Below are 57671 nucleotides of genomic sequence, written 5' to 3'. Positions count from 1 at the left end.
CAGGGTGGCTGAGAGTCGTCAGCGCGAAGATCTCTCAGGGGAAATTGTGGTAGAAAAGGTGATGACTTGGCAAAACGCGCAAGCACTGTTGGATGGGCTTGAACTGGCACTCGTTCACGGCTAAGGCCTGCCAGTAAAGCGTTGCGTTTTTCAGTTCAGTAAAAAGGGATGCCATTTGGGCATCCCTTTCGTTTATTAACGCTTATTAACGTTTGTTACGTAGGTAACGTTTACGACGCTCTTCTTTGTTCTTTGCCTTTTCTTCCGCGCGACGTGTTGCTTCGAGTTCCACTTCCACCAATTCTTCAGTGATCATCTCTGGGCGTTCTAGGGTAATTTGTCCTAGCGTGCCGCTACGAAGTTCATGCAGCAGGATTTCACTGGCCTTGTGGAGGTCAACACGACCACCTGAACGCAATGCCCCACGGCGTTGACCAATCTCTTCCATCAACTCAACATCAGTTTCTGGCAGTTCTTCGATCTGATAGCGCTCCTTCAGCTTCTCTGGGTAGTGCTTTGCGAGGTACTCGACAGTGTAAAATGCCACTTCGTCATATTCCATCGCCGTATCTTTCACTGCGCCAGTAGCGGCTAAACGAAAACCACTATGAGGGTTTTCCACTTTTGGCCAAAGAATCCCTGGGGTATCTGATAACACAATGCCATTTTGCAGGTTGATGCGTTGTTGACGGCGAGTCACCGCTGGTTGGTTACCCGTTTGTGCAATCGCACGGCCGGCCAAAGTGTTGATGATGGTGGATTTCCCCACGTTTGGGATGCCCATGATCATGGTGCGAATGTTTTTGCCGACTTCTTCACGATGAGGAGCTAGCTTACGGCATAGCTCAAGAATTTTATGCACTTCTTGAGTCTGTGACGTGGTGATCGCCATCGCTTTTACATTCTGTTCTTTTTCAAGATGTTCAATCCAAAGTTCTGTTAGCTCAGGATCGGCTAAATCACGCTTGTTCAGTACTTTAACGACGGGTTTATCACCGCGGATTTTAGAAATAAGAGGGTTTTCGCTACTAAAAGGAATACGTGCATCTAGCACTTCAATGATGACATCTATCTGCGGAATCGCTTCTGCAATCTCTTTTTGGGCTTTATGCATGTGGCCCGGAAACCATTGAATTGAATTGTTAACCATTTGAATAAATTGCCCTTTGTGTTTCTTTGTCTGTCTGAAAACATACCGTATTTGGCTAGAAATCTGTGATACCAACTTCATCTAAGGTGTGTGCAGACGGCTTTGGCGCGATCTTATCATTTCCAATCTCCGATGGCGAAGATAAGATTCCTAATTCACTACAAGCCCATCTCTCGGTATTACGACCCAAATAAAAACGCACAACGGGCTTGTTTACCCGTCGTGCGTTTTATTGCTTATCGTCTATAGGTTGATCGCATCAAATGCGCCTGAATTGAGAAACCAGCTTACCTTGGCTATCAAGGGATTTCACCAACGCGTTACATTGGTGACACGTGTCACTAGAGAGCACGTTGGCGGCTGAACAAGCATCATTGATGGATTGAACACTAGAGCTCATGTCTTCCGTGACTCGAGCCATTTCTTCAACTGCTGTGGCAATTTGGTTATTTCGATCAGAAATGTCCGTCACTTGGTCGAGCAGTATTTGCAGCTTTTGCCCAGAGGAGTCGGCTGAAGAGACACATTGTTCAGCCAAGTGCGTCCCTTCACTCATGGATGAGACTGCTTTTTGAGTGCTGCTTTGGATCAATCCAATCACTTTCTGAATTTCTTCGGTAGATTCATGGCTTCGCTGCGCAAGCTTTCTAACTTCGTCGGCGACGACCGCAAAGCCTCGCCCTTGTTCGCCAGCCCGTGCTGCTTCGATGGCAGCATTGAGTGCCAAAAGGTTGGTTTGCTCAGCCACACCTTGAATGATGATCAGCACATCACCAATGGTTTTGCCGTGTTGCGCGAGTTGGCTCACCACGTCTGAAGTCTCATCCAATTGTCCTGCCAGCAATTTAATCGCCTTGACGGTGTCTTGCACAGTGATCATCCCTTCACTGGCTGCGTTGTGTGCTTGATCTGTTGCGTCTGAAGCACTTTGCGCGTTTTGTGCGATCTCGTTGGCGGTGGAGTGCATTTCGGTAATGGCTGCAGCCACTTGTTCTGTCTCGTGGGTTTGACCTTTGAGGTTGTGCGATGCTTTATCACTGTTTACGGAAGAACTACGAGCAGAGACGATGAGTTGTTGGTTGGAGTCCTGAATGCGTCCCACCACCGCATTGAGCTCAGACTGACGCATCTTAAGTGCCAGTTTTATCTCGGAAATATCGTCTACATTCTTGTTGTATACCAGTTCCATTAATGGGTTATCGAACACTTTACGCGCTTCTGCTGAAAGCGATTCTAATCGGCGGGTGGAGCTGTAGCTAATCGCCACAGACAGCAAGAGAAGTGACCAAATGCCTAAACCGGGAAGCGCGGTATTGAACGCCAAGCTTAAGAGAGTCGCGCCCAAAAACAGTATTGATTGTCTTTGCCATAGTCGAGTGCGAGGAAGCTTGAGTTGAATCGGTGTTTTGCCAGCACGGATTTGTGCGTATAGCCGAGTCGCATTTTCGACATTTTCTCGGCTTGGACACAACCGGACGGATTGATATTCGACAACCTTACCTGAGCTGTCTTTAATGGGTGAGGCAAACGCATCAACCCAATAATGGTCGCCATTTTTACAACGGTTTTTGACCATTCCCATCCAAGATTTACCCGCTTTCAAATGTTCCCATAAATCTTTAAACGCTTCGGGTGGCATGTCAGGGTGTCGAACCATGTTGTGTGGCTGCCCCAGCAATTCCTCTAAGGTATAACCAGCGACATCACAAAACTCTTTGCTCGCATAAGTGATATGACTGGAAGGAGAGGTAACAGAAAGAAGGTTGTAGTGAGGAGGGTAAGTCACCTCTTTCTGAGTCACGGGTTGATTGATGCGCATAAATTGCCTCTTGATTCATATCCCTGAATGAAAAAATAAGCCACGACTTTTACTTTAGCTTTAACTTAAATAACAATCATTATTATTGGTCTTTTATTAGGTTTAGTTCAGTTTGGAAAAAGTACAAACATCGATATTACCCATTGCTTTTATTGGCGCAGGTCTATACTGAAAAAACGCGTACAAAGGGTGTAAAAGCTGGTATGTCAGTGGGAAGTGACATCAAGATGCAGATGAACTTCTGAAACTTCAATAACTTACTGAAGCGGATTTAGCGCCGATTCGTAAGTTTGGTCAAATTATGGTGCTCAAATTGGATGGGTACGTTAAGCACTTTTATGATTGGCTCAGAAATACCCCTGTGTAGGGGCTGTATCTTGGTGATGAGCAAAAATTACAACGAGTTAAAAACGCTGAAGTGATAAGGCAAAAGGCATTTGCGAAAGGGCTGGAACTGATCTTTGACTTGCCGCGGGAGACTCTTCTATCTTTGGTCGGCTATCCTATGCGTTAGGAGCAAATCATCAACGGAGTCCACAACTCAAATCACCCAGAAAACCAGTGCCAGATAACGCGAGTTCGCTAAAAGGAACTCATTGAATGTGATGGGTTTTGCTGCTTATTTGAACCTTGAGCAGCCATAGAATCTGCGCGGTTTTGTGCTATGATGGCCAACAATATTCGACACTCTTCTCTCATTTGTTGGCAGTGACAATTCATGAAGTTCATCCATACCTCAGATTGGCATCTCGGACGCCAGTTTCACAATGTTTCACTCCTTGATGATCAACGCGTCGTGCTCGATCAGTTAGTTAATTATATTCGAAATCATCCCGTTGATGCCGTTGTCGTTGCTGGCGATATTTTTGATCGCTCGGTGCCGCCTACTGCCGCCATCGAACTGCTCGGCAAAACGATTGATGAAATTTGTGGTGAACTTGATACGCCGATGATCCTGATTCCAGGCAACCATGATGGTGCAGCGCGTTTGGGCTTTGGTGCTTCGCAAATGAAACCCTCAGGGCTGCACATCATTAGCCAGTTTTCACAAATGATTGAACCGGTTGTGCTTACAAGTGAGAGGGCGGGCGATGTGGCGTTTTATGGCATGCCTTACAGCGATCCTGAGCAAGTGCGCGACGCATTTGGCGTGCCGGTGAGCAATTATGATGAGGCGCATCGCGTCTTGGTCGATGAAATTCGCCAGCATTTTGATCCCAAACAGCGTCAGGTGCTACTGAGCCACTGTTTTGTCGATGGGGCGCAGAGCAGTGAGTCGGAGCGTCCACTTTCCATCGGTGGATCTGACCGCGTTAGCTATGAGCATTTTTCCATTTTTGACTACGTCGCCTTAGGGCACCTGCACCAACCACAAAAGCGAGTGGAAGAACAGATTCGTTATAGTGGTTCATTGATGAAATACAGTTTTTCTGAGCAGTTCCAGAAAAAAGGATTCACGTTAGTGCAGTTGGATGAAAACGGTTTTGTCTGCGCAGAACACATCGCGCTCGATGCCCCTCATGACATGCGGGTGATTGAGGGCGAAATGAACGATATTCTCGAACAAGGTAAGCAAGATCCCAATTATCAAGACTATTTGCTTGTTCGCTTGCATGACAAACATGCCATTTTAAACCCAATGGAAAAGTTGCGAGCGGTCTATCCCAATGTTCTTCATTTAGAAAAACCAGGGATGTTAATGAACGTAGAGCAAGGTTTATCGCAAGCTAAATTGGCTCGTAGCGAAGTTGATATGTTTCGTGATTTCTTTGCACAAGCGCAGGATAACCCACTGAGCGAAACGCAAGATGCCGCGATTTGCCAACTCATTCAACAATTGACCAAGTCTTAGGAATCGCGATGAAACCACTCAAACTTACCATGCAGGCGTTTGGTCCATTTGCTGAACGTGAAGTCATTGATTTTACTCAATTGGGTGACAACCCTCTGTTTTTAATCAATGGGCCCACAGGATCGGGAAAAACCTCTATCTTGGATGCGATCTGTTTTGCCCTTTATGGCGAAACCACAGGCAATGAGCGCCAAGGTATGCAGATGCGTTCAGATTTGGCCTCTATCCATCTAGCCACGGAAGTGACGTTAGAGTTTCTGCTACATGGAAAACGCTATAAGGTGATTCGCTTACCTGAGCAAGAGGCGGCAAAAGCACGCGGTGAAGGCACCACCACCAAAAAACACACTGCCGCGCTTTATCTTTGCCAAGATGACGAAGAACTGATCACCAGCAAAACGGCTGAAGTGAAAACGCGAGTGACGGAACTGATTGGATTGAATGAAACGCAGTTTCGCCAAGTCATGGTGTTGCCACAGGGGAAGTTCCGCGATTTGCTGCTGGCGAGTTCCAAAGATCGTGAAGAGATTTTTGGCCAACTGTTCCAAACAGAAATTTACAAACGCATTGAATGGGCGCTAAAAGATAAAGCCAATGCGATTAGTAAAGCCAAAGAAGAGTTTGATAATCAAATTCGTGGGGCGCTAGAGGTGGCGGATGTCAGTGATGAGCAGGCGCTCAAAGAGGCGCTTGTAGACAAAAAGACGCAACTGACGCAGTGGCAAGAGACGGAGAAACACGCTCTCGAGCGTTACAATTCGGCCAAGCAATCCCTATCGGTTGCCAAAGCTCTGGTCGATGATTTTAACAAACTGGCTTTGGCCAAAACGAATTTAGATGCCCATTTGGCGAAAAATGATCAGATGCATCAGTTGGCGCAAAAGCTGGAACAAGCACGTCAAGCCCAGCACCTTGACGCACCGTATCGCCAGTGGAAAAACACACTCAATGATGTTCATGTTCAGCATGGCAAAATTGAACAGCTTAACGCATCATTAAACACACTGTTGTTGCAGAGCAATGAGCTCGAGCAGCAGTGTTTTCAGGCACAGAAAAATGCCGAGCAAATTCCTCAGCTACAACAGCAAACGTATGAATTAGAGACGGTTAAAAGCAAGCTGGTGGAAAAAGCCCAGTTTGAACAAGATATCATTCGTCTTGAAGAAGACGTGCAGAAATTTGCACACCAATTAAAGCGCGTGCAAGAACATAAAGTCGTGATGCAGCAGGAGCTGACGTCCGCCATTGAAGCGTTTGAAAAGGCCAAGCAGCAAGCGGCAGAGATACCGAGACTTGAAGCGCGAGAGAGCGAGCTTAAGCGTCAGATCAGTGACTATGAGCAATACCAGAATCTGAATACAGCGCTGCAGAATTTACTCACACAAACTGAACAAAAAGAGCAGTTACACCAACAAGCCAAGCAGCATTGGCTCAATGCCCAACAGTCCGCGGATAACATTGAGTTGAGTTGGCATAATGGCCAAGCCGCTATTTTGGCGCAGCGCCTTCATCAAGGGGAAGCTTGCCCGGTTTGCGGTAGCCTTGAGCACCCGCAAAAAGCGCAGTTTATTGGTGAGCCTGTGCATAAACATCAGGTAGAGCAGGCCCGTGAGCAGGAAAAAATCGCGCTCGCCCAGCTCAATCAACATCACCAAGAGCTGGAGCTGCACCTTGCACAAGTCAAGCAACAGCAGAAAGCGATTGAGGAAAAAGCAACACAACTCGGTGAGCTGCTTAAGAGCCCGTTAGAAACTTTGCAGGCGCAAACTCTTGAAATCAGTCACACGCTCAAACAGCTGCAAGGGTTAGATCTCGCTCAGCAAGAAAGCCATGTTAAACAATTGACGGAGCGTTGTGCGAAAGGCGAGGAGATGGAAAAAGAACTCGCTCAGCAACATATTTCTAGCACTGCAACGTTGCAAGAAAAAACGCAACAGTTGGCGAAGTTCAGCCAACAAATTGCCGCGCAGTTTAGCCAGGTTGCCCAAGTTGAGCAGGAAATCGCGCAGCTCAAGCAACAAACCACGGCTTTGCAAACGGCAAAAGAGACGATCCAAAAGCGTTTTGAGGAGGTTCAACAAACGCTTGCCGCACGTAAAAGTGAAGTCAAAGCACACAGTGAGATGTTGCTGCAGACTCAGCAGCGGAGTGAGCAAAACCAAACGGCATGGTTGGAGGCGCTGTCTGTATCCTCATTTGACGATGAACCGCACTATTTGGCGCTGCGTGTCGAACCAGAACAGATCGAACAATGGAAACGCGAGATTGAGCAACATCAACAGCAGGCGACACGTTTAGAGCAGAGTTATCAAGACCTCCAAGAGCGTTTGAAAAATCAGCAATCGCCCGAGCTTGAGCAATTAGAGTTGTTGGTGACAACGGCTGAACAGCACTATCAACAGATCAAAAATGAGTTGGATGCGGCACGTTCACTGGTGGCGAAGCTTGAGACCGTACAAGCGAAGATAGCTGAACTGCACACGCATAATCATCGCCTTGAAGAAGAGTACAAGGTCTTTGGTACACTCTACGATGTGGCGAGTGGCAAAACAGGCAGTCGCATTAGTTTGCACCGTTTTGTATTAGGAGTGTTGCTGGATGATGTGCTGATTCAGGCTTCGCATCGTTTGGCGCTAATGAGTAAAGGCCGCTACCAGTTAACGCGAAAAACCGAAGGCTTTAAGGGCACGGCGGGTCGTGGGCTCGATCTGATTGTGGAAGACAGCTACACCGGAAAATCGCGTGATGTAGCCACACTCTCCGGTGGTGAATCTTTCATGGCGGCACTTTCCCTCGCTCTTGGTTTATCGGATGTTGTCCAGTCATACAGCGGTGGTATTCGTTTAGAGACTTTGTTTATTGATGAAGGCTTTGGCAGCTTGGATCCTGAATCACTTGATCTCGCCATTCAAACCTTGGTGGAGTTGCAGCAAACAGGCCGAATGATCGGTGTGATTTCCCATGTGTCAGAGTTGAAAGAGCAAATGCAACAACGGATTGACGTGATACCGTCGCGAGTGGGCTCTTCGATTCGTCTTAAGTCCGCTTTTGCCGCTAATGCCTCAACAAGTTGAGGTGGTAAGTGGGGGTAGCACTCAGATCCTAGCAGTATAAACAGACAAAATCGCCTCGTGAGTTGAGACCAACGATCGAGGCGATTTATTTTCCCCATAACTCTCTTTTATCGACTTATAAATTTAAGTCGATAATCAGTACTTCATTTTTATTGTCAGCATCAATTTTGGGTAGGCTTCTGATTTATTTACCTGCTTAATTTTTTAAGTTTGTTGTCCGGATGTAGTTTTATTTATTAAAATATTGATATTTATCGTATTTTTATTTGGTTGTTATAGAAGGGGAAAGTATAACTTTAATTTATATTATGAATCCAAATGCTAATTGGTAATTAATTGGTCTGGTTGATATGTTGCCTTTATTATTGTCAATAATAAGGCGGGATAATGTCTTTAAAAATAAAAAAAGCGAAAATAGGAATCGCTATATCAAGTTTGCTCTCCTCCATCTCACTTAATGCGACCACTCTGCCGTCTCCGGATTGGCATGAGTTCACGATGAGTGATGGATCGGTACGTGAAATGCGTCTAATGGGGAATCAAGCGTTAGCGTGGTACCAAGACCGTGAAGGCACCATTTATCTCTATCAAGGAGAGACTTGGTACTACGGTAAATACGCAGAATTTGATGGCGAGGGCAGAGTGGTCTCAACAGATGTTGTTGTTACTCAAGCTTCGCAAAGTCCAGCGGCCTCTAATTCATCACTTCACCCAGTAAAGCCAGCTCGAATTAGCTTTGATGAAGGACATTCGTCAGACATCAACACCACTGAGCACCATTCTGCTACTTTACGAATCCGTCAAGCAGATCAACCTGTTACTCAACCTTTGCTTGTGGTTCAAGTCAGCTTTAATGACGAGGTGATGGTCAATGACTTTACTAACCGAATTTTTGGTCAGAATGGGCAAAGCGTTAGAGATTACTTTCTCAAGAACAGTTACAACAAGTACGTTGTTACTCCAGCACGAGAAACGCAAGGTACAGCGAATGATGGGGTGATCAACATTTCATTAGATATGGCGCATCCTGATTGTCACTCCAAAGAGGACAATACTTGTACCACCAGACAACGTGCCGTTTTTTCGGCTGCTTACGCCGCGCTTGATCAGTATATTGATTTGTCCACTTACGACAGTAATGGTGATGGTTTTATCAAGCCTTCAGAACTCTCAGTGATGTTCGTGTTTGCGGGTTACGATGCGGCGGCTGGCGGTAATCGTCGACCTTACATTTGGCCTCATAAGTTTGCCCATAACAATGAAACCATCGATGGTGTCACCATCAATGCGTATTGCTTGTTTGCTGATTTTCAAGGCGACCACCAGTCAACAATGGGCGTTATTGCTCACGAACTCGGTCATTTGATGTTGGGTCTTCCAGATTTGTATTCTTATGAGCATGATGGTTCTATAGGTCATTGGGGTTTGATGGGCGGTGGTTCATGGGGCCGCAAACCTGGCGACCTTTATTCTGGCGACACGCCTGTCAATATGACGGCATGGAGCAAAGAAGCATCAGGCTTTTTGGAACCAGATGTTTTAAACAGTAACCAAAGCTATACCGTCAACACCTCTCAAGGTGAAAGCGTCATCTATCTTGATCCGTACTTACAGAAAATGGGGCCAAGGCTCTACTTGCAAAACCGCCGAAAAGTCGACTACGACAGAGCATTGCAAGGAGAAGGCCTGTTGGCGACCTCTGTGGTGATTGACAACAAGTTCAACAGTACTGGCCCAATGCAGGTGCAAATATTCCAAGCGGACGGGCTAGATGAACTAAACGCAGGAGGGTGGAGTGACAATGGCGATGTTTTCCCGGGCAGCAGCAATGTTACCTTACTTTCTGATGACTCAACGCCTTCATTAAGGTTGAACACAGCTGGGCGCAATACCGGCATCACTATCAGTGATATTGTCAGTACTAATCAGCATTCAACGTTGACACTGCAATTGCCAGATCAGCGTGGCAAACATGCGTGGATGACCTCATTTGTACGTCAATATACGCAATATGATCGCCGAATTAATGCACTCGGTTTTGCGGTGGATGTGCATTTTGAAAACACCTCATTAGATGGCATTCATTTTTATGCGCAGAAAAGTGATCAGACACAGCCTATGGAATATAAGGTGACCAAATATCCTTATCAAACCAACTGGCGTGGCGAAGTGACTTTTAAGGCGGAAGATGGCGTTGAAATTGCTCGTGGGCAACTGAATTCCGATGGTGGACGGGCGATGTTCCCACAACCATTCGCATTGACACAAGAGCGTCACCTCATTGTGGTTGAGCTAACCAATGCAATACCCGAGTTTTCAACTTCTTATTACGATGCTTATCTCAGCGATGGCATTCGCAAAGAGCAGTTCTACGCTGACAATACCACGTTACAAGGTGGCCGAATGAACAGCGCGCGAGGTCGAAACTTCCCGTTTGCAGCACTACTACAAACCCAAGTTAACCCGCTTCCTCTCGCACTGGACGATCAATTCCAAGTTACTCAGGGCCAGAGTGTGCAGCTCAACCTAATGAACAATGATACCAACTTAATACCTGGTCACAGTTTTCAGGTTGAGCTCATGACCCAGCCAAGCAAAGGAACTGTGAATGGAAAAGAGTATCAAGCTGATTTGGGGGCTGAAGGCGTTGATGAGTTCCAATATCGTTTGCGCGACAGTGAAGGAAACGTGAGTAACACGGCAAAAGTGTCTGTTACTGTGCTGGCGATTAACAAACCCCCGGTCATTTCGGCCAAAGTGGTTAATGACGTCGTGTACGTTGGAGGACTCGTTGAGCTGAGCGTTAACAAAGTGGAGGATGAAGATTCCAAAGCGTTTAGTTACCAATGGCAGCAGATTTCCGGTCCAAAAGTGACGCTACGCAATGGCCAGCAGAAAACCAGCAGTTTTGTGGTTCCTGAAGGTGTGGCAGCGAGTGATGTCATGCACTTCAAGGTCACTGTGACTGATGATGCCCAAAACGAAGTCAGCCAAAACGTGGAAGTGAAGGTGAATAACCATCAGCCTGAAGCGCAAAATGATCACGGCCAAATAAAAGCTGGGGAAGTGAAACGCTTTAGAGTGTTGGACAACGATATTGAGAAAGATGGCGAGACGCTCACTTTAACTCGTATCGTCTCTCAGCAAGGGCTGGGTAAAGCGAGCCTTTCAGGAAATGAAATTGAATTTAGTGCACCAGCGACTTTCGGTAGTGAAACGAGCACAACGGTGACGTATGAGATCAAAGACCCTCAAGGACTGATGTCTCAAGCAACATTGATCATTCAGTTTGTTAAACCGAAGGCTTTAGTGATCGATAACATCACCCTTGAAGGACGTGAAGATGAAAGTGTCATCCTCAACTTGCAGCAATTAGCAGGCAAAGGAGGAGAGGTTAAGATTGTGGAACTGCCGAGAAATGGGCTGATTCACAATGGTCAATATGTACCCCAAGCGAACTTTGCTGGCAAAGACAGTTTCACGTTCCAAGTGACGAATGTCGAGGGGACGACCTCAAATATTGCCACGGTTTCGATCAACATTCTGCCAGTCAACGACTTACATACTTTTCGTGTTAACGCCTCTAAGTTGCAAGTCAGTGCGGACGAGCGTATTGAACTGTCGGTTGTGCAATTAAAAGACATTGATTCCAACAACCACCAGTTCAATTGGAAACAAGTCTCTGGGCGTAAAGCGACAATACTTAATGCGGATAAGTCGGTTGCAATCGTCGTGATTCCTTCTCAATCCGTTGGCAATGAAAAGCTTGTGTTCAGTGCAACGGTTCGTGACGAACAAGGAGAGGCGGTTACTCATAGTTTGACATTAACGGTGCATGCCACGACGCCTAGTGTGAAGCAGGGCAAACTTAAGCTCAAGTTTGGTAGCTCACTGAATGTGAAGCCTCTTGAATCTGAATACAAAGGGAAGTTCCAACTGCGTATTACGCGCCCAGCAGAACATGGTGAAGTGCAAATTGTGAATCAGGAATTGATTTATCAAGCCCCGTCTCAAACAGCATTAACCATGATCGACAGATTCAACTATGAAGTTCTTTTTGATAACGGAGAGAGCAAGCAGGGATGGTTTGAAATAGAGTTGTCGCCAACCAGCACGATTTCTGGCCAAAATGATGATTCAGACAACCCACCAACAGCTGATTCTGGTGGTGAAGATGCGGGTTCTCTAGGCTTTGGATCGGCATGGCTAATGGCATTCGTTTTACTGTGGCGTAGAAGAAAGAGCTAGGAAACCAGACATTCGGCAGTTTCCATTACCAGCAAAAGAAGAGGTGTTTCACCTCTTCTTTATTGTTTGTTCGAAATGAAATCAACTGTAAACTTCGGCGATAATGCATTGAAATCCTTATTGTTTGCCGCGAAATATCTTGAATATCCCATTCATGAGAAAAATTCCGCTGTCAAGTTTATTTAAGGTATGACGTGCCAACTATCAGGATGAAGTTTCGTATGTGACCGTTGTCACATATTCGTCAGTCAGTTTACATAAAGATTAATTCACAGTTCGAATAAATGCCTCATGATGATAATACTGCTCTGCCTATATGGGTTCTGGCTTGAGGAGAATTTTATTTACAATTTTATTACAAAGGAAAATACATCATATAAGCTGTGTTTATAGTTGCATAAACAATAGTTTTTTGTAACTCGCGTAGCGTATTGATATTTTTGTCTTGATTTTAAAAATCAGAAATACCAAGTACACAAAAAAACTATAAAACTGGGTAACATCAAGGTAGATAGCTGTCATGAAAACCGTTCATAGAATGATCGACGTAAAATATCTTCGGACATTTTCACAGGTTGCAAAACACAAAAGCTTTACAGCTGCAGCCGAGTCACTATTTATGACTCAGCCCGCTGTGTCGCAGCATATCAAAAAGATCGAAAATACAATTGGGGCTAGTATTTTTGTTAGAAAAGAGGGATTTGGGCTTACGAAACACGGTAAGGTGTTATTAGAATATGCGGATCAAACAATGTCCATGTATGAAAAGCTATTCAAAGATTTAGAAAAAGTGGATACGAGAGAGCAATATAACATTGCGATTGCAGATTCGTTCTGTCCTATTCTCGTAGAAAAAGTCGTGAGCGAATTTCGTGCACTGAATAATACAGACTTAGCGATCACCAGTTTTAGTACAACGTCTACGATCGATATCGCTAACTTCGATGTAATATTCAGTCTCAATCGATTGAGCTCTGAAAATGGTAATTCTTATCAGTTAAGATCATCAAGTTATGTAATTAGTCACACAGCATGTATAGACTTATATGAGTGCTATCCGTTCCGAGTGGTTTATTGCAACTCCTTGTCGAAAACCTTGGTTCAAGAATTACTGAAAGAGAACAAAATCGATACGCGGTTTGTCTCAAGTTGGGTAAGCACGAGTTCTGCAAGACTGATGAACAAAGAGTTGGAAAACCATGGCACCATCATGGTTTGTCCTGATTGGTCAGTTAGAGAGCCTAACTACAAGAAGATTCCCACTAGCCAACAGGTCAATATGAATGTTTGGTTTAGTGAAGGGATGTCTGATGAGTTAGACAAAATTGGCTTAAAGGCGAAACTCAACGATCTTTTTGAACAGCATCATTAGCAGCTATCTGAGGACCAACAAGCTTAATAGCATAAACAAACAGCATGATGCAGAAATAGGTATTCCGTAAGGGATGCCTATTTTTTTTATCTCCTTCTTGGCAATCAAACAATACACATAAACACCTATTACGGTGATTCCACCAAATAAGCCGATATAGCAAATGGCTTCAATAGCATAGTCGGGTTTTACGCCCACCATCATGACTGGAAAGTATTTTGCGTCACCACCGCCCCAGAATCCAAACAACCACAATATAAAACTTAATGCAAAGCATAATGTTGCAATTAAAAAGGAGTGTAATAAATAACCATTTAGAAAAGCAAAAATAAAGCAACAAAGAAAAGCAAAAACAACGGTGTGGTTCGATATGACGCGAGATTTGGCATCAGTAAATGATGCGTAGAGTGCTGTAAAAATATTAATGTTATGGCGAGTGGCATAAATGTTTCCAAAAATAAAGCCTATTTTACATTAATTTTTACTCCGTTAATAACTATTATATTTATAGTGCTATAACGTTTTTTTATCATAATTTTGCATTATGTATATATAAATCTTATTCATTGGCGTTTGTTATTCCATTAGTTTAATTTGTCTTCACCCCATAACGACACATTTTAAAGTTAATAAGAGGATAATATGTTTAACAAAGTTATGACAAAAGCGATTGAGTGGAAGTTAAACCTTAATCAAGGTCTTCGATCTCTAAATGAAGATAAACGCGGTGTAACGGCGGTAGAATACGCGATTATCGCAGTGGCAATGTCTGCAATTATTTTGTTTGTTTTCAAGGATGGTACTCTAAAGCAAACTCTTAATAATGCGATGAGTGCTATTTCATCAAAAATGACAGAAGCTGGAACCGTTAGTGGCACAGGTGGCACAGGTGGTGCTGCAGGTGGTGGTGCAACAGGCGGTTAATTACTTCCCAATATAGAATGGAGGGAAACCTCCATTTTTCTCTTAATAAAAAAGACAAAACAATGAATAGAGCCATTATCATTCTCTTCCTTTCCCTTGCAATATTCAGCACGCTGTTTTTTCTTATGGGTGATATGTTTGAGACTGAAGAAGTTGTCGCAGCAGAACCTGTAGTTGAACCCACTGTAGTCTTGCTTGAATTGGTTCAAGATGTTGAAAAATCTGGGATTGTATCTAAGTCTGTGTACAAGGAAGTTGAAGTTAAGCTATCTGAAGCGCACAGCAATCGACACACACTAAAGAATGAACTGAATATCCAACCGGGCGCGCTTTTTAACCGACCCTTACTCAAAGGAAGCATATTGTCAAACGATATGATCAGTAATCCTGGTGATCGTGATTATATGTTTCTGTCTCTAAAAAAAGATGAAGTGCCTTATTATTATGAACCATCAAGTTCTAATATTATCGAAAATATTACTTTGCAACCGGGTGACAGCGTCAGTTTTGTTTCCACTACATCATCAAGATCTAATCTATTAGAAAATGGCTACAAAGATATTGGACATCTCGTTAGTAAAATCATTATTAGCGATGCAAAGGTCATACAAGTCATTAAGTCAGATAGAAATGTAAATTCTACAAAAACTTCTGAGTCGCAAAACAGTTTGGTAATTGCGTTGAAAGTACCTCAGGTATTGAAGCTAGAAATGGCACAAAAGATTGGTGATATCAGTATTGTTCCTTCCAGCGTAGCCAAACGTTACTTGTCAATTCGCAGTAGCGACATTCTGGAAGATCAATTTGGCGTTAGAGAATTACGTGGTAAGGAATAAAAATGAAAAAAACATTAATGTGTTTACTAATCACCACGATTGGCTTTGTCTCTTCATCGGTTAATTCTAATGAACTAATGAATTTAAATCAGGGATCAGCAAAAACCATTTCGTTGAAACGTCAAATTTCAACCGTATTTGTAGGTGATCCAGAAATTGCCGACTATAAAATCATCGATGAAACCAAAGTAGTGGTTTACGGTGTTGGCCTTGGTGCGACGTCGGTGATTGTCTATGACCGCTCTGGAAATGAACTTTACAACGCGGAAGTGGTGGTTAACAAAAGTCTGCGATTGGTGAAACAGACCTTGATTGCCCGTTTTCCAGATGAGTCTGTCAACATTACCAATGTAGGCGAGCAAGTTATTCTCGACGGGGTGGTAAGTAGTGAGGAAATAAAAGCTCAGATTTATCGTACGGTCGGCGAAATGCTTAAGAAAAGCGTCACTCGTAATACGCTTACTCTACAAGATACGAGCGGTGGACAAGTTGATTCTTTGGATTACACCGCCACTTATATTTACGACAACATTATCAATAATCTCAAGGTGCTGACTACCGAGCAGATCAACGTCAAACTGACTGTCGCCGAAGTCTCGAGCTCGTTTCTATCTGAGCTAGGTGTCTCTTATTCAGACAGTGGTCAGGCGGGACGTTTTGTGAACAAACTGCTTGATTTCACCGCTCAGGACATCGTTGCAGTAATTACCGCAAGTGGTGACGACCAAATTGGTCGTGTACTTGCCGAACCCAATCTTTCGGTGATCTCTGGTGAAACCGCAAGCTTTCTTGTCGGTGGTGAGTTGCCAATCGCCATCCGTGATGAGAGCGGAATTAGCGTGTCTTATAAAGAATATGGTGTGAAGTTGTCTATGGTCGCCAAGGTGACGGATTCGGAAAACATTCGTTTATCACTTTTGCCAGAAGTCAGCTCTATCGACGAAGAAAATAAGACCGCGAATGGTTTGATCAATGTGCCAGCGCTACGTACACGTAAAGCTCAAACAACCGTTCAACTAAAGGATGGCCAGAGTTTTGTGTTGGCAGGTTTGTTAACGTCAGAAGAGCGCGAGTCATTAAGCAAAATCCCTGTATTGGGTGACATTCCTATTCTTGGCGCTTTGTTCAGCCATACAAAATCCAATCAAACCAAGACTGAATTAATCATTGTCGCCACGGTGAACTTGGTTGACCCAGTAAAAGCGGAAGACATCAAACTACCAAGTTTCCGTCGCACCAGTGATATCGAGCGTCTACTGAGAATCGACCTCTCATCAATGAATGAACCTGAGTTGGAAGATACGTTGAACAAAGGGGGATTCAATTAATGAAAAAATGGTTATTGATTTTATTTGTTTTGCTTTTGAACGCTTGTTCAAACGTTAATATTTCAAACACCAGTGTGATGGAACAGCTTCAAGAGAGCTATGAGTTTGATGCAACAGGCAAAGAGTATTCGGTATCTCGCGCCATGTCATTTATTAATGAAGTCAATGAGCGTGAACCAAAAGCAAAATTCAAGATTTACTATCAGCCAAGTGCGAGCGAATTTATCGATAAGCTATTGGTGCAGCTAAAAAGTTCAAAAATTAGCAAGATCCGCTATGAAGTTGAAATTGCACCGAATGAACAGAAAAAAGCCATTCTGATTCAAGCTCAGTATGTTCATATCCGCAGTCAGAACTGTGGAAGCCTCGCTTTTTCAAGCAAAGATGAATACCGATTCGGTTGTGCGTTAGAACACAACCGAAACATTAGTCTGGTCAACCCATTGAAGAGTACTTACTGATGATGGATCTCGATACATTATTTAAAAGTTCATCCTCAAAAAGAAAAGGTGGCAACACCAACCAAGATTTGATCGTTTCTGACGATGCGGGATTTCTTGCTGCCGTTGATGAACTGTACGCAATCGAGGGGTTTGAAAAGCCCCTCAAAGTAACCGATTTGGATGAAGAGACAACGTGGAATCGCAGTGACGTCACCTTAAATCACGTCATTTTGGATATGCGTAATAACCAAAACATGGTGGATGAGGTTTCTGATATTGCGACCCGTCTTGATGTCAGCATCAAGCTATTGGTTATTAGTAATTTTGACTCGATCAAGCTACGAGACCGTGTTCAGTCATGCGGTGCCAGTTACATTCTTTGGGATGAAGAGCTCGATGGATTATTAGCGAGCTTAAAGCGTGACATTGCAGAAGCATCAAAAAGCGGTAAGACGCGAATTGCGAAAAGGATCCTTATCCTGGGCACAAAAGGTGGTATCGGGGTTTCTTGTATTAGTAGCGTGTTGGCCAATGCATTGGTTAAAAATGCCAACCTAAAAACCCTAGTGGTTGATCACGATTCTGGTGCGATGAATGGCGATATTTTTCTCGGTGTTAAGGGGTACAAAATCAAGGAAAACAGTATCGATTTGAATCAGTCAGAGATCGATTCTGCCATTGCCACCACGTATCTGTGTAAAGTGACCGAAAAGCTGGACTATTTGGCTCTGGAAAAAACCACCGCGTGTCTGAGCGATCATGCCTCGACTCTATTTAGCCTCTCTTCGGAACTGGTTGATAAATATAACTTTATTATTGATTCTGTGCCGATGAGCTCCTTTGAAGAGGTTCACGACCAAGATTTGGCGGACAAATATCACCGGATTTATTTAGTTTGTGAACCGTCGGTCTCTTCATTACGCGCTTACAACCGATTCAAAAAGAAAATCGGTAAGGCGGAGCATCAAGTGATTTTCAGCCAGACACGTCCTCACAAAGATTATTTGGTGACCCTAAAAAATGCCAAAGAGCGAATCAAATGCCATTCGTCTGTCGACTTTGCCTATGAACCGGGTTTGGAGCAAAAGCTGATTCAAATGGGAACCAGTGGCTTGATGAAGAGCAAATACGCGACGTCTATCGCTGAAATGGTTTCGTCTCTTACCGGAAAGCAAATCCAGACTAAAAACGCTAAGAAATTCACGTTGTTTAAAAAATGAATCAACTAAAGCAGATCTATCTCGACTTACGAGATGAAATTTTTGACGCGATTGATGCTTCAACCTTAAGTGAAATCAGTAATGAAGAGCTGGCGGAGCAGTTGTCGGAGTCGGTCAATATCTTGATCGACAAAAAGCAGCTTCAGGTAAGTTCGCTAAAGCGCGCCGAGCTTGTTAAAGCGCTTTACGACGAGCTTAAAGGATTGGGACCGCTGCAAAAATTGGTCGAAAATGATGATATCTCGGACATCATGATCAATGGCCCATACGACGTCTTTATTGAAATTGGCGGTAAGGTAGAAAAGTCACCGATCCAATTTGTCAATGAAAAGCAGTTGAACACCATCGCTAAGCGCATCGCGTCGAATGTTGGTCGCCGCATCGATGAGTCTTCTCCTTTGTGTGATGCGCGATTAAAAGACGGTAGCCGTGTCAATATCGTTATTCCTCCATTGGCGATTGATGGCACCTCCATCTCTATTCGTAAATTCAAAGAGCAAAAGATCAAACTAGAAAACTTGGTTGAATTTGGCGCCATGTCGATAGAAATGGCCAAGTTGTTGTCCATCGCCAGTCACTGTAAGTGCAACATTTTGATCTCTGGTGGTACCGGCTCGGGCAAAACAACCTTGCTTAACGCTCTGTCGGGATTTATCGGGGAAGGCGAACGTGTGGTCACCATTGAAGATGCGGCCGAATTGCAGTTGCAAAAGCCTCATATCGTTCGGTTAGAAACACGTCAAGCAAGTGTTGAAGGCACGGGGCAGATCACGGCTCGTGACCTCGTTATCAACGCTCTGCGTATGCGTCCGGACCGTATTATTGTCGGTGAGTGTCGTGGTGCAGAAGCTTTTGAGATGTTGCAGGCGATGAACACTGGCCACGATGGTTCAATGTCTACATTGCACGCCAATACGCCGCGAGATGCAATTGCACGTACTGAAAGCATGGTGATGATGGCAACTGCGTCGCTACCATTGGAGGCGATACGCCGCACCATCGTGAGTGCGGTGGATTTGATTGTTCAGGTAAGGCGTCTCCACGATGGCAGCCGTAAAGTCATGTACATCAGTGAAATTGTCGGGCTAGAAGGTAACAATGTGGTGATGGAAGATATTTTCCGATTTGAAACCACAGGCAGCTTTGATGGAGGCAAGATCCAAGGTGAGTTTCGTTCACCTGGTTTGTCAAAGCGCTCGGTTATTTATGAGCGAGCTCGTTTCTTTGGTTTAGAAGATACGGTGCAGGAGTTGTTCTCATGATGTGGCTAATGGTGCTCTCTTGGGTAGCTCTTGCTATCTATTTTGTCACGCATAAGAAGAAACAAGAAAAAGCGATTCAGCGTATTATCGAGCTCGAACAAGATTTTGAAGGGGTTAAAGGGCAAAGAACCGTTATTGATGCGCAAAAATTTGAAGTGAGTTTTCGCGCCAAAGTTCGTCGTCATTTTAAAGCGTTTGTGACCATTTTGATGCCCAATCCAATTAAAAAGATCGGGTTGTTCTTGTTGGTCACGGCGATCGCGCTCTACTTTATCAACGACTTTATCTTGCAGATGGATTTGTTGACGCTGCTGATGTATGCGCAACCCCCTTTATTTGTCGTGTTTGTGATTAAACTTCAGCAAGCCAAAGCGGCTAAGTTTAAAGAAGATTTTCCCGATGCGCTTAACATACTTTCTGGTGCGCTCTCTTCAGGTCAAAGCATCGTTCATGCATTTGAGTATGTGGGAAATCAGCTGCAAAACGACGTAGGGAAGCAATTTAAGCTGATGGCGGAGCGCTTGCTGATTGGTGAGGACCCCGATGATGTTCTGTCTAGAAGTGCCGCCTCTTTCCCATATGTAGAATACTTTTTCTTTGCGGCGACTATTCGCATAAACCTGAGTCGCGGTGGCCAATTAAAAGAAGTTATCTCTCGTATTAACCGCATCATGTTTGAAGCGCGCGCCGTCGACAAAAAGAAAAGTTCGTTAACGTCTGAAGCGAGAATGTCAGCCAAAATCATTGCTTGTTTACCCGTTATCTTCTTGTTGATTTTGAAATTTACAAGTCCAGAAAATTATAATTATGTAATGTTTGAGGAAGGTGGGAAACCGATATTTTACTACGTTCTTACTAGTGAGATTATTGGATTTATTTGTATCTGGTTTATTTTGCGGGGAGTGAAATCATGAATTTTTCTCTTCCTAGTGTCATATTTATTTTAGTTGCACTTGTTGTTTCTGTTATTGTGGCTATTTTTACCTTAAAAATGTGGGATGAAACCAGAGCAGAAATATCGGTTAGAAAAATAATTGGTTCAACCAAAGAGCAACAGAAACGTGATGATCTTTTTTTGTCATTTTTTAAACGTTTTAGTTTTAATAAAGAAGAAACCAAAAAGAAACTGGTCGCCGCGGGGATCTATAGTGACTTTATCGCTCAAACTTACTATCTATTTAAAATAGTACCTCTGTTCTTAACGATTGGAGGTGGCTTACTAGCAGTGAGTCAAGAGGTCATTGATTTGAATGAAATGATACTAATTGGTGCTTTTGCGTTAATTATTTTTGTTGCTGGTCCGGATTTATACATATCTTCGAGAACGAACACTATCACACGTCACGTCAGCTCACGCTTGCCATTTCTGTTGGATTTGATGAATGTGTGTGTCCATACGGGTATGACCATTGAAGCGACACTCGAGTACCTTGCTAAAGAGCTGCAAACGGTTGATAAATATTTGGCATTTACTGTTAATGTTACGGTGCAAAGATCCAAAGTGATTGGAATAGAAAAAGCGCTTGAGGAATTTTATGAAATGGTGCCCTCAAGTGAAGCACAAAGTTTTGTTATGACGCTTGTTCAAAGTTTGAAATTTGGTTCTTCAGTCGGCCAAGTGTTAGGTACGCTTGCCACCGATATTCGTCAAATAAATATGATGGAACTTGAAGAAAAAATAGGCAAGCTTGGTGCGAAAATGTCAATCCCTATGATTATTTTTATCATGGTGCCAATAATTATTTTGATTATTGCTCCTGGCATTATGAGGATGTTAACTGATGGCTAAATGGATAATTAAATTATTAATTCTTTTCTCGATTGTAGGTTGCTCATCTATTAGTTCGGAATTGCAAACTAAAGAACGTTTGTTATTGAGTTCTGGTGAGAATCAGCAGTTGGTCGAATTCTACAAGGGTAATTTGGCAGAAGTGCCAAGTTATAAGGTGAAATTGGTTAACCTCTATTTAGATATGGGGGATATCAAGTCAGCCGAACTTTATACCAATACTTATACAGCCAAAGACCTAGATGAACCAGATTATATCTACAGTTTGGCGAACTTAAATTATAAGAAAAAACGCTACGATTCGGCATTGCAAGAGAGCGAGAAATTCCTCGATGAAGGTGGAGATGAGGCGGCCTATCATCTGTTGGTTGGTAAGATTTACGCGCAACGTAAAGAGTATGAAACGGCTATTCAACATTTCGAAGAAAGTCGTAAAAGTGGCGCTTCGGATAGAGAGGCGGGCAACAATATCGCTGTGGTTTACCTTTTGCAAAATCGTTATGTCGAAGCGACGGAAATTCTTTATGACCTTTATGTCGCTATGCCAAGTGATGCCAAAGTTCGGTCAAATCTCATCATCTCATCTGTGCAGTCCAACCGCCCTGATATTGCTCTGGAAGTGCTAAAACATGAAAAGGGCGAAGAAGAAGCGAGAAAACAGTTGGCGGCATTAATGAAAACTGTCAACAAAGGAAAGAACAAAGGGAAGAAAGCCGTGCAGCCACAAGTCGCTCAAATAAACAAAGACACGACCCGAGCTACTGTTGTACAGACTGCTCAAGTGACACCAAAAGCGCCAGAGGAAGCGAAAAAAGTGGAGCGGGTCAAGCCAGTTGATAACGTAGTGCCTGTAAGTAAGCTCGATGTGAATAACCTCAAGCCTAAAGCGCCATCACTGTATCGTATTCAAGTGCTGGCTTCATACAAAGCGGTACCGAACGACTATCTCAATTTCCTAAAAGCAAACTACGGTACCGTCTACTCGTATACGCATGGTTTATGGAAGCGCTACTGCATTGGTGAATTTACTGACATAGAGGAAGCGAAAACCTTTCTTAATAGCTTAAACATCAAAGGTGCCTTTGTTGTGGATTACACCAAGAAGAGGTATGTCGAGCTATGAAAAAAAGGCAGAAGGGTGCCTTAACCGTTGAGGTTGCACTTGGTTTACCTGTTTTACTCATCATGGTGTTTAGTTGGATTGAGCTCTGTATGCTGAGTTATTCAATGAGTGTTTCCGATCATGCTTTGACACTGTCGGTTATCAAGACCAAAAAAGCGGGAACATCCAATGCCACGACTCCACAGGAGTATCAAAAACTGTTGGAAAAAACCATTAACGAAAATGCCGGTGTGGCGTGGAAATACTTGGCCAAAGAAGAAAGCGTTAATATTACGGTTGATTATTTCAAAAACTATCAAGACTTTGTGACTTGCAATGTCGGTTATGACGACATTGAAACTTGTCCTGAACGAAAAGACAAACCGAAGGATATGGCGATAGCGATGTATCGTATGCAGTACACCTACAACACGATTTTGGATGGTATTTTGCCAGACTTTCAAGTGAGGCGTGAGCTTATGGCTATTCAAGAATATGAGCGTTGCGCATTCAAAATTGGTGGAGGGTCGGGTTGTGAAAGCTAAGCAACAGGGTGCTTTTATGGTGGAGCTAGCGCTAGTTCTCATGTTTTTTTCAGGCCTGTTTGTTGTGATGGCCAATTATGTTGTTGCCATCAATACCAAAGGACTACTCGACCGCGCCGCTTATTCACTCACAACGATCATGGCGGAAAGAAAGCAGTTTTTTGATGGTGAGTTGGATATCTGTGGTAGAGGCGATCCTTACTGCTCTGAAACAAAGAGAGCCGTGAACTATCTATCCAAAGCCTCCCTAAAGCGCATGATGCCGGGCTTTGAAGAGGTTAAGTTCGGCGTGTTTGTCGAGCAGCTGGCGGTAGATGGCGATAAGCCAAGCAACTTTCGCAAACGTTATAAAAATTTTAGTAGTGGCGCGACCGACGGTTGCAATTTGCCAAATCTAGACAGTCTCACTAAAGAAGAGGCACTAGAGCTGTTGCCAATTACCTCTCGCAACCGTCGGCTACCGATGTATCAAATCACGCTTTGTTACGAAACGCCGTTTAATATCTTTGGCTTGGCTGAGGGTAATGTCATTAAAGCGGTATCCACGTCATTTTCGTTTGCGAGGGTCTAGTATGTCCATCAAAAAGCAACAAGGGGTCGCAGGCATTATCTTTATGGGTATGTTGCCAGCACTTGTCGTCATTATGGTGTTCTCGATGCAAATGACTCAAAGGCATATGGCACACGCCAAAATTACAGAAGCGGCGGAAGTAGCGAGCTTGGCTTTAATTGCGAGTCCAAAAGAAAACGATGAGAAAAACCAAGAATACGCGCAAAAGATTGTTGACCACTATATTGAAGATAATAAAGGCGAAGTCGTGGCTCGAGTGTTTAATCGACGCTGCGAGTACAAAGACGGCTGCGTGCAGCGCAGTGGCGAACTAGCGCCTTTTACCGATTTTGTCGTGTCTGCCAAAACAAAGCACGACTCCTGGATTTCTTACAATGACGGTGAAATGGGATTAACCAAAGACTTTGAAGTTATGGGAACGTCTACGTCTAGAAAATTTCTACCGCAACCTCTAGATATTTACTTCATTATCGATATGAGTGGCTCGATGGTGAATCCTTGGGGAAGAAGTGGCAAGAGGAAATATGATGTAGTCGCAGAAACGATCAACCGAATCGTGGACGACCTGCGGGAGTTTAAAACAGATAGGAAGAGCCGAGTGGCGGTGATTGGGTTTCACCATACTGCAGTTAAGCAGGTTGGCAGGCAGCGTACGGCGTTTGACTATTCATCATATAGGACGCCGTCTGGCACGGTGAATAATATGTTTACGGCACCGAAAATCCACTCGCGGAACGATTCCGGCAATATTAAAACATTCGAGGATATCCCCTTAACTGAAGACTATGACGCTTTTCTAGCTAAGTTCAACAGTTCAAATTATTACGCTTCCCCAAACGGCCTAACTGAATCTTGGCAAGGCATTATTGGTGCAGCTCAAATGGCTGAGCAAGCCACGGACTTAAATCCAGAGCAAGTATTTATTTTGCTTTCTGATGGTAGAGATGGTGATTTTGTTCGCTACTACTTGGAAGGTAGGCAGTGGCGTGAAGTTCGATACAATAAATATCTAAACAGACTTGTAAAGGCAGGTTTGTGCGAAAAGTTAAAAACGAAAATTTCACAAAAAAGGAACGTTTTCCAAAGTGAAAACCCAAGCGACAAAGCGTCAAAGACCAAAGTGACGATGGGTGTTATTGGGGTTAACTACGTTGTAGAAAAAAACGATGGGATTGGCGACTGCTTTGGTCACGACAATATCTATCATGCCAAAGAAGGCAATGACGTATACAAATATATTTTGAATCTCATTAATGAAGAGACAGGTAGACTTAAGGATTAAAATGAAAAAAACACTGCCTTTACTGTTACTGGTGCTGCTTTCCAATTATGCCCAGGCCAATTGTGTCAATACATCAGAAGAACAGATCATAACCAAAACATTGCTATCAACGCATTACAAAACCACACAAAGCGAAGGCTCGATTGTGGTTGATGAAGGACAGACGGAAGCCCGAGTCTTGAATCGTGATGTGCAGAAAGTAAAAGCACAAAACAGCAGTGAACATTGCTTCTTCGATGAGAAAAAAATGTCACTGGTGCTGAATTACCAGCACAACAAATTTGGTTTAACCGATATCCATCAAGATGCGATTCGTAGCTATATCGGTATTGTTGACCCAAATCGTAAAATTTCAGTGGAAGGGCATGCCGACAGCACAGGCTCAGATACTTACAATAAGCAGTTGTCTGCAAGACGTGCAAACACCGTCGCCCGTTTCCTCAAAAATGATTTGGGTTTAGGCAATCGAATCGTAGAAAAAGCGTTCGGTGAAACCACGCCAATCTGTGCCGCGGAAGAAAACCAGCAGAATGGTTGTAACCGTCGAGTCGTTCTCACTTTGGAGTAGCCGATGGGCTTTCTGGCGGTTATCTGCATTTTGATCATGATGTGCGGAGCTTTGAGCGGCATTTAGCCTTTTACCGCTTAAAGTGATTAAAAATCCCCTTATTTTAATCAGATAAGGGGATTTCTTTTTGTTCCCCCCAACGCCTTGACACAAGGGTTTTTGAGAGTTTCTCATGGTGCCCTAACTGGTACGCCAAGTCGTTTGGGTATTTGTGTCTTGAGGAAGGTTGTTATGCGAGTTTATTGCTGACAGAACAAGCCTAGCTTAGCCGTTTGGGTAATTTGATATTCGCCTTTCAGGTTACGGTAAACAATCGTATTCCATTGGCTGCCATTCTCTAGCTGAAATTCTATTGCGTAGTTAACACCACTGACCACTTGAGTATGAACCGATGTGATTCCTTTTAGTGGCGAGTTTGTGTTCATTTGCTCTAACACTGCGTCCACGGCTTGCATAACTTGATGATCGACTTCTGCATCGTGCCACCCTCCTGGCATGCTCGCTTGGGAGTCGCAGATAGCTTTACCAACACGGTTATTTGAAGTTTGTCCTTGAGGTTCTTGCTGACATCCTGCCAGTAAAATTAGCGTTGCCGCTGCAACTGCTAGTTTTGCTTTCATGGGGATACCTTGTAGTGAATTGAAAGAGAAGTATAGCCAAGTCTATCGACTGTCTATGTACGGAGAGTGTCAGAAAAGTTTGAAATTTAAGAAAAATGGAGCAGCCTCTCTAATAAACATTGCTAGACTAACTAAGGTAGCGGCTCAATAGGTATGACTCAGCAATGCTTAAAAGTTATGGCTTGTGGTTCATTATCATTCTTTGCTCCCTTTTCTACTGGGGGGTAAAAGCGCAGACCCATTTGTGGTGGGCCGAAAACATATCGGCTTATCCCGCACTGTTTATTTTGCCTCTCGCGGTTGTCGCATTCATCAGTTTGGGGATACGCGCGTGGACACCAATGTTAGCTTCCATTGGGCTCATTGTTTATTTCACGGCCATTGGTGTCCCGAAAGGGATGGTTTCGGAAGGGGAGTGCCGAAATAGCGTCCGTCTATTTCAGTACAATATGCTGTTCTCTAATCAACATGTCGACCAATTGATCGATTACCTATCAAAGGTGCAACCTGATCTCATTTTGCTACAAGAAGTGACGGCTCCACACTTAGAGCGGCTAAAAGTGTTGGATGACGTTTACCGCTATCGTTTCGGTGGCCAGCCGAAAGTCGGCCTACCGTCGCATCAGCTTATTTTTTCTCGGCAACCTTTATATGGGATGGATGTTTTTTATATCGAAGGCTATCAAAATTTCGTCCGAGGCATTTGGCAAGTTGATGAGCAACACCCTGTATTCCTGCTTACCGCTCATCCGCCTTCTCCTCGCAACAAAGAGATGTGGTTGAGACGCAACGCACTTATTCAGGCATTAGAACACCAAGCGACACAAAGCCCGACGAAGGATATTTTAATCATGGGCGACATGAATCTTTCTGCAAGCAGTGAGCGCTTTGACACGCTTTTTTCTGGAATGCAAACTGCCCCTATTGCAAGTTGGCCAAACTTACCGACGTTGACACTGCCGTCATGGCTGCAAATTTCCATCGATCACTTATGGCTCAACAGTGATTTTGCTATCTGTAAAAGGGAGTCTATCGATGAAGTGATCGGTTCGGATCATCGAGCTATCATGACTTATCTAAACATTCAATGAGAGTGCAAAACGGCAGAGTGTTGAAAAATCCCCCATACTGCGCGCGAACCGTACTGAGGCGATGGCAAACTAACCATTTGATTCAAAAAGTTTGTTTTTGTTATTGACCCAAATAAAAAATCCGTTAAAGTACGCCTCGTTCTCACGGCGAAGGTCGTTAGAGCAGGTGGTGTTACCATCGCAGCATGCGTTGCCCTGGTGGTGAAATTGGTAGACACAAGGGATTTAAAATCCCTCGACTTTCGAGTCGTGCCGGTTCAAGTCCGGCCCGGGGCACCATCCTAACTCAAACCAGCAATGGTTATCTAAAAGGCGCGTTGGCAGAGTGGCTATGCAGCGGATTGCAAATCCGTGGACCTCGGTTCGACTCCGGGACGCGCCTCCATTCTCTTTCCTTGTTCTCGTTCCGTTCATTCGCGACCTTATTCAATAATTCCTTGTAATCATTGATTTAATCTTTGTTTTTTCTTCTCTCTCTTTCATTTTGTTTCAGTGACAAACGCGATGTGATCTGCGACGCAACGATTGCGTTATTACTCTAGCTATTTTATAAACTACATGAATCGTTTTTGATTAATGGATAACGTTAACTAGAGGTAACAACATGGAACAGTTGGGCGACATTTTAATTGTTTTGATTATTTTCACCGCCATTTTTGGTAGTGGCATGCTAAAAATCTTTTTAAATCATCGTGAAAAGGTTAAAGCGTTAGAGTTGACGAAAACGGAAGGTGCGTCTGCTGATGTGCAAAGAGAGATGCAGCAGCAGATCGACAAACTCACAAAGCGCGTGATTGTGCTAGAGAAAATCGTCACCGACCAAAAATATCAGTTGGAAAAAGAGATCGCTTCCCTGTAGCAAATGTGGGCATGAAAAATTATCGAGAAGAGACCGTGGGTCTCTTTTTGCTTTTGAGCGTTTGTTTATCGTTCGTCAAAAAAATCTTTATTTCGGATGTATTTGCTCATTAGGTGGTAAGTGAATGGTCGGATAAGCCAACTGAGCACTGAGCGCCCCAAGCGTTCATAAGTCGGGGTATTTTCATAGATTCTACCGTTATAGAGCCAGAGCAATTTTCCACTGTGAGAATACAGGAAGGGCAATGGTGGCATAAAGGTAACGATATCGAGGTCGCAGCAAATTCGATAGGTTTTATGTGCCAAAGAATAGTGTTTGGCGAAGCGCCAGTCGCCAATGGCCGGTTGGCCAAATGTGACCACACGTTTAATTGATTTTGGGTATTTTCGCTCAAAATAATCGGCAAAAACACAGCCAATGGCACCACCAGAGGAGTGACCAGTGATCGCGATACGCTTCCCCTCTTTGATGCGTTCAAGCAAAATCTGCTCAAGTTTTTCAAGTACCGTCATTCCTAAGTGATCTTGATTCCTTGATGGTTGGCTCTCTTGAGTTAACAGGTGATGGAACCCAGCATGAATACGATAGGGAAGACCAAGAGACTGGGTGCTTTTTGTCCATAATGCGAAGTTAAGCAGCCAGTCGCTAAGGCTGTGTGAGCCTTTAATGACGACCACCACTTCATCCGCATTTTTACTCCACAGCACTCGAATCATGGTTTTGCCAAATTGATTTTTAATGATGCGTTGTCCATTTGGATCGAAACCATAGCGTGTTTGCTTAAACACCCTTGGATAGGCGAGATTACACAGGACAGCGTAGCGTTCGTATTGATAACGTTTGAGTGGTTTCACGGTGAACATGTGACTGAAGTTCTTGAAGCCATAGTGCAAAGCGAAGATGAAATAAAAATGACAAACGAAAAAACAGGGCGTTTAAGCCCTGTTGTACATCGTTTTTTCGCGCCTTTATTACCAAAGGCCGAGCACTTTCCACCACATACCTCCGACAAAGATGAAAATGGGGACAACGATCAGTGAGAAGACAAAGCCGATCTTCCACCAGTTCTGTAAGCTGTGGAATCCAGCGCCAAATAGAATCGGCGCGGGGCCAGACGAGTAGTGAGTGGTCGACATATACAAGTTACTAAAAATACCCAACACAATCGCAGCCAGCATGGGTGGTGCACCTGCCGAGATGGCGATGGCTAAGAAAGCGGAATACATGGCGCTGATGTGAGCCATCGCACTCGCCATTAAGTAGTGACTGTAGTAGTACACCAGCAAGAGTAAAATAATGGTGGTTGCCCAACCAAACCCAGATAAAGACTCTCCAATACCATTGCTGAACCATTTGATAAAGCCAAGTTTATTCAGTTCAGACGCCATCATAATGAGCACCGCAAACCAAGTAATGGTGTGCCACGCTTCTTTTTCACTGAGCACTGCATCCCAAGTGATGGTTCGGCTTAGCAATAAGAAGACAAGGCCAATCAATGCGGTCACGGTGGCGTGAATGCCGAGGGTTGGGCCCAGTACCCATAGTGTGACCATGCCAATGAACGTAGCGCACACCATGATTTCATCGCGGGTCATCGCCCCCATTTGCTGCAACTTTTCTTTCGCAATCGCGCGCATTTCTGGCGTCTTTTTCAGCTCTGGTGGAAAGAACAGATACATCGCGAGTGGGATGAGGAAAAGACACAACAATCCGGGCACGATAGCCGCGGCTGCCCAACCTGCCCAAGTAATTTCGACCCCTTGTTCCTTTGCAAAGTTAGCGGCCAGAGGGTTACCAGCCATAGAAGTGAGGAACATAGCGCAGGTAATGGCGTTACATTGGAAAATACACTGTACTAAGAATGCACCAATCCGGTTTTGAGTCCCTTTCTCTGGGTCAGAATCATAGGCACTAGCAACCGAGCGGAAAAGTGGGGCAATGATACCACCACAGCGAGCCGTGGTACTCGGGGTGGCTGGAGCAAACAGTAGATCGGTGAGAACTAAACCATAGGCTAAACCCAGCGAGTTATGGCCCAGTTTAGAGATAAACCAGTAACCGACGCGACGGCCAAATCCTGTGGTAATGAAACCACGTGAAATAAAGAAGGCTGCAGCAATCATCCAAATCGTAGGATGAGCAAAACCATTCAACGCCGTTTTAATGGGCAAAACACCCAACAAAGTTGCAGCGGTTAACCCCAAAAGGGCCATTGCACCAAGGGGCAATGGGGCGAGAATCAAACTGAGTACCGTGGTCACGAAGATGACCATCATTTGCCACGCTTGTTCTGTCAAACCATCGGGGACGGGTAAAAACCACAACACGCTCCCCAAGACAAAAAGGGAAAGCAGCTTTAAGTTTGTGCTATTCATAATCAAACCTCCAAAGTGTTGTGCTCATCTTAAGTGCTCAGTGGCGCCGAAAAGTGAGCCAAATCAATTTCATTAAGGTATTGATTTTTGGTTTTTTAATTTTGTAACTGAGTGAAAAGTCACTTTGAAAAAAGCGTGAGATTAAGAAAATTAAACCAATAAAAATCATAAAATTTAAACCAGCGATCAGAGTCATGTTTTTGTATTGAAAGAGACGGAATACTCTTCACTTCGCGCTATTCTGGAGGCGTCGTTTTCCTCATTAGCCACGATTTGATGACATTATCCTTTACAAGGCAATTGGCCTTCATCCTCAGTTGTACCGTCCTAATTGGCATCGCTGCCTGGTGGAGTTACAGTGCGTATCAATTAGAAAATGTTCTGAACAACCAAATTGCCTTGCGTGCGCAGGTGCAATCACAGCAATTGGCAAAATTGCCCAGTCTCATTGATGCTGTTGAGCGTGAAAATGCACAATGGGTGTCGGAGATCATTTCGGTTGTGCAATTGGTGAGTGACGCTGATTTTATCACTGTCAGCAATGAAGAGGGCATCCGCTTGGCGCATCCGGTGAGTGAGCGTGTCGGTTTACCCGTGGTTGGGGGAGACATTCAAAGGGCACTCAATTTTGGTGAGGCTTATCTCTCGCAAAGCGTTGGTTCTTTAGGCCCTTCGGTACGTTATATTTCACCGATTTTTTCCCCACAAGGGGAAGTGGTTGGCATGGTTAAGGTGGGCTATCTTGTCGAAACGCTCAATCTGTGGAGTCGGGAAAAACTGTTGCCGCTGCTTTTGTTTGCCCTTTCTGCTCTATCGTTGTTTTTACTGTTGTCGTGGCGATTTTCGTCTTATGTAAAGAAACAAATGCAAGATCTCGAGCCTTGGCAATTAAAGCAAGCGTTGAAAACCCATCAAGGCGTATTGGACGCGACTCATGAAGCGGTTGTTGCCATCAATCAACAGGGAAATATTTATTTGGCGAACGACGCTGCGAGAGCCATTCTTCGTCAAAGCGATCTCGTGGGTAAGGAGACCAAACAGCTGGATGACGCCAGTCATCTGTTTCCTTTGGATGGAGAAGATTACATAAATAAAGTCGCGCAGTTTGGTTTAGATGGCGTGATCATCAATCGCGTCACCATGCGTACATCGAATGGGGAATCGGCTGGCGCGGTATTCACTCTGCGTCAGCGCTCGGAGTTGCAAGCACTTTCGGATCGCATCAGTCAGGTCGACAAGTATCTTGAAAGCATGCGAGTGACACATCACGAGCATCAAAACAAGTTGTCGGTCATTTCTGGCTTGCTACAAATGGGGGCGTTTGATAAGGCGCTCTCAGTCTGTTTAGCGCAAGCGGCACAAAATCAAACACGCATAGACTCGCTACAAGGTGTGAAAAGCATGCCTCAGCTAACGGCGTTGCTGTTGGCTAAATTGAGCAAAGCGAGAGAATCGAACCAGTCATTGAATATTTCGTGTTATGGCGATCTCTCCGGATTGACTCAAAGAGTGAGCGAGGAACAAGTGTGCTCACTAGTGGGGAACTTGATCGACAATGGTTTAGAAGCGTGCCAAGGCCAAAACGATGCCACAATGGCGGTGAAATTACATGAAACCGAAGAAGAGTTCATTCTTACTTTTTCTAATAATGGCCCTAGTCTCGATGAGGATCTGGAAAGCTTATGCCGCTGGGGTTACTCGACCAAGAGTGGCACAGGGGAACATGGTATTGGCCTTCACTTAGTGAAATCCATTCTATCCGAGGCACATGGTCATCTAGAGCTCGACAGCGATGAACAAGAAACACTATTTACCGTTTATCTTCCGAAGGAGTGAGCATGATAAAAGTCGTGATTGTAGAAGATGATGAGAGAATCGCCGAGCTTCATCAGTTCTTTATTGCTCAACTGGATGATTTTGAAGTGATAGGAATAGCGGCTAACCTGAGCACCGCCGAGCAACTGATCATTGCCGCGAAACCCGATCTGGTGATCATTGATAACTACTTGCCCGATGGGTTGGGTGTGGAGTTAGTTCAACGCTGTTTGGTGTTACAACCAAAACCTGAGTGCATTGTGATCACGGCTGCCAACGACGCTAACACGGTGAATCTCGCTCATCGCTACGGCGCCTTTGATTATCTAGTGAAACCTGTGAACTACACGCGGTTACAAGCCAGTTTGCTTCGCTTGATGAAGATGAAACAGCTGGTGGATAGCCAGCAAATGGTCAAGCAAAGTGAATTGGATAGCATTTTTCACGCCACCGAACTGGTGGTGGATGAGGTCAGTGGCGTGGATGAGTTTACTTTGCAGCAGGTGGTTTCACTCTTTCCCCACGGCCACAGTGAGCACACCGCTGCCAGTGTCGCCGCGTTACTCGGTGTGAGTAAGAGCACGGCAAGGCGATATCTCGACAAGGCGGTTGAAAGGGGAGCGCTTTATGCGTTTTTGGCGCATGGCAAAGTAGGCCGACCAACGCGTTGCTACCGAAATAAGCCGTTCAACGTGTGATGAGTTCTGTGCAATGGAAATCTGTTATCCCGCTCTCCATTTCAATCAATAGAACTGAAGGAAATCAATCGGTTTTGCTACATTAACGTTTTCCCTTGTGGCGCGGTGGTCATCAAGGCAAACGGTTTAGTGGAGAGAGACATGAGTGTGAGAGAGCGAATGCATCAACAAAAGATTTACTTTTGTGATGATGAGAGTGTGGCGTTGGAGCAGCAAGCTTGCCTAGAAATTCTCTATGATTTTAACCAAACTAGACCCTCAGAAATGGAAAAACGCACGGCGATTTTGCGTGATCTCTTGGCCGATGTAGGTGAAAACTGCTACATCGAACCACCACTAAGAGCCAATTGGGGTAAGCACACACACTTAGGTAATAACGTCTATGCCAATTTCAATTTAACCTTGGTGGACGATACGCACATCTACATTGGCAACTCGGTGATGATTGCACCCAATGTCACCATCGCAACGGCGGGACATCCGATCGATCCTGAACTGCGACGTAAAGTGGCGCAATTCAATATTCCTGTGCACATTAAAGATAACGTTTGGATTGGGGCGAACAGCGTTGTGTTGCCAGGCGTAACGATTGGCGAAAACAGCGTGATTGGTGCCGGCAGTGTGGTGACTAAAGACATCCCAGCGAATGTCGTGGCCGTCGGTAATCCTTGCCGAGTGTTGCGGCCGATTGGAGAACATGACAAACGTTACTTCTATCGCGATAAGGTTATTGACGATTTACCGCAAACCTAAAGCCCGTTAGCGAGATGACGCATCCACTCAGTCCACACTTTTATGGATGCGTTTAACCCGCTATCTATTGAGTGGAATGCGTGAGAGCGGTGAAGGGGTACGTAAGACAAAGTGTTGCCAAATATGATCATACAGCGCTTCTTGCCCTGGAAATTCGGCTAACGATTTGGCTTGCTCTAAATCGCACCAACGATATTCGGTGTGCTCATCATTGAGTGTAACGACTTGATTGTCGTCACAATAGACGACAAAAACAGGAATGTTGACGATAGAGTCACTTTTGACTTGATAAAACTGTTCCAAATATTGGCCGTTGTAGAGTGTTTCTACGTTTATTTGGGTCTCTTCGGCAAACTCTCGAACGATGGTTTGCCAACCGGCTTCGCCTTCTTCGATTCCGCCTGCAACATGGCACCAATAGTTTCCTTTGGTGCGCTTCATCATCAGGATTTTATATTGGCCATCAAAACGGGAAAGTGCCACACCCGATACGGCATGAGATTGAAATGGGATCATATTTGTTCCTAGACGTTAGCGAGAAGATTGAGCGTATTCTTGTTCAAGAGCTTGTTTTTGCACCTCTTTTATATCTGCCCAGTCAGTACCGGATTCAATCGCCGTGACGCGTTGGCTATATTTGATATAGGCTCGGTGCAATATTGAATCTAAGCGGATCTCCGATTCTTTTTCGAGCGCTACGATCGCATTCAGGTAATCCCAGAGCACATCCGCCAATTCATCTTCTAAGTAACACGTACGCTCTCGCGGGATCTCATCGAACACTTCGTCGACTTCCTTTTTCAGTTCGTTGAAATAGGTATGTGGCCCCAAATACCAAGAGTTACTTTGATCGTACTTAGCCTTACGTTGGACCACTTCGAGTAATTGTTCGAAATCTTTCATCGTTTTAGCTCCTTTCGCGATGGGGAGGGAGTGTAGCCTGCGAGGTCGCTGGTTTGTAGCGATCTATGTTGCAATTTGTTGAATCAATTGATGAAAAATGTAGTTGAAGTGGAGTTGGTCTAAGTCAAAGAAGTGAAACGGCGATAGGTCTACACTGCGCAAAATTGACAAGCATACTTCCTATGAGCAAACCATCGATTCAAGACGTCATCACCAGTTTCACTTGCATTGAGCAAGCACTAGACTATTTTGACATCGGCTATGACAGCCGTTTTATTGATGAGTATCGCAGTCAACTGGTTAAACGCTTTAACGGATACTTAATTCTAACTAAACCGGACGATTGGTTCTCGGCAAGAAGAGCACTCAAAAACGCCTATTGCAAAGTACAACGGGGTCGCTTGAACCCACACACACGTCAAGCATGCCGTGGATGTACCTCGTGTCAGCGAAGGTAGATCACAAGGACTTAATATCGTTATAAGGAGCAGGAATGGAGACTTGCGGTAAATGCCGACACTTTTGTCGTGCTAAAGAAAACGTCAAAGATTTATGTGGGGCGTGGGAACAACCTACTTTCGCTAAGCGCGAGGCTTGTGGCTTCTTCATGCCTAAAGCGCACTTCCACACGCAAACTAACGCATTGCAAGACAACAAAAAGGCGTAATTTGTCGCTTTAAACTCAAATGCGACGGCCTCATCTTGTTTAACCAGTTGAATACTCATGAGCGAATCTGTATATTGCGAATGCGCATGATAACACTTCTCAATTGGTATTAAGTACATGGATAGAGATCCGCATCGCCGAATGATACCCGCTTCCCACATTGAGTTCGGGGTAGAGGCAACTGAAACAGCAATCTTTGGCATCTCCTTCGCCGCTTTTGGGCCAGATAATCAATCGTCAAGTCGAAGCAAACAAGCATGGGCCTTTTGCTCTTCTTTCGTGGAGGCAGAGTGAAAAAGTTATTGCTGGCTCTGTTTTTGCTGTCCTTCGCGTCGGTGTTTGTCGGAGTAGGGGATCTTACACCAGCGATGTTGTTGTCTGGGGACACGCAGGCGCTTCATTTGTTCGTGACGAGCCGTTTACCTCGCCTGCTGGCCATATTGCTTTCTGGTGCAGGTTTAAGTATCGCGGGCTTGATTATGCAGCAAATCAGCCAAAACCGATTTGCTGCACCATCGACGTCCGGCACGATTGAATGTGCCATGTTGGGCTACATCGTCAGCTTAGTGTTTTTTGGCAAAGGGGACAGTTGGTTACTGATCTTCAGTTTTGCAATGGGTGGCACATGGTTGTTTGTCACGTTTGTCCAACGAATACAGTTCAAAAATGCCGTGTTTATTCCTCTAATCGGCATCATTTTTGGCAACATCATCGATTCTCTGGCAACGTTTATTGCCTATCGGTATGACTTGCTGCAAAACCTCTCTGCTTGGTCTGTCGCCAATTTCGCCAACCTTTTGCAAGGTGATTACGAACTGCTCTACATTGCGCTTCCGGTGGGAATATTCAGCTATCTCTATGCAACAAGAATTTCCGCTGCAGGCTTAGGTAAGGACTTTGCTCTCAACCTTGGTTTGAACTATCAGCAGGTGGTGGTGATTGGTGTCCTGTTGGTCTCGGTACTTTCCGCCAGTGTCGTCATGATCGTCGGGCAATTGCCTTTCTTGGGGCTGATTGTGCCAAATCTGGTGAGCTATTTTTATGGCGATAATTTACGCCGCAATATCCCTCTGACTGCCCTATATGGCGGCTTGCTGGTGCTTGGTTGTGACTTGCTTGGCCGCTTGATTATTTTCCCTTATGAAGTGCCCATTTCCATGGTGATTGCCATTTTGGGTGGCGCTGTGTTTATCTATCTGATCTTGAGAGGGAAGCAAGGTGTCTGATCGTAGCAAAATGTGGCTTCTGCTGGCGATAAGCCTAGTGATGGTGACTCTGTTTTTGGGCAAAGGACTCACACTGGACAATTATCAATACTTTCTCTCTCGCCGTATCCCCAAAGTGCTGGCGATGGTGTTAGCAGGTGTTGCGATTTCTCAAGCATCGCTTCTGTTTCAGACCGTGACGCACAATCGCATACTGACACCGGGAATCTTGGGATTTGATTCTCTCTATTTATTGGTGCAAGTCATCATTGTGGTGGTCTTTGGCGGTTTGAGTAAGTATGTGCTTAACGCCTACTTGAATTTTGGGCTCTCCGTCGTGGCCATGGTTTTGTTCTCTATGGCGTTATTCGGTTTTTATTTCCGAGGAAAAGAGAAAAATCTGATTACTTTATTATTGGTGGGCTTAATTGTCGGCCAACTCTTCTCTAACGTTGCCTCCTTCTTTGTTTTGATCATGGATCCTAATGATTACGCGACGGTTCAAGCCAGTATGTTTGCGAGCTTCAACAATATTGATACCCAATTGGTTTACTTTACGGCACCAATTTTGTTGATTGCATCGCTGCTCATGTATCGCATGCATGCGGTCATGGATGTGTGTTGGTTAGATAAAGATAACGCCACCAGTTTGGGGGTGAATGTTCGTCAAGTAACCAAGCAGGTGCTGATGTTAAGTGCCGTTTTAATTGCCGTCGCCACTGCGCTAATCGGGCCAATCTTGTTCTTTGGTTTACTCGTGACCAACTTGGCCAGGGAGATGTTTCACACTTATCGTCATGCCCAGCTATTGCCCGGCTGCGCTATTTTGGGCGTCACACTGCTGTTAGCCGGTCAATGGCTGGTGGAAAACGTCTTAACATTTCAAACAACACTCAGCGTAATCATCAACTTTGTGGGTGGCATCTATTTCATGTCGATGTTGCTGCGAAATCGTATTGTGTAGGTAGGCAATGATTGTTCTAGATAAACTCACTAAACATTTTGGCAAGTTTGCTGTTGTGTCAGCAGCCAGTGGCCAATTTGAAAAAGGAAGCGTCACCTCCATTATTGGGCCGAATGGGGCTGGTAAAAGTACACTGCTGTCGATGGCTTCGCGTTTGCTTGATCGTGATGGCGGTGCGGTGTTGATCGAAGGGAAAGAGATTCAAACGTGGGACAACAAAGTCCTTGCGAAGAAATTGGCTGTTTTACGCCAAGCAAACAGCATTACTATGCGATTTACTGTTCGAGAAATGGTGGCCTTTGGCCGTTTTCCTCATTCTGGCGGGCGATTGACGGCACAAGATCAACAACAGATTGACCGCGCGATTCAGTATCTTGATCTCAGTGATATCCAAGACAAATATCTCGATGAACTCAGTGGTGGGCAGCGGCAGCTCGCTTTTATTGCCATGGTGATTGCCCAAGATACCGATTATGTTTTCCTTGATGAACCACTGAACAATCTGGATATCCGCCATTCAAAGCAGATCATGCAGACGATTTGTCGATTGGCCAAAGAGATGAACAAGGCCGTGGTGGTGGTGATCCACGACATTAACTTTGCGGCGTGTTATTCCGACCAAATTATTGCTTTGAAAAAAGGTCAAATTGTCGCCAGTGGTAGTGTTGAAGAGGTGATTGAAGAAGCGGTGCTTGAGCAGATCTACGAAACGCCGTTTAGTGTCATTGAACGCGACGGTAAACGTATGTGTACCTATTTCTAAACTCGTGAGTAAGTCGCCTCCGAGATGAGGAGGCGATGGCAAAAGCCTTGCTATTTAGTGAGCTCTTCGATTATCGGGCAATGACTATCTGAGTTACCAGGGCAGGAGGAAACCCAACTTTCTAACTGCTTTTTTATCTCGTGCAAATGCGCCAACTTCTGTTCAATTTCAGCCAGTTTTTCTTTGGTCTTCTCTTTGACTTCGCTGCTTTTACGGTTAGGGTTTTGTGCTAGCTGAACAAATTCTTTACACTCTTGGAGAGAAAACCCTGCATTTTTAGCGCGTGATACCAGATTGAGTTCGACGATGTGTTTTTGTCCATATTCACGATAGCCGGCGTCACTGCGTAGCGGCGGTGAAATAATGCCTTTTTCTTCGTACATGCGAATGGATTTGCTTGATAATCCGGTTAATTTTGCAATAGCACCTATGTTCATCGTGTTGTCTCATTTCGCGGTTTTAGTTGATTGTACTCCACGTGGCGGGTTTGGCAATGGTAGGTGGCGTAACGCCAAAATGGCGTTTGAAGGCGTTGGTAACCTAGGTAAGTCTTTTTGAAAATGAATCCGACCAACGAAAAAAGCCCCTTAGGGGCTTTTTAAGCAATTCAGCACTCTATAAAATTACGCTTTTTCAGGCGTTAGAGTTTTTTTTTCCTGTTGCATTTTGGCTAGGAAGTAGACGTTGACACACGCAATAAAGCCATTAGTCACAACCACTGGCCATGCGTCAATCATCAGACCGTATGCAGTGAACAGTGCACAACCGATGAAGTTTAAAACGCGCAGACGAACGATGTCCTTCATCATTAGTGAGATTGCAACCATGATTGAAGCTGCGTAGCCTAGAATTTCAACCATATTCATTTCCATAATTTGACCCTCTTAAATCTTGCCGAATATGTCGGTACCAATTCTTCTCTTCTTGAGATAAGTGAGGAAGCTCCATGCCTCGAATGGTCTAATTTTGTTTTCGTTAAGTGCACTATATCAATGGAAAATCCGTGATGAAAGCCTCAATTCAAGGTTAAGAGAAGGTTAGCGATTACGCAAACGTTTAGAAAGAAAAACATCAATAACGCAATCATTCGTTTACTCAATAGCATGGGGGTGTTGGTGGGGGAGGAGTTATCTTTTTCGCCTATTGAAACGATAGTTGGACAGCGAATTTACACTGATATAATATTGCGAATGAGAACTATTATTGATAAGTGTTATTTATGTCTATTTTGATTGCTGTGTTGTTTTCGCTGTTATTGATCGTAAAAATGAAAGTAGAAAAGGCGTATGCTTTATTGCACATCGCATTGCATGCTGTTTTTCTTATTCTAGTCGGGCAAACCTATGCAGTGAGCTATTTGATTATGATGTTTTTTTCTGCCCCGATTCAGATTGCCATGTGTCACCGTGGGGAGTGCAAAGAAAAAGGACATAAGTGGTTTTCTATCTTGCCGGCCTTTGTCGTGATCATAGTGGCTTTTCTTTGAATGCTAAGAGGTTGATTGTCTGGGAGTTTGCGCTTCACGGCTTAATTCATAGTGATTAAGCCGTGAGAAACAGCCGTTTTAGAGAGAATATTGCTTTATCGAGCCAGTTTGTGGTGCGCGCGAGAAAAATGCCCAGCGGCAAAAGCGCCAACAATCGAAAGCTCTCCGGCCAAGCAAAGTGCAGCGCAAACTTCAGCCAATGCACGCGCGTTGCCTTGTCCATAAAGGCCTAAAATATTTAGACAGGCTTTTTGGCTTGGCAGGCCAGTGCCGCCACCAACGGTTCCGACCATCAGATTTGGCAGTGTCACGCTGGCATATAAGTGCCCATCGGTGGTAAGTTCCATTCGGGTAATGCCAATGGCTGATTCGGCCACGCAAGCGGCATCTTGTCCACAAGCCAAATAGAGTGCCGTTAACGCATTGGCGTAATGGGCATTAACGCCAATTCCTCCACTCAATGCCGCACCTGTCGTCGTCATCTGGCCGAATTTGACCATTCTTTCCGGCGTAGTATGCAAATACTTTTCAACCATCTCGCGGGAAAGGGTCACTTCGGCGATCACTTTTTTCCCGCGAACGCTTGTCAGTGTTTTGCTGTTTGCTTTCTTATCTCCTGAGAGATTGCCATCTAGAAAGGCTTCTTTAATGTCGATGGGGCAGGTTTCCAATATCGATTGAAATACGGCGTTGGTGGCGATGGTCACCATATTTTGCCCAGAGGCGTCGCCTGTTTGGTATTCAAACATTAGGTAGACATGATTGCCTTCCATGTTGATATTGATGTCACTGAGCGTACCATGCGAAGTCGTGGATTCGGCGATTTGCTTAAAACGATCGTAGTGGGTGGTCACCCAAGCGACAAACTGACCCGCGGAGACTAAGTTCGTGAATGCAAATACGGGGGTACGTGTCACGCCTTCATTCACCAGCATGGCCGTTGCTCCGCCGGCTGCGGTAATGAGATGGGCCCCACGTGAATAGGAAGCCACCAAAGCGGCCTCTGTCGTGGCAAGGGGGATCAAATAATCATCGCTGGCAAATAAGCCATTTACGCGCAATGGTCCCGCTAGCCCAACAGGGACTTTCACCGTACCGACAAAGTGCTCAATGTTCTTTTGATAGAGCGTCATGTGTTCAAGAGTATGTTGATCTAATAATTGGTCTTGAGTGGCATGACAGTTCACCACATCCCAACGCTTCTTTAGGGTTTTATCACTAATAAAGGGGCTCTTGGGTAAGGTGCGTTTTGGTGGTGCGTAATTGGGGTTGAGTTTTTGCTCTATTTGTTGGGCGCTATCTAGACAGCGAAGTGCGGTATGAATATTTTTATTTTGCGTAGTTTTAACGGGCATAAGTCTGTCAGCAAGAAAAAGGAAGCGTCGATTCTACTGAATCAGGGAGAGTAAACAAGGTGGTAAGCGTAACAAATGGTCACACTTGGATATCCAATAGGCTACCAATCACATCGTTGTTTCGTTCAATAACGCTCGCACCAATACGGTTATAACTACTGGCTTGGCTCAGTTTCATCAAAGCTTCGTTGTGATCTTTGGGTGGTGCTTGAGTGGTTTTTTCTTCAGGTTGACGATCAAATTCGACACGATTAAAAGCGAGCTCATTAGAGGTAGGATTTCCGTTTGCTTGGTTCACTTCCAACGCTGCCTCTTCAGCCATCTTACTGGATTGCTGAATGAGTTGATAACCGGATTGAACTCCTGAAATTGGCATGGTTAAAACGCTCGCTAATTAACCTGTCTTAAGCATAGTTGGATTTGACAATGGTGGCAACTATGCTAGCAAAATCGTGTTTAGATAATCTCTTCTTAAACAAATAACTTAGCCAATGCATCACGCTCTTCAAGGCTTAGAATGTCATTGTCCTTCTTTAGCAAGGCAAGTTGAATGTCGCCTTGCAAATGTTGTAACTGAAGAGGAGACAGCCTTTTAAGCTCGTCACGCAATCTTTCGAAATCAGTTTGTTTCATGTTAATCACCGATCTGTATCGTTTTTTTTGCTCATCATTCATTACGGTGTTGTCCATCACAACGAGTGAATAATGAGCAATGTACTGGATGAACGCTGTTTTATTGTCCGGAAAATGTCAGGGCACGGTAAAACTGGACGGTATAGAATGGGCGTGGTTGAAAGGTGATAAACGGCGCTAATAGGCCGTTTATCACCGATAAATGAAGTGGAATGTTTGGTTACTGCGTGCGTACTGCAAGCTTACTGGCCAATGAGTGTAACTCTGGCATCATTCGATAAATTAAGTGCAGTTGTTGAAGTACCATGCGAGCACTGCCTTCGTCATCTTCACGCCATTCACTCAATCGCTTTTCCAAGTCCGCAGCGTTACTCGTGTCGACATCACAATCATCACAGCGATTGTACAACTGAGATTGAAGCGTCTCTAAGTGCTGGTGGATTGTTCGGTGCGCGTCGAGTACCAATTGATGTGTGGACTCGTCATCCAAGCGAGTGCGGTGAGCTCCAAGGGCAGATATGTAGCTTAGCATGGCATGATTAAGTGTGAGAAAACGGAAGCTCTCATCGACCGCTGTCTGATACTTCCCAGGCTCGATCAGCATGTTACTGATCGCAGACGAAAGATTGGCATCTTGGTTATGCGCATCGCGACGTGCGATACGATAAGCGAGGCTATCTTTTTTACCAATCCGGTACTGACCAATGATTTGCAGTAAGTACTGCTTGTTGGCGTCTATCGCATCAGACATCACTTTGTGTAAGCGACGAGACTGCCAGTCAGGCAGAATCAAAACCACAGCAGCAACGGCAAGTGCACAACCGATGAGCGTATCGGCCAATCGAGGCAATACGACCGCATAACCTTCACCCAACTGGTTGAAGCAAAAGAGCACGAGTAGGGTGATGAAACCAGTCGCAAATCCGTAGTTATTAATCCTAAAGGCAAAAAAGAGCATGCCAGAGAGGACGATAAACACCAATTGGCTTTCTTGCGATGGGAAAAACGTGAGTAGGGGAACACCGATAAGTAAGCCAGCAAAAGTGCCTGCAATACGTGCAACCAGCTTTTGTTTTGTTGCGCTGTAGTTTGGTTGGCAAACAAACAAAGTGGTTAATAGGATCCAATAGCCTCTTTCAATCTCGAATCCATAGATCACGCCATAACCGGCAGTCAATGCTATCGCCATACGAATGGCGTGACGAAACAGCATCGAGTCTTTGTTGAAGTTGGCCCGAATGCGCTGAAACATGGCTTTAAGAGTATGCGGATTCGTATCGTCCAGCAAATTCTCTTCCAATTTTTCTGCATCAGGATTACTGATGTTATTAAATTGCTTTTCAACGGTAGCGAGGTTATTGAATAAGTAGTTAAGTTGGCCGAGAAGATGAGACCATTTTGGATTTTTTTGCTCTTGGAGGTAGCTCAATGCGTTTTGTAGTTCTGCCAAAGCCAGAATGGAGTGAGACGCGTGGTTATACTCGTTGCCTAAGCGCAATGATTCGGCAATTTCTCGACAGGCGGTCGCTTGCGCCTCAAGCAAATACTTAAAGCGGAACAAAATATCTGACCGCTCGAACTGCACAGCAAGATCTTGATAGCGGTAATGGCTCGAGCTGACTCGCTCGTGAATATCCTGCGCAATAAAGTAAATATTAAGGAAGCGGTCACTTGGCCCATCAATATGACCTCGTTTCGAGCGGCTCAGCAACGTCTGTTTACAGTTATTGAGTGCATTAACAGTCCGGGCATTGAGGCTTGCGGCGTTAATGCGCATCGGCTGAGGTGTCATGTTGGTTACTGGATGGAAGAGTTGCGCCTTTGCATCGAGATAATTGGCCAACTGGTGAAAAACGTTGGCTAGGCTTTGCTGGACTGGCTGCATGGGCCAGAGGATTTGCCAAACCATCGACATAAAGTAGTACCATGCGGCGCCTGAGAGTAGCAATAATGGCTGAAACCAAATATTGACACTCTGGTGTGCTCCGAGCATGGCATAGATTGCGATAAGCAAAGAGCCAAAGGCGATGCTGGCGTATTTGGGGCCAACTGCGCCCAACATAATAAAACCAAAGGTAGAAACAAAGAGCCCAATAGCAAAGTGCCATGGTGTATTAAAGAGAAGCTCAATCGAAAAAGCCGCGATAGCAAAACAGATAAACGTGAGCAACACGGCTTTTATTCTGCCGCTAAAACTGTCATCACTTTCCGCCAAAGCGGCGGCAATAACACCGAGGATTAAAGGCGTGATCAAGGTATTTTGTTCGTAGTACCAAGCTGGTACGACAACACCGAGCAAAGTGATGAGGATCAATACACTATAGCTAATGGTTTTATTGGCCCAAAAGTGACGGAGTTTGAAACGTAAGTTCACGGTTTTCCTGTGTAAATGAGCATGAACGAGTTATTCGGCAGTGTAGCAGAAACCACCATTAACAATATGACTTGAACACATAAAAAGTTTTGCCTGCTTAGTATTTCTCCACTCGCTGCTGCTTGATAGGGATTAATGGCTACATTTTCCGGTTACAAAATGGTATAACCCTGAAACCCTTGATTTCAGAAGTAAGAGAAATGAATCCATGCTGCTAACGGCCAATAAAACCGCCCAGTTTTTTATCCAAAAAGAGTATCACCATGTCGAATTGCAAGGTCAGTCTCTCCTCTTGGTATCGGTCGGAAGCGAGGAGCACATTCCATTTACGGTTTGGAATGGTGAGATTCACGTAAAACGAGGCTTGTTTTGGGGGGCGTTGCAGTTTTTTGCGCATCCGGTCGAAGGTAAGCAGCAGAGCTGGCTGGTACAAGGTCTTCCATGGCCAGAGTGCAAACAATTTGCTCGGAATGCGGTGGAGCAATATCAACAGTGGCACGATCAGCAATGTCGCCAATTGAGTCAGTATTTGCCGATTTGGGAAGACGGGCTACACCGTTTAATCTATCTACCGGCTTATTTACCGCATTCAACCGTAGACACTTGGGTTCGCGATGTTCATGGTCAATTAAAAGAGATGAACATGACACTTGATGAAGCGAAACAGCGACTGCCAGAGCGAGTGGCTGCGATGGAAAGCTGGCTACTTGATGGAGAGCAAGCGATTCAACTGCGCAATTTGTCTTGGCTTGAACAGGAAAGGCAAAATTGGGAAGTGTTGTTCAATCAAATCGAATCTTCGCCGCTCAATGTTTCTCAGCAACATGCGGTGTTGCTGAATGATGATCACAATCTCGTCTTGGCTGGGGCAGGTTCAGGGAAAACCAGCGTGTTGACCGCCCGGGTGGCGTATTTATTACAAAGCCATCAAGCGACAGATGAACAAATGCTGTTGTTGGCGTTTGGTCGTGATGCTGCTCAGGAGCTGAAACAGCGCTTGGTGGATAAAATAGGACTTGCCGCGCAAAACACCAGTGTGTCTACTTTCCATCAGTTAGGCCTGTCGATCATTCATCAAGTGGAAAGTAAGCCTGTTGAGATTTCTCCTATCGCTTTGGATGACAAATTGCGTCAAGCATGGTGTGTGGATTGGCTGAAAAAGCATTGGATGACCCCAACCAACTTCAAGCGTTGGCAAAAACATTTAACCAAATGGCCGATTGCCTACCTCACAGGGGATGATGAGTTGGGCAGCCAATCAGAAAACCCCAAGTTGATTGCTTGGCTGGACAGGCAGCTGACTCAATTTGCGTCACTGGGTTTTAGTAAGAAAGAGATCCAAGAGCGTTTGGTCGAATTACCAGACTACACGCGTTTGAACAGCGAACTGTCACTGTGTTGGCCATGCTTCAGCGCATGGCAAAAAATGCTGAAAGAGACCGAGCAGATCGATTTTCCAACCATGATCAGTCGTGCAACGAAATACGTCAAAGAAGGGAAGTTTGTCTCTCCTTGGCGTTTCATTATGGTCGACGAATATCAGGACATTTCACCCGATCGGCTTGCCTTGGTTGAAGCGCTATGCGAGACAACCCATCAGCAGCCAGGCGCCTCTTTGTTTGCCGTCGGTGATGACTGGCAGGCGATTTATCAGTTTGCTGGGGCGGATGTTGATTTAACCACGGGTTTCCAACAGCGCTTTGAGCACTCAACGGTGCATCACCTTGATACCACTTATCGTTTTAATAATATGATTGGAGAGGTGGCGAATCGATTTATTCAGGCGAATCCACGACAACTGGAGAAAACGCTGCAGAGTCACAAACAGCAGAAACAAAAAGCAGTACACACAGCGCCAAGTAACTCGGTAGAAAAGATCCTCGATCAGTTGGATAGAAAGTCGGACAAGCAGAAATCAGTGCTACTACTTGGTCGCAATCACTATCACAAACCGGACCTTTATGATGATTGGGTCAAACGCTTCAAAAACCTGTCGCTCAACTTTATGACTTGCCACGCCAGTAAGGGCAAAGAAGCGGATTACGTGATTATTCTTTGCGTTGATGAAGGGCAGTTCCCTGCCAAGAAAAAACAGCTGCATGTTGATGGAGCACTAACTCAATCTTCAGACACCTTTGCGTATGCCGATGAGAGACGCTTGTTTTATGTGGCGTTAACTCGCGCCAAAGAGAAAGTTTGGATCACACACAGTGGTGCAGGTTCCGGATTTGTTCAGGAGCTGTTGGAAAACGACTACCCAGTGGTGAAACACAACAGCTAGATAAGTGTGGTCGCGAAGGAAAACTCAGCGCGAAAGAACAAATAAAAATGCCAGCAACTGAGTTGCTGGCATTTTTATTGTCATCCCCAAACCACCGATTTTAGCGGTGGTGATTGTTGAGGCACTCAGAAAGAAGAATTAGGTGCGGCCTGCCAAATAGGCTTGGTAATCAGGTATTTCGACGTTAACTTCTTCATTCAACAATGGCGATTCAAAAAGGAATTTTGCCGTTGCACGGTTGGTTGCCACTGGAATATTCCATACACTGGCAATGCGCAGCAGCGCTTTTACATCGGGATCATGCGGTACCGCATTCAGTGGATCCCAGAAGAAAATCAGCATATCGATTTTGCCTTCTGAGATTAAAGCGCCAAGCTGTTGGTCACCGCCCATTGGGCCGCTGATCATACTTTTAATCGCAAGCCCGGTTTCGCGACTAAGCATGTGGCCAGTTGTCCCTGTGGCATACAAGAAGTGGCTCTGCAATTTTTCTTTGTTCTCTTTTACCCAGCGTAGCAGCTCAGGCTTATAGTTATCGTGTGCAACCAATGCAATGTGTTTATGCGCTGGCATCGTGCGAGTTGTTTTTTGCATCAAATGTTTCCGTTATGGTTACCTGATTCGGTTCGAAAATAATTAAGCATAAATCGTCACTGAGATTCAACTGCTTTGACGTCAAAAATTGGCCTGTATTCGGATGGCGATAAAGAGTCTTCAATAGTTGAGAAGTTCAGCGTGTTTGGTGTTAGAGGCTCAATGGTTGGTGAGCTGTGAATCTGATATGGCTTATGACGTAAATAGTTGACCGCTTGATCCACCGATAAGCGCCCTTGCAGCACCATTTGGTCCGTCGGAGCAAACTCAATTTTATTGCGTAATAGGCCACGATAAATGCCATGGCTGAGGTAAGTAGAAATCAAACCAATCTGGCCTGTTTTATTGGCGCTACGTAGTTCGCTGATCGCCGCTTCCATTGCCACCGCACTGCCAACGAGATAATCAACATCGGGTGTGTCGATCGCTTGCTGCACTAAGTTACGTTGTAACTCTTTGTCGTTATCCGCCCAGAAACTCTCCATGATATGGATATCACTGCCCTTAATGGCATCTCTAAAGCCTTTATCGACGGGCTTGGTCCCGCCACTGCTTTTGGGGCCTAACAATAACACGACATTTTTGGTTCCTGAGCCAGCAGGGTGTTTCTGTGCCAAGTATTGACCCGCTTGATGACCCATCCAATACCAATCCACGCCGACGGTGCCTTTCAGATTCTTACTTTGCGTTTCATCGAGCTCCAATTGGTTTACAGTTGCGAAAACGGGAATACTGCCTGTCCACTGTTGCAAGTTTTCGTTAAACGCCATGGGGTCGACGGTACCAAGCAAGATAGCATCCGCCCCCCATTTGCTGCATAGCATCAGTTGTTGCTGCTGTTTGGCAGTGTTTGGGTAGCCTCCCGCTTCTAACACGCGTAGATTGACCTTTTGCTTCTCCGCTTCAGACACCATGCCGTAATTGACAGAAAGCCAGTAAGAGTCTTTTAAATGTGGATAAATCGCACAGAGTTTTTCCGCCGCATAAACAGGGGTAGAAAATAGAATTGGAAGGGAAAGTGGTAAAGTTTTGCGCAAACAGTGCAAAAAAGTGTGCTTAGTCTTTAACATGCAGCAAGGTTCATTGGCATCGTTGGAAGTTACGTAGCAGAATATAGCGTATTCTCCCCGGCGAACCAATGCTGATCTGCTGTTTGCCGTTGTGTAAGGTTAAGAAAAATATGTTATTAGCAACAGCGAGTATCGGCCGGAAGTTGTTACTCTCGTTCATCGCCATGGCAATGTTGGTGATGTTATCAGCGTTAATTGGTGTATCGGGCTTTTCGTTCGTGGCAAAAACAGAGCGCAATGTCGTTGATACGGCTATTCCCGCCATGATTGAAGCAAGACAAGTCTCTGAGCTCAGCTCGCGTATTATTGCATCGGTCCAAACCTTATCAAACGCCAAAAATGAAGTGGAGCGAAAACAGTCAGGGAAAGAACTTTTTTCTCAGTTGGAGTCGCTACTTTCACATATTAAAGCGCTTGGCGGTGGAGAGTCGTTTGATCCGCTATTGTTGGAGCGGCTCGAAACTCATGTGCAAAGTGTGATCGATAACTTGGCCGACTTAGGCGTATCAGTGGAGAAAAAACTGTGGTTAGCAAAAGAGATTGATAGCCGAGTTGAAGAGATGCGTCTGCTCAGCGAAGAGCTTGAACAACTGACGCGCACTCAAGTGCTCAATACCAGCACCATTGCGGTTGCGAATGTGACACATATCTATGACTTATTGGAGTCAAACAAAATTCCTCAAGCTTACCAAGCGCTTGATGCCTTGGTGGAGGTTGACCTTGATCTTTCCGAACGATTGCATGAGCTGCATCTGCTCGCATTCAAAATGCTCAACCAGATCGAAGAAGCACGTACACTCTCCAATATTGATCGCATTCATGATGTGCGTAATGAGTTTGATGCCAACCTCAAAATCATGGTTCGCCGAGTTCAAGCGGTGGAAGATCCTACTCGCTCTGCGCAAATGTCCAACTTACTTACTGAGTTGGGCAAGCGCCAAGTCGTGTTTAACATCCTCGGGCAACAATACCAAAATAACCTAGAATCCCAGAAGCTTATGCAGCAAAACCTCGCGCTTTTTTCTGAGCTCAACGGTACCGTCAATAAGCTTGTGGACGACTCAAATCAGACCACGACAAAAGCCGTGTCGGAGTTAACACGCACACTGAACTTAGCGCAGCTCATTCTAACGGTGATTTCACTCGCTGGCCTCATCGTCGCCATCGTGATTGTTTGGCGAGTGGTTTATGTTTCAGTGGTGACGCGTTTAACGGAATATTCGGCGGCGTTGTTGCAAGTAGCCCAAGGCAATCTCGATATTGAGCTTCAAGTTCGGGGCAATGACGAGCTGGCGCATATGGGGCAGGCGATCATCACGGCAAGGAACACGGCTCAAGCACTGAAAATCGTTGCTGAAGGGGAAGCCAAAGCAAAAAAAGAGCTTCAAGAGCACAAAGAACACTTAGAAGAGCTCGTTACTGAGCGCACGCGTCAGTTACAACTGACCAATGAGAAACTCAATCACGAAGTGCTCAATCACGCCAAAGCGCGTTCATTAGCAGAACAAGCAAACCGAGCGAAATCGGCATTTTTGGCCACGATGAGCCATGAAATTCGCACGCCAATGAATGGCGTACTGGGTACCGCTCGCTTGCTGATGGACTCCGGTCTGAATCCGTTGCAAAAGCGTTATGCCGATATCATCAATCGCAGTGGTAAAAATCTCCTGGCCATTTTGAACGATGTTTTAGATTACTCCAAAATTGAAGCTGGGCATCTTGAGATTAGAGAATCCGCCTTCGAGTTGCATCAAATGGTGGAAGACACTTTCCAACTGATGCAAAGCCGAGCCGCCGAGAAATCGCTGACCTTCTCCTACCATATCGAGAGTGATGTTAACCATTATTGGCGTGGCGATGTCACACGCATCAGTCAAGTGCTCAACAATCTTGTTGGTAATGCGATTAAATTTACTCACCAAGGTGCGGTGGATATTTACGTTAGCCTCGATCTCGAGCAGGAGAATGTGGTTCAGTTTGAAGTCACTGACACTGGCATCGGCATTGCTCAACAAGAGCAGGCGACCCTTTTTGATGCCTTTACCCAAGCCAGTGGTGGGCAAAAAGCCGCGGGTGGTACAGGGTTGGGTTTGGCGATCAGTCGCCGCATCATTCAAGCCATGGGTGGGCAGATGGAAATGACGTCGGAAGAGGGCGAAGGCAGTCGTTTTTGGTTCACCGTGCCTTTGACGCCTTGCGATGCCGTTGAGCCCGTTGTTTGTCCGCTCGAAACTGAAAACCGACAAGCGACGATCCTATTGGTTGAAGACAACGCTGTGAACCGTATTGTTGCGGAAGGGTTTCTCAGTAGCTTGGGTCATACCGTGGTAATGGCGGAAGATGGTGCAGAAGCACAAATGTTGTTTGAGCAGCAGTCATTTGATATTGCGTTAGTTGATATCAATCTGCCTGATTGTAATGGAACGGATTTGATCCAACGTTTAAAGCAGCAAGAGCAATCAAGTGAGAGAAAAACACCTATGGTTGCGGTTTCTGCTCACGTATTTAATGAGGAAGTGGAGAGCTATTTAGCCTCAGGATTTGACGGTTTCCTTGCAAAACCACTGGAAAAAGAAGCGCTTTCAGCGCTGATTCAAAAAATGTTAGAAGGAAAAGTACTGGTGTGCGTAGAAAGTCAAGACACGGCAACGAGCGGTGACGTTTGCTCAAGCATTGCTCAACCTCAGAATAGCAATCTGATGGATCCTCAAGTGGTGCTTTCCGATATGGAGGTGCTTGGTGCTGACAAAATGCGACAAATCATCGAACTGTTCAAAAGCAGCAGCGATGAAATTCTTCAAGCTTTAGTGAGCGCTGCCAATGAGGCGAATGAAGCGCAAGTTAAAGGGCTAGCCCACAAACTTAAGGGCAGTGCAGGCAGTTTGGGTCTAAATAAGTTAATGACGTTGTGCAAAACAATTGAAACCCACTCTTCACCAATGAGTCTCTATCTCAACGAAAAAGAAGCGTTGGAAGAGTGTGTTGAGCTAAGTTATCACGCACTGAAGAACTTGGTTCAATAGCGTTTTCCAAGCAGCTTCCGGCCAAAAGAAAGCCTCCGTCAATCAACGGAGGCTTTTTTATGCCCGATATTTACCCAGTTAATTGTCGCTGTCCCAATCAAATTGGGTATCCAGCGCGTTAGGGTCGTCATCAAATGGATGCTCAACACGCCCTCTTAGGCGTTCTAATTTGCTCTCTAACATGTTCACGGTGTCATAATCACCTTCAGAACAAGCGACGTAAATTTGTTGCTCCAGAGCTTCGATTCTATCTCGGATACTCATGGGAACCTCCTTTACGTTAGGTTGTGCTATCGGTTCTCAAAACGATTATAGTCAAGCAATCCAAATTCGATAGGTTGATCGTTGCGATACCAAGTATGAACTTTGTCGCTAAACGACCAGAAATTGGTTGAGCTACGACGAATCGCAAATTTATCCAATAACTTAACGTAGTCTTGCTCAGATTCCATTGAAGTAATGATTTGGACGAACTCAGCCACTTGGTTTTCGTTTAACGAGAAGAATGCCGCAGGGTAGCTCCCGACAACGCCACGCACTATGGTGAGACTGTCGTTCGCTAGGTCACGATTTTTCTCTTCATTAAACAAACTTGAGATGTTCAAATGTGCATTGTTATGAAGCAGTGTATAAAGCTGCTCTTTCCCAGTATCTGCTTTGACCATCAACATGGTAATTTGCGGGATAGGCAACAGCTTTTCACCTTTTACCAAATTCAATGACTTCAGCAATGCTTCGTTTTTCACGCTCATGCCAGTATCGACAATCTCATAGCGTGTATTCAGGATTGGGCTCACTTGACGGCGTAATATGTCAAACAGCTCGGACTTAGGATCATCGGTTTTATATACAACGCTAGTTGGTTGGCTAAAGGGCGCCACATTGCGCTGCAAGAAATCGCTCAGTTGGCGGTTTTGCTGTTGATACCAGCTGGATTGCTCTTGATGGCGTATGTCTGCGGGCAACAAGGCGATGAAATTACTTTCACCTTCTAAACGAAGAAAATCCATAAACATGCGAGTGATTAATTGATGACCAAAGTTGCCATACACATCAAAACCCGCCACTAACAAGTAGTGGATGCGTTCTAGCAAAGCGTAGTCGAGAACCCAGGCCGTTTTGGGCTTCTCACCCACCAATCCTTGTACCACAGAGGCACTATCAAAGTGACGGAACACCGTTAATGCGGCATTGGGGTTAGTGCCATTACCATCCCATATGATGTCGGTGGTGAGATGCGTACCATTTTTAAACCAATGGTTAATAAACTCCGATTTTGCTTCTAAATAGCGAGCTTGTTGTGTCGAATATTTGACCCAATTGGTGACTGGTAGGGTATTACTTTCAAGTTCGCCCGGTAGTTTTAGATTATCGGCTTGTGAGCGATAAAACTCGTTAACCTCAGGAATATCCGCTTTGTCAGGATCGAGGAAGAAAACCCAGAAACGATCGTTAATCACATTCAGTGCCAACTGCCCGCGACACACTGGACCTTTTATGTAAGCCATAATGGTGTTTTGTGCGTTATCTAGCATGAACTTAAAGCGTGCTTTCACTGGGAGGTCAATAAAAGCACTCATTGGATTGGCCGCAATCTCAGGATCGTAATTTGGTAACTGCTCGACGACGTAATCTGCGTCAATAAACCACGCTTTCCAATCCTTCATTCGCTGGCTATTGAGAGCGAAAGGCATGTGTGTCTTATCGACAATCGTGCCTTGCTCGGGAATGATTCGGTAGTAAACACGTTCTACACCCGGATCATCATAGGGGCGACGAGTGACAATGCGCTGTACGGGTTCGCCTGGTGGGGTGGACGAACGAACCATAGTAAAGAAGCGAGGTTCCCCCTCTAACTCAGAGAAATAGAGGTGCGATAAAAAAAGATGCTCGTAGATATAACGTGCGGCAAGCTGGTTTTTACGCGAACTCTTATTGAACATTTGCTCGTATCGCGTGATCTCCGCCGCCTGCTCACGAGTGAGCGGGATGTGATCGTTCATGATCGCGCCATTTTCCAGCCAAGCCATGAGCGTTTGGTGTTCTTTGGCCGAAAGATTTGGCATACCAAAGGGCATTCCCCAGCTTGGGTTGGTACGCTCGTACTGATCAAATTCTTCAATCGTCGGACAGGTCTGTTCGCGATCAATCGAAAAATCAAATCCTTCAAGCTGGTCCTGTTGAGGAAGGGGATGACGCTCCTTTTGTTGCAGCAATCGCGCAATCAAGCCAGCATCAATGTTGGCAACACCAGTTTGGGCACGCTCGTTGAGCACAGGATGAAAGCCTGCATCACGCCACTCTTGCGTGGTTTGCGCATCTTCAAACAAGCGAGTAGGTGCCGTGGCTGTAAGACGAGTCCCTTGATAAACGAGCGTCTTGCTTGCGCCACGGTCAATACCTTCTACGGAAGAGAGCTTGAGTTGACATGGCGCGTCGTAGCAAGCGTGACAAACCACACATCGGTTTTCGATGATGGGTTTGACATCGTGCATAAAAAACGCACTTTGAGCCGATTGAATGTGCTCGGTTCGGTCGCGCACTTCAGCCTCGCCAAACAGTTGGTCATAGTTGAGCCCAGCATAGGTGGCACAACCTGCAAAAAGTGTGACTACTGCTAGTATTAGAAATGTTCTAAATTTCATTTGGTTAATCGTCTAAATAAGCCATAGCGTTTATTATACTCAAATAACGGAGAGATGCTTGGCTGAGCGAAAATGAATATCCCCTTCTAGCTTGAAGCTGCAGCGGTGTTGGCTACGTTCGTTCACTGGCACGCCAGCCCGGCCCAATCACATAGTTCATCTATGTTCATGGGGATTCACTCACTTGCTGCCTACCTGTAACTCCAAGCAATTTGGGTATAGATTCGCCGCGCGACAAGTTGAAGATATCGACGTTATTTGGGTAGAAGGTGCAGAAGAATAGCGGTTTCAATAATAAAACACCATGCAAAACCAAAATTGTGATTGCCCTCTAGTTGAGCATGGCTTAAGGCTGAGATGGTGGATAGGTTTTTTGATTAGCTCACGCTTTCAACTTGTTGAGCTATCTCACTAGGCGTTTTGTGTTAAATGTTCTATAGAGAGATATTGGTGTGGTTTCACTTGGAAACACAGTTTTTGCTAATAATGCTGATTTTTTGAACATCAAACGATGCTCGGTTATTCAATAGTTTTCGTAATGTAACTGGTTGTTTCTTGATGCCATTACTGTCAGCAGGAGTAAAATTGAGCGATAAAATTATGTAATTAGCTCAAAAGTGTGATTTGGTTTAGACTTTGAAAACAATATTCTCAACAGGATTGATATACAATGATTTTTCAGGAGATCGTTTCTAATAATTAGCAGAGCTCTTGAGCTTCTTCTCAAGTACGGATTTGTCGCGGTACTAGAAGGAAGGTTTGTTTAGATTAACGAGATGCTTATCTCGTTTTGCACGTACAGAATGTAACGTTATTTGAGCAGGGAACTATGAACATACGTCCAATCCCAGCGCTTTTGCTTGCGCTAAGTTTTCCATGGGCATCTTCTGTGTTGGCAGAAGAGGTGAATCAGGCCGATCCAGTTGCCGCCGTTGATGAAAAAATCGATGCAAAACAACAAGAGATCAAAGCAGTAGAAGAGCAATACAGCGAAGAAAGCAGTCAACTGAAAGGATTGAAAGGCGACAACGCTCGTTTGCAGCGAGAAGCTGAAGAGCTGGAAGCGAAACGTAACCGAGCGAAATCTGCTCTTGATAAGCAGTATGCTCGTTTACTGGAAGATCCAGATACTGACCTTGTTTCTTTTCAGAAAAAATACCAAGAGTCTTGGGAAGCGCTGAAACAGAATCAAAACGAAAAGCTCAAGAGTGATCAAAGTATCGTAGAAAGCGAATCTCGTTTATCTCAGCTAAAACAGAAGTTGGCACGCTTAAACAGTGAATACACGAACTTACAAGAGTCTCACGTTGAAGCGCGTGTAAAACGTTTGGAAGCAGAACTTCGCGAAAGCGCGGTACTAGAAACACGTTACACGACGACTTGTTCATCAACGATGACGATAGGAGAGTGTATTAGCCAAGGCAAATACCTCACCAAGCAAAAAGCCGTAAACACTTTTAAAGATAAACTTTTGTCAGGCTTGACGGAATCGGTGTTGGCGAAGCAAAACTTGCAAGGTGTTCAGTTAAACATCCACGTTCAAGAGAGTCAAACGATTGAAAGTGGCTTCTCAGGCAATGGTGCGTATAGCACGAGTATTCAGGCTCAGCTTCAAGCGAAACCAGAAGCAACGGCAGCATGTAAACTACTTTCTGTATCAAGCCGCTACTGTTTATCAGCAAGCAGTAACTCATCAAAGCAAGAGAAAAAAGATTGGGTCACAGTAACGGTAAGATCGGATCAGTACAATGATGCGGTGACGATCAACGGTGTTAGCTACGGAAGTACGCCAGTCGAATTGCTCTTGCCTAAAGGCAAGCATCGTTTTACGGTGTCGAAACCGGGCTATGAAACGTATAATCGTGAGATTTATGTCGGTTCGACCGATACCGTTTGGGTCAAGTTGGTTGAAGATAAGCAGGGGTAACCCTGCTTTCGCATTTTTATTTAAACGCCATTTTTCGATAATTTGGCATGTTCCCTAAGTTTTAATGAAGTATTTATCATGCGTTTAGTTTTTTCTGCACTTACACTTGCCATGCTGCCTGTTGTTGCTGGAATTCCTGCGATGGCGGAAGAAGCAAGCCCTGTGGTGGTTGTTGATGACGCTTTGTTCACCCAAAACACGTTGCTTAGCGATACGGAAAAGAAGAAATCGGCTAAACAGAATCAGTTGAATAACCAAGCAGAGCAGCTTGAGCGATTGAAACAACAAGAGGCTGAACTTGTTGCGCGACTCGATAAGGCGAAGCAACAGCTTGAGAAAGATTATCAACGTTTAAGTGATACGCCTGATTTTGATTTGATGCCTGCTCAGAGTGCCTATCAGTCCGCTTGGTCTAAGGTCAAGCAGAATCAAAGCGAGCAGCTCGAAGCGCGTCAAACGCATGAAACACTCGCAAGCGAATTGGCTGCGATTAACGCAGAAGAAACGGTGATTCGTGGCAAAATTGCACAGCTTCAAGAAGAACGTCAACGTGCTCGTATTGCGACCATACGCAGTGAAATCAGCCAGAAAGGGGATCTCACCGTATCGTTCACCAATACTTGTCGTAGCGATATGACACTTGAACAATGTGCGAAACAAACAACAACTTTAGCGCTGCAAAAAGCGGTTCGTCAGTATCAAAACGAACTGATCGATGGAACAACCGAAGCCAAATTGGCCAAGCAGAATCAATCGCAAGCGGCTCTGAATATCCATGTATTGAAGCACCAGTCGTCGAAAGCTGAATTTTCTGGTGAGAATCAATACACGCAAATTCTCAAGGTTTCTTTAAACACGCGACCGGCTGAAAATGCGCCGTGTAAGCTGCTGAACATTGATTCAAAATACTGTTTTTCTCCAAGTCAGGTCGTTGACGGTGAAAAAGTGACCGAAACCGCTTGGCATACGCTGACCATTCGTTCCAATCAATATGGTGATACCGTTTTGATTGATGGCGTGAAGTACGGCTCCACCCCCGTTGAGATTATGCTGCCGATGGGCAATCACCAGATCAGCATTGAGAAAGAAGGCTACAGTACCTTCCGTACCGATCTGATGGTTAGCCAAGACCAAGCACTGAGAGCAAACCTAGTAGCAAAACGCAATGTCGCCAAGACGGGTGAGACGTTTGCGGATAACTTGGGTTCGTTACCAGCACCGGAAATGGCGGTCGTGACAGAAGGCACTTATATGGTCGGTGAGCGTGCGGGTAAGCAAGTTCGTTTGAATCGTGGATTTTCGATAAGCACCACGCCGATTACGGTTGCACAGTTCCGTGCTTTTGTTGACCAAAGTAACTATCAGACAGATGCTGAATTACACAAAATCTGTACTCGTATCGAACAAGCGGCGATCACTCCTATAGCCAACAAATACTGGCGTGATCCGGGTTTCAGTCAGCAAGAAAACTCTCCGGTTGTCTGTGTCAGTCAAAATGATGCAAACGCCTACGTTAACTGGCTGTCCGACAAAACAGGCTACCACTACCGATTGCCTACCGAAGACGAGTGGGAGATCGCAGCGAGAGCAGGCTCGGAAGCCGAGTATTGGTGGGGCGAGAAGTTTGGTTCGGGCCAAGCTAATACAGGATGGGGCGGAACTCCTTGGTCAAATAACAGTACTTCTCCAGTGAAATCATTTAGTGCCAATGGCTTTGGCCTCTATGATGTGGTTGGTAACGTCTGGGAGTGGACCGCAGACAGCAAAGGCTTATTAAAAGGCGGTGCTTGGAGCTTCTCTCCTGAAAAAGCAAAAGCGGAATCTCAGTTATTTATTTCTCCTGATTCTGCAGCAAACTTTGCAGGATTCCGAGTTGTCAGAGTACTGTAAGCATCAGTAAGTCATGTGAATGGCGAGCCAATCGGCTCGCCTTTTTATTGTGCGCCGAGCATGGCGTTGATCTAGGAGGTGAAAGTCCTCTACGGGCTCAGTCGAGCGAGAACCGTTAGCCTATGCAAGGGTGTTCACCGTGAGGTGAAACCTAAAGGAAGCAAACGGCAAAACTTGGTTGTGACGAACAGAAACCTGATAGTAGGCCTGTACAACTTGGGTAACCTAGCAATAGATAGAACAGCCCAATGCCTCGACGGGAAGTGTGTATAGGTAAATCAGGCATAACCAAGGG

General features: G+C 45.0%; 51 protein-coding genes and 2 tRNA genes (1 of these 53 running past the window's edge). 35 read left to right on the top strand and 18 right to left on the bottom strand.

The genetic code is table 11. The features are described 5' to 3' along the window. Positions 1-124, top strand: partial view of a GNAT family N-acetyltransferase gene (locus CIK04_RS04020; RefSeq protein ID WP_011081058.1) — the 3' portion only. Its footprint begins 425 nt before the window's first position; only the last 124 of its 549 coding nucleotides appear in the window; the start codon falls outside the window, past its left edge; it ends in the stop codon at positions 122-124. A gap of 81 nt (positions 125-205) precedes the next feature. Here the strand turns inward: CIK04_RS04020 and ylqF are convergent, their stop codons facing one another. Both ylqF and CIK04_RS04010 read right to left on the bottom strand, forming a co-directional pair. Then, positions 206-1150, bottom strand: coding sequence for a ribosome biogenesis GTPase YlqF (ylqF, locus tag CIK04_RS04015; protein WP_038968440.1), 945 nt, complete (start codon positions 1148-1150; stop codon positions 206-208). Positions 1151-1409: 259 nt separating this feature from the next. Then, a complete protein-coding gene (locus CIK04_RS04010; RefSeq protein ID WP_097352579.1) occupies positions 1410-2969 on the bottom strand; it encodes a PAS domain-containing methyl-accepting chemotaxis protein in 1560 nt (519 codons plus the stop codon). A gap of 718 nt (positions 2970-3687) precedes the next feature. Here CIK04_RS04010 and CIK04_RS04000 point away from each other — a divergent pair. The 4 genes from CIK04_RS04000 (at position 3688) to CIK04_RS03985 (ending at position 13515) form a co-directional block, all read left to right on the top strand. Further along, a complete protein-coding gene (locus tag CIK04_RS04000) occupies positions 3688-4821 on the top strand; it encodes an exonuclease SbcCD subunit D (RefSeq protein ID WP_097352580.1) in 1134 nt (377 codons plus the stop codon). 8 nt (positions 4822-4829) lie between these two features. Then, positions 4830-7895: an AAA family ATPase gene (locus CIK04_RS03995; RefSeq protein ID WP_097352581.1), complete on the top strand. Its 3066-nt coding sequence runs from the start codon at positions 4830-4832 to the stop codon at positions 7893-7895. 387 nt (positions 7896-8282) lie between these two features. Beyond that, positions 8283-12143, top strand: coding sequence for a M6 family metalloprotease domain-containing protein (locus CIK04_RS03990; protein ID WP_232708650.1), 3861 nt, complete (start codon positions 8283-8285; stop codon positions 12141-12143). A 520-nt stretch (positions 12144-12663) separates the two neighbouring features. Then, positions 12664-13515: a LysR family transcriptional regulator gene (locus tag CIK04_RS03985; RefSeq protein WP_015727729.1), complete on the top strand. Its 852-nt coding sequence runs from the start codon at positions 12664-12666 to the stop codon at positions 13513-13515. A gap of 3 nt (positions 13516-13518) precedes the next feature. Here the strand turns inward: CIK04_RS03985 and CIK04_RS03980 are convergent, their stop codons facing one another. After that, positions 13519-13887 (bottom strand): pilus assembly protein CpaA, encoded by a 369-nt coding sequence (locus tag CIK04_RS03980; RefSeq protein ID WP_325205693.1) that lies wholly within the window; start codon positions 13885-13887, stop codon positions 13519-13521. Between the two features lie 270 nt (positions 13888-14157). Here CIK04_RS03980 and CIK04_RS03975 point away from each other — a divergent pair, with 270 nt between their 5' ends. From CIK04_RS03975 to CIK04_RS03915, 13 genes are all read left to right on the top strand, one after another. Next, entirely contained in the window at positions 14158-14439 is a 282-nt protein-coding gene (locus tag CIK04_RS03975; protein ID WP_094866471.1) for a Flp family type IVb pilin, read from the top strand. Between the two features lie 62 nt (positions 14440-14501). Beyond that, a complete protein-coding gene (locus tag CIK04_RS03970) occupies positions 14502-15275 on the top strand; it encodes a pilus assembly protein CpaB (protein ID WP_176463281.1) in 774 nt (257 codons plus the stop codon). Between the two features lie 2 nt (positions 15276-15277). Further along, positions 15278-16603 carry a type II and III secretion system protein family protein gene (locus tag CIK04_RS03965; protein WP_017422555.1) on the top strand — a complete coding sequence of 442 codons (1326 nt, stop codon included), beginning with the start codon at positions 15278-15280 and terminating at the stop codon, positions 16601-16603. Further along, positions 16603-17064, top strand: coding sequence for an ATPase (locus CIK04_RS03960; protein WP_097352584.1), 462 nt, complete (start codon positions 16603-16605; stop codon positions 17062-17064). Before CIK04_RS03965 ends, CIK04_RS03960 begins: the two co-directional genes overlap by 1 nt. Further along, positions 17064-18266, top strand: coding sequence for a type II secretion protein (locus tag CIK04_RS03955; protein WP_097352585.1), 1203 nt, complete (start codon positions 17064-17066; stop codon positions 18264-18266). The genes CIK04_RS03960 and CIK04_RS03955 overlap by 1 nt, the downstream gene beginning before the upstream one ends. After that, positions 18263-19528, top strand: a complete 1266-nt coding sequence (locus tag CIK04_RS03950) for a CpaF family protein (RefSeq protein ID WP_017422557.1) — start codon at positions 18263-18265, stop codon at positions 19526-19528. Before CIK04_RS03955 ends, CIK04_RS03950 begins: the two co-directional genes overlap by 4 nt. Continuing rightward, on the top strand, positions 19525-20442 hold the full coding sequence (locus CIK04_RS03945) for a type II secretion system F family protein (RefSeq protein ID WP_080537178.1): 918 nt from the start codon (positions 19525-19527) through the stop codon (positions 20440-20442). The genes CIK04_RS03950 and CIK04_RS03945 overlap by 4 nt, the downstream gene beginning before the upstream one ends. Continuing rightward, complete coding sequence (locus CIK04_RS03940; protein ID WP_094866473.1) at positions 20439-21317, top strand: type II secretion system F family protein; 879 nt, start codon at positions 20439-20441, stop codon at positions 21315-21317. The genes CIK04_RS03945 and CIK04_RS03940 overlap by 4 nt, the downstream gene beginning before the upstream one ends. After that, a complete protein-coding gene (locus tag CIK04_RS03935; protein ID WP_097352586.1) occupies positions 21310-22440 on the top strand; it encodes a lipopolysaccharide assembly protein LapB in 1131 nt (376 codons plus the stop codon). The genes CIK04_RS03940 and CIK04_RS03935 overlap by 8 nt, the downstream gene beginning before the upstream one ends. Continuing rightward, positions 22437-22964 carry a TadE family protein gene (locus CIK04_RS03930; RefSeq protein ID WP_017422561.1) on the top strand — a complete coding sequence of 176 codons (528 nt, stop codon included), beginning with the start codon at positions 22437-22439 and terminating at the stop codon, positions 22962-22964. The genes CIK04_RS03935 and CIK04_RS03930 overlap by 4 nt, the downstream gene beginning before the upstream one ends. Beyond that, a complete protein-coding gene (gene tadF / locus CIK04_RS03925) occupies positions 22954-23535 on the top strand; it encodes a tight adherence pilus pseudopilin TadF (RefSeq protein ID WP_097352587.1) in 582 nt (193 codons plus the stop codon). The genes CIK04_RS03930 and tadF overlap by 11 nt, the downstream gene beginning before the upstream one ends. Then, positions 23489-24817 carry a TadE/TadG family type IV pilus assembly protein gene (locus tag CIK04_RS03920; RefSeq protein WP_097352588.1) on the top strand — a complete coding sequence of 443 codons (1329 nt, stop codon included), beginning with the start codon at positions 23489-23491 and terminating at the stop codon, positions 24815-24817. The genes tadF and CIK04_RS03920 overlap by 47 nt, the downstream gene beginning before the upstream one ends. 1 nt (position 24818) lies before the next feature. After that, positions 24819-25385: an OmpA family protein gene (locus tag CIK04_RS03915; protein WP_038940141.1), complete on the top strand. Its 567-nt coding sequence runs from the start codon at positions 24819-24821 to the stop codon at positions 25383-25385. 239 nt (positions 25386-25624) lie between these two features. Here the strand turns inward: CIK04_RS03915 and CIK04_RS03910 are convergent, their stop codons facing one another. After that, positions 25625-26005: a cystatin domain-containing protein gene (locus CIK04_RS03910; protein WP_097352589.1), complete on the bottom strand. Its 381-nt coding sequence runs from the start codon at positions 26003-26005 to the stop codon at positions 25625-25627. Positions 26006-26169: 164 nt separating this feature from the next. Between CIK04_RS03910 and CIK04_RS03905 the strand changes: the two genes are divergently transcribed. The 4 genes from CIK04_RS03905 to CIK04_RS03890 all read left to right on the top strand — a co-directional run bounded on the left by CIK04_RS03905 (position 26170) and on the right by CIK04_RS03890 (position 27955). After that, the gene (locus CIK04_RS03905) at positions 26170-27096 is read left to right on the top strand and encodes an endonuclease/exonuclease/phosphatase family protein (protein ID WP_097352590.1); all 927 of its coding nucleotides are present in this window, start codon (positions 26170-26172) and stop codon (positions 27094-27096) included. Positions 27097-27288: 192 nt separating this feature from the next. Then, positions 27289-27375, top strand: a tRNA-Leu gene (locus CIK04_RS03900). Positions 27376-27407: 32 nt separating this feature from the next. Then, positions 27408-27481: transfer RNA gene (locus tag CIK04_RS03895), tRNA-Cys, on the top strand. 219 nt (positions 27482-27700) lie between these two features. Next, positions 27701-27955, top strand: a complete 255-nt coding sequence (locus CIK04_RS03890) for a hypothetical protein (RefSeq protein WP_038940145.1) — start codon at positions 27701-27703, stop codon at positions 27953-27955. Positions 27956-28020: 65 nt separating this feature from the next. Here the strand turns inward: CIK04_RS03890 and CIK04_RS03885 are convergent, their stop codons facing one another. Both CIK04_RS03885 and CIK04_RS03880 read right to left on the bottom strand, forming a co-directional pair. Beyond that, on the bottom strand, positions 28021-28809 hold the full coding sequence (locus tag CIK04_RS03885) for a lipase (protein WP_039453327.1): 789 nt from the start codon (positions 28807-28809) through the stop codon (positions 28021-28023). A 117-nt stretch (positions 28810-28926) separates the two neighbouring features. Next, the gene (locus CIK04_RS03880; protein ID WP_097352591.1) at positions 28927-30330 is read right to left on the bottom strand and encodes an anion permease; all 1404 of its coding nucleotides are present in this window, start codon (positions 30328-30330) and stop codon (positions 28927-28929) included. 276 nt (positions 30331-30606) lie between these two features. Between CIK04_RS03880 and CIK04_RS03875 the strand changes: the two genes are divergently transcribed. From CIK04_RS03875 to CIK04_RS03865, 3 genes are all read left to right on the top strand, one after another. Further along, positions 30607-32166 carry a sensor histidine kinase gene (locus tag CIK04_RS03875; protein WP_097352592.1) on the top strand — a complete coding sequence of 520 codons (1560 nt, stop codon included), beginning with the start codon at positions 30607-30609 and terminating at the stop codon, positions 32164-32166. A gap of 2 nt (positions 32167-32168) precedes the next feature. Beyond that, positions 32169-32843 (top strand): response regulator, encoded by a 675-nt coding sequence (locus CIK04_RS03870; RefSeq protein WP_176463280.1) that lies wholly within the window; start codon positions 32169-32171, stop codon positions 32841-32843. Positions 32844-32984: 141 nt separating this feature from the next. Continuing rightward, the gene (locus CIK04_RS03865; RefSeq protein WP_038940148.1) at positions 32985-33596 is read left to right on the top strand and encodes a sugar O-acetyltransferase; all 612 of its coding nucleotides are present in this window, start codon (positions 32985-32987) and stop codon (positions 33594-33596) included. 60 nt (positions 33597-33656) lie between these two features. Here the strand turns inward: CIK04_RS03865 and CIK04_RS03860 are convergent, their stop codons facing one another. Both CIK04_RS03860 and CIK04_RS03855 read right to left on the bottom strand, forming a co-directional pair. Further along, positions 33657-34112, bottom strand: coding sequence for an NUDIX pyrophosphatase (locus CIK04_RS03860; protein WP_097352594.1), 456 nt, complete (start codon positions 34110-34112; stop codon positions 33657-33659). A 15-nt stretch (positions 34113-34127) separates the two neighbouring features. Then, positions 34128-34499, bottom strand: coding sequence for a MazG nucleotide pyrophosphohydrolase domain-containing protein (locus CIK04_RS03855; RefSeq protein ID WP_097352595.1), 372 nt, complete (start codon positions 34497-34499; stop codon positions 34128-34130). A 182-nt stretch (positions 34500-34681) separates the two neighbouring features. Between CIK04_RS03855 and CIK04_RS03850 the strand changes: the two genes are divergently transcribed. The 5 genes from CIK04_RS03850 to vctC all read left to right on the top strand — a co-directional run bounded on the left by CIK04_RS03850 (position 34682) and on the right by vctC (position 38098). Further along, positions 34682-34957 (top strand): nitrogen fixation NifW family protein, encoded by a 276-nt coding sequence (locus tag CIK04_RS03850; RefSeq protein WP_039452165.1) that lies wholly within the window; start codon positions 34682-34684, stop codon positions 34955-34957. A gap of 35 nt (positions 34958-34992) precedes the next feature. Beyond that, positions 34993-35166 (top strand): hypothetical protein, encoded by a 174-nt coding sequence (locus CIK04_RS33155; protein WP_165387208.1) that lies wholly within the window; start codon positions 34993-34995, stop codon positions 35164-35166. A gap of 290 nt (positions 35167-35456) precedes the next feature. Next, positions 35457-36392: an iron chelate uptake ABC transporter permease subunit VctD gene (vctD, locus tag CIK04_RS03845; RefSeq protein ID WP_038964234.1), complete on the top strand. Its 936-nt coding sequence runs from the start codon at positions 35457-35459 to the stop codon at positions 36390-36392. Next, on the top strand, positions 36385-37335 hold the full coding sequence (locus tag CIK04_RS03840; protein ID WP_097352596.1) for an iron chelate uptake ABC transporter family permease subunit: 951 nt from the start codon (positions 36385-36387) through the stop codon (positions 37333-37335). The genes vctD and CIK04_RS03840 overlap by 8 nt, the downstream gene beginning before the upstream one ends. A gap of 7 nt (positions 37336-37342) precedes the next feature. Further along, positions 37343-38098: an iron chelate ABC transporter ATP-binding protein VctC gene (vctC, locus tag CIK04_RS03835; protein ID WP_017422577.1), complete on the top strand. Its 756-nt coding sequence runs from the start codon at positions 37343-37345 to the stop codon at positions 38096-38098. Between the two features lie 50 nt (positions 38099-38148). On the opposite strand, the gene cueR is transcribed toward vctC, so the two are convergent. Together cueR and CIK04_RS03825 are read right to left on the bottom strand one after the other, a co-directional pair. Then, positions 38149-38535 (bottom strand): Cu(I)-responsive transcriptional regulator, encoded by a 387-nt coding sequence (gene cueR / locus CIK04_RS03830; RefSeq protein ID WP_017422578.1) that lies wholly within the window; start codon positions 38533-38535, stop codon positions 38149-38151. A 186-nt stretch (positions 38536-38721) separates the two neighbouring features. Then, positions 38722-38970, bottom strand: a complete 249-nt coding sequence (locus CIK04_RS03825; RefSeq protein WP_017422580.1) for a YgjV family protein — start codon at positions 38968-38970, stop codon at positions 38722-38724. A gap of 347 nt (positions 38971-39317) precedes the next feature. Here CIK04_RS03825 and CIK04_RS03820 point away from each other — a divergent pair, with 347 nt between their 5' ends. Next, positions 39318-39584, top strand: a complete 267-nt coding sequence (locus CIK04_RS03820) for a hypothetical protein (RefSeq protein ID WP_038964226.1) — start codon at positions 39318-39320, stop codon at positions 39582-39584. Between the two features lie 95 nt (positions 39585-39679). Here CIK04_RS03820 and CIK04_RS03815 read toward each other — a convergent pair whose 3' ends face one another. From CIK04_RS03815 to yccS, 4 genes are all read right to left on the bottom strand, one after another. Further along, positions 39680-40939 carry a hydroxymethylglutaryl-CoA reductase gene (locus CIK04_RS03815; protein ID WP_097352597.1) on the bottom strand — a complete coding sequence of 420 codons (1260 nt, stop codon included), beginning with the start codon at positions 40937-40939 and terminating at the stop codon, positions 39680-39682. A 79-nt stretch (positions 40940-41018) separates the two neighbouring features. After that, on the bottom strand, positions 41019-41315 hold the full coding sequence (locus CIK04_RS03810) for a hypothetical protein (protein WP_038964228.1): 297 nt from the start codon (positions 41313-41315) through the stop codon (positions 41019-41021). A gap of 95 nt (positions 41316-41410) precedes the next feature. After that, the gene (locus CIK04_RS03805; protein ID WP_223848361.1) at positions 41411-41572 is read right to left on the bottom strand and encodes a hypothetical protein; all 162 of its coding nucleotides are present in this window, start codon (positions 41570-41572) and stop codon (positions 41411-41413) included. Positions 41573-41792: 220 nt separating this feature from the next. Next, entirely contained in the window at positions 41793-43946 is a 2154-nt protein-coding gene (yccS, locus tag CIK04_RS03800) for a YccS family putative transporter (RefSeq protein WP_097352598.1), read from the bottom strand. Positions 43947-44154: 208 nt separating this feature from the next. Here yccS and helD point away from each other — a divergent pair, with 208 nt between their 5' ends. Further along, a complete protein-coding gene (gene helD / locus CIK04_RS03795) occupies positions 44155-46227 on the top strand; it encodes a DNA helicase IV (protein ID WP_097352599.1) in 2073 nt (690 codons plus the stop codon). A gap of 138 nt (positions 46228-46365) precedes the next feature. On the opposite strand, the gene CIK04_RS03790 is transcribed toward helD, so the two are convergent. Together CIK04_RS03790 and torT are read right to left on the bottom strand one after the other, a co-directional pair. Next, a complete protein-coding gene (locus tag CIK04_RS03790; RefSeq protein ID WP_017422587.1) occupies positions 46366-46821 on the bottom strand; it encodes a methylglyoxal synthase in 456 nt (151 codons plus the stop codon). 56 nt (positions 46822-46877) lie between these two features. Continuing rightward, positions 46878-47891: a TMAO reductase system periplasmic protein TorT gene (gene torT, locus CIK04_RS03785; RefSeq protein WP_050987527.1), complete on the bottom strand. Its 1014-nt coding sequence runs from the start codon at positions 47889-47891 to the stop codon at positions 46878-46880. Positions 47892-48001: 110 nt separating this feature from the next. Here torT and torS point away from each other — a divergent pair, with 110 nt between their 5' ends. Beyond that, positions 48002-50914 carry a TMAO reductase system sensor histidine kinase/response regulator TorS gene (gene torS, locus CIK04_RS03780; protein ID WP_039466637.1) on the top strand — a complete coding sequence of 971 codons (2913 nt, stop codon included), beginning with the start codon at positions 48002-48004 and terminating at the stop codon, positions 50912-50914. 78 nt (positions 50915-50992) lie between these two features. Here torS and CIK04_RS03775 read toward each other — a convergent pair whose 3' ends face one another. Then, positions 50993-51178, bottom strand: coding sequence for a hypothetical protein (locus CIK04_RS03775; RefSeq protein WP_011081109.1), 186 nt, complete (start codon positions 51176-51178; stop codon positions 50993-50995). A 26-nt stretch (positions 51179-51204) separates the two neighbouring features. Next, positions 51205-53559, bottom strand: coding sequence for a fatty acid cis/trans isomerase (locus CIK04_RS03770; protein ID WP_097352600.1), 2355 nt, complete (start codon positions 53557-53559; stop codon positions 51205-51207). An 829-nt stretch (positions 53560-54388) separates the two neighbouring features. Here CIK04_RS03770 and CIK04_RS03765 point away from each other — a divergent pair. Both CIK04_RS03765 and CIK04_RS03760 read left to right on the top strand, forming a co-directional pair. Then, positions 54389-55486, top strand: a complete 1098-nt coding sequence (locus CIK04_RS03765; RefSeq protein WP_017422591.1) for a PEGA domain-containing protein — start codon at positions 54389-54391, stop codon at positions 55484-55486. 78 nt (positions 55487-55564) lie between these two features. Further along, on the top strand, positions 55565-57376 hold the full coding sequence (locus tag CIK04_RS03760) for an SUMF1/EgtB/PvdO family nonheme iron enzyme (protein WP_026050714.1): 1812 nt from the start codon (positions 55565-55567) through the stop codon (positions 57374-57376). Positions 57377-57671 lie beyond the last annotated feature (295 nt).

This window comes from Vibrio sp. 03_296, from assembly GCF_002265885.1.
This window is presented reverse-complemented; position numbering and strand designations above follow the sequence as displayed.

Coding starts and splice junctions, on each gene's coding strand:
- ylqF (WP_038968440.1), bottom strand. CDS start 1,150: ATGGTTAACAATTCAATTCAATGGTTTCCGGGCCACATGCATAAAGCC.
- CIK04_RS04010 (WP_097352579.1), bottom strand. CDS start 2,969: ATGCGCATCAATCAACCCGTGACTCAGAAAGAGGTGACTTACCCTCCT.
- CIK04_RS04000 (WP_097352580.1), top strand. CDS start 3,688: ATGAAGTTCATCCATACCTCAGATTGGCATCTCGGACGCCAGTTTCAC.
- CIK04_RS03995 (WP_097352581.1), top strand. CDS start 4,830: ATGAAACCACTCAAACTTACCATGCAGGCGTTTGGTCCATTTGCTGAA.
- CIK04_RS03990 (WP_232708650.1), top strand. CDS start 8,283: ATGTCTTTAAAAATAAAAAAAGCGAAAATAGGAATCGCTATATCAAGT.
- CIK04_RS03985 (WP_015727729.1), top strand. CDS start 12,664: ATGAAAACCGTTCATAGAATGATCGACGTAAAATATCTTCGGACATTT.
- CIK04_RS03975 (WP_094866471.1), top strand. CDS start 14,158: ATGTTTAACAAAGTTATGACAAAAGCGATTGAGTGGAAGTTAAACCTT.
- CIK04_RS03970 (WP_176463281.1), top strand. CDS start 14,502: ATGAATAGAGCCATTATCATTCTCTTCCTTTCCCTTGCAATATTCAGC.
- CIK04_RS03965 (WP_017422555.1), top strand. CDS start 15,278: ATGAAAAAAACATTAATGTGTTTACTAATCACCACGATTGGCTTTGTC.
- CIK04_RS03960 (WP_097352584.1), top strand. CDS start 16,603: ATGAAAAAATGGTTATTGATTTTATTTGTTTTGCTTTTGAACGCTTGT.
- CIK04_RS03955 (WP_097352585.1), top strand. CDS start 17,064: ATGATGGATCTCGATACATTATTTAAAAGTTCATCCTCAAAAAGAAAA.
- CIK04_RS03950 (WP_017422557.1), top strand. CDS start 18,263: ATGAATCAACTAAAGCAGATCTATCTCGACTTACGAGATGAAATTTTT.
- CIK04_RS03945 (WP_080537178.1), top strand. CDS start 19,525: ATGATGTGGCTAATGGTGCTCTCTTGGGTAGCTCTTGCTATCTATTTT.
- CIK04_RS03940 (WP_094866473.1), top strand. CDS start 20,439: ATGAATTTTTCTCTTCCTAGTGTCATATTTATTTTAGTTGCACTTGTT.
- CIK04_RS03935 (WP_097352586.1), top strand. CDS start 21,310: ATGGCTAAATGGATAATTAAATTATTAATTCTTTTCTCGATTGTAGGT.
- CIK04_RS03930 (WP_017422561.1), top strand. CDS start 22,437: ATGAAAAAAAGGCAGAAGGGTGCCTTAACCGTTGAGGTTGCACTTGGT.
- CIK04_RS03920 (WP_097352588.1), top strand. CDS start 23,489: ATGTCATTAAAGCGGTATCCACGTCATTTTCGTTTGCGAGGGTCTAGT.
- CIK04_RS03915 (WP_038940141.1), top strand. CDS start 24,819: ATGAAAAAAACACTGCCTTTACTGTTACTGGTGCTGCTTTCCAATTAT.
- CIK04_RS03910 (WP_097352589.1), bottom strand. CDS start 26,005: ATGAAAGCAAAACTAGCAGTTGCAGCGGCAACGCTAATTTTACTGGCA.
- CIK04_RS03905 (WP_097352590.1), top strand. CDS start 26,170: ATGCTTAAAAGTTATGGCTTGTGGTTCATTATCATTCTTTGCTCCCTT.
- CIK04_RS03890 (WP_038940145.1), top strand. CDS start 27,701: ATGGAACAGTTGGGCGACATTTTAATTGTTTTGATTATTTTCACCGCC.
- CIK04_RS03880 (WP_097352591.1), bottom strand. CDS start 30,330: ATGAATAGCACAAACTTAAAGCTGCTTTCCCTTTTTGTCTTGGGGAGC.
- CIK04_RS03875 (WP_097352592.1), top strand. CDS start 30,607: ATGACATTATCCTTTACAAGGCAATTGGCCTTCATCCTCAGTTGTACC.
- CIK04_RS03870 (WP_176463280.1), top strand. CDS start 32,169: ATGATAAAAGTCGTGATTGTAGAAGATGATGAGAGAATCGCCGAGCTT.
- CIK04_RS03865 (WP_038940148.1), top strand. CDS start 32,985: ATGAGTGTGAGAGAGCGAATGCATCAACAAAAGATTTACTTTTGTGAT.
- CIK04_RS03860 (WP_097352594.1), bottom strand. CDS start 34,112: ATGATCCCATTTCAATCTCATGCCGTATCGGGTGTGGCACTTTCCCGT.
- CIK04_RS03855 (WP_097352595.1), bottom strand. CDS start 34,499: ATGAAAGATTTCGAACAATTACTCGAAGTGGTCCAACGTAAGGCTAAG.
- CIK04_RS03850 (WP_039452165.1), top strand. CDS start 34,682: ATGAGCAAACCATCGATTCAAGACGTCATCACCAGTTTCACTTGCATT.
- CIK04_RS33155 (WP_165387208.1), top strand. CDS start 34,993: ATGGAGACTTGCGGTAAATGCCGACACTTTTGTCGTGCTAAAGAAAAC.
- vctC (WP_017422577.1), top strand. CDS start 37,343: ATGATTGTTCTAGATAAACTCACTAAACATTTTGGCAAGTTTGCTGTT.
- cueR (WP_017422578.1), bottom strand. CDS start 38,535: ATGAACATAGGTGCTATTGCAAAATTAACCGGATTATCAAGCAAATCC.
- CIK04_RS03825 (WP_017422580.1), bottom strand. CDS start 38,970: ATGGAAATGAATATGGTTGAAATTCTAGGCTACGCAGCTTCAATCATG.
- CIK04_RS03820 (WP_038964226.1), top strand. CDS start 39,318: ATGTCTATTTTGATTGCTGTGTTGTTTTCGCTGTTATTGATCGTAAAA.
- CIK04_RS03815 (WP_097352597.1), bottom strand. CDS start 40,939: ATGCCCGTTAAAACTACGCAAAATAAAAATATTCATACCGCACTTCGC.
- CIK04_RS03810 (WP_038964228.1), bottom strand. CDS start 41,315: ATGCCAATTTCAGGAGTTCAATCCGGTTATCAACTCATTCAGCAATCC.
- CIK04_RS03805 (WP_223848361.1), bottom strand. CDS start 41,572: ATGAAACAAACTGATTTCGAAAGATTGCGTGACGAGCTTAAAAGGCTG.
- helD (WP_097352599.1), top strand. CDS start 44,155: ATGCTGCTAACGGCCAATAAAACCGCCCAGTTTTTTATCCAAAAAGAG.
- CIK04_RS03790 (WP_017422587.1), bottom strand. CDS start 46,821: ATGCAAAAAACAACTCGCACGATGCCAGCGCATAAACACATTGCATTG.
- torT (WP_050987527.1), bottom strand. CDS start 47,891: ATGTTAAAGACTAAGCACACTTTTTTGCACTGTTTGCGCAAAACTTTA.
- torS (WP_039466637.1), top strand. CDS start 48,002: ATGTTATTAGCAACAGCGAGTATCGGCCGGAAGTTGTTACTCTCGTTC.
- CIK04_RS03775 (WP_011081109.1), bottom strand. CDS start 51,178: ATGAGTATCCGAGATAGAATCGAAGCTCTGGAGCAACAAATTTACGTC.
- CIK04_RS03770 (WP_097352600.1), bottom strand. CDS start 53,559: ATGAAATTTAGAACATTTCTAATACTAGCAGTAGTCACACTTTTTGCA.
- CIK04_RS03765 (WP_017422591.1), top strand. CDS start 54,389: ATGAACATACGTCCAATCCCAGCGCTTTTGCTTGCGCTAAGTTTTCCA.
- CIK04_RS03760 (WP_026050714.1), top strand. CDS start 55,565: ATGCGTTTAGTTTTTTCTGCACTTACACTTGCCATGCTGCCTGTTGTT.